This window comes from Leptolinea tardivitalis, from assembly GCF_001050275.1.
GTDB lineage: Bacteria > Chloroflexota > Anaerolineae > Anaerolineales > Anaerolineaceae > Leptolinea > Leptolinea tardivitalis.
The window spans coordinates 1-57671 of the sequence record NZ_BBYA01000009.1; the positions used below are offsets into that span (position 1 = coordinate 1).

Below are 57671 nucleotides of genomic sequence, written 5' to 3' on the forward strand. Positions count from 1 at the left end.
CGCTGAGTGAACTTCAGGAATTAATTCAGGCCAATCCTCCATTAATTAAGGAACTCACCTGGGATGAGATGAAAACTCTGAAAAGGGTAAATCCCACGAACAAATAATTGAAGATTTTTATGAAGGTCGCTGAAATGACCTTTATAAAAAGGATTGAAATGAGAGAAAGGCATGGAGAAATCCATGCCTTTCTTGATTAATTACCTTGGTGATAAATGAAACCTTTTGTTTTCAAATTTGTAACGTGATTTTCTGCAGTTTTAATGATATTTGCTATCAAATCTGGTTATTATAGTATTTAGTACTATCGATACAATCTTTTCGTAGAAAAACCTGGTCAATCGGTCGAATTTCACTGATGTGAACCATATTTATTAGTAGATTAGCCAGCACCATCGAAAAACTGAACATCGCAGCGGAGAGAGTACTCTGAAGACAGGGTTATGAACACAATATCCCTGTGGAAAGGGAGAGATGGTGATTATTCATCATCTCCCGGAGAGAAAATCCCGACAGAGAATTCATCACATGGATTAAGGGGTGATGTTTTTTGCGTTGTTACAGGAGATACGAGATGGCTTCATGTAGATCAATCATTCGCATTCCTGTGGTAATTGGATTATTGTTCAATCTGTTCACCGGGTTTAGTTTTGCTGTTGTTGAAAATGTGTATGCGCAAGATTTTTCTCAAAATGATGAGCCAACAACAGAACCCATGGTCACACCGACATCTACACCCATTCTAATGGAGATGGAAACGACAAATCCGGTTGACCAGCCACAGGAATTACCGACTGAGACACCTGCCGAAATTATTGAGCCAACGGCAACAGAATCGCCAACATCCATCCTGACTGAACAACCAACATTCACCCAGATTCCAACTGAGCTGCCAACAGAAAGCCCTCCTGCAGAGACATCCACACAAACACCCACCCTTGAAGTTCCGTTAATGGATGTCAGTTTATCACCCACACCTACACCCACTCCCACCAATACATCAACCCCTGAAGAAGCTGTTTTTGCCGTTCTTGGTCAGGAAATGCTGCCAGATGGTTCCATGGTGGAGAAGTTGAGTATCATTGGACCACCTGACCCGCCTGCCGGATTTGAGGGTGAAAGGAAACCGGTGGACTTTTCTGGTGAATTTCGCGCGTTAGGCTCAAACGTACTTTCTGTTCCCGCCTACAACTGGGTTTATGGTTGTTCTGCGGTATCAGCTTCGATGATAGCTGCCTATTATGACATCTCCGGTTTCTCCAATATCTATACCGGCCCCGCAAACGGAGGCGTCATGCCCATGAACAATAGTATCTGGCCTACCTGGTCAGATGGTTCACGGACATACCCCAGCCTGCCACTGGCGGGATCGAAAAAAGGCGTTGACGGAAGGACTTCTCGAGGTTCCATTGATGATTACTGGGTGCAATACAACAGTACGGCTCCTGATCCATATCTCACCAATGGGTGGACGCAGCACACATACGATTCAGCCATTGGCGATTATATGCGCACCAGCCAATCGGGATACGACAATGTGGATGGTTCAACAACATTTTATAACTGGATATCGAGCGCTCAGCCTCTTTCATGCGATACGATGCAAAGCTATTCCTTGCCCGATGGGACGCTGGGAAGGCGTCAGTTTTATGAAGCCCGGGGATACACGGTGACAGATTGTTACAACCAGAAGACTGATAATACAATATCAGGCGGTTTTTCTTTTTCCCAATTTAAGGCAGAAATTGATTCTGGCAATCCCGTCCTGTTGAATCTATACGGCCACTCCATTGTTGGAGTAGGTTATGATGATGCTTCACAGAAAGTGTATATCCATGACACCTGGGACTATCTGACACATGAAATGACCTGGGGCGGCAGTTATTCCGGCATGCCGCTGCAATCCGTGAGTATCGTCAGGATCCTTTCGACGGCACCTCCTTCACCTGTTCTGATATCACCTCTGATCGGAGAGATCACCAATAATCCACTGCCAGTGTTCACCTGGAACTCCACAATTAGTGCGCAGTCATATCACCTTCAGGTTTCACAGGATAGCACTTTTACCAACGGCTCCTTGATGACCGTAAACGAGATAACATCACAAACCTCATACTCCTTATTATCACCACTGACGACAGACGGTATTTATTATTGGAGGGTGGCGGGGATCACCGCAGGCGGCGAGTATGGACTGTGGTCAACAGTACGTTCATTCACACTTGATACAATCCCGCCGGCTGCTCCCGCCCTATCTTCTCCATTGGATAATGCCACTCCGCTGGGGATTCCCACATTCAGCTGGCAATCGGTCTCTGGTGCTAATGCCTATCAGTTTCAGTTTGATAATGATAGTGATTTCAACAGCCCGGTTTTTACCTCACCGGATGGAACTGTTCCGGGGGAAACACCCGTTTCAACAACTACATACAAACCAGAATCAATGAACAGTGGTATCCGTTTTTACTGGCATGTACGGTCACGGGATACGGCTGGCAACTGGGGAACAGAATGGAGCACTTCGCGTTCGTTAATTGTTCAGGAATCCCTGCCGGCAGCCCCGGCATTGGCCAGCCCGGCGGCAGGTTTTGTCACCAATACTCTGCCAACCCTGACCTGGAACAATGTGGCCGGCGGCTACAGATATCAGGTGCAAATCTCTGCCACATCCAATTTTTCCGGCACAATTCTGGAAGATCGGATAAAAGATTCAGGTGTGCTTACCCATAAGGTTGAAACGCCGCTGGTTGATGGTACCTGGTACTGGCGAGTTCGCGCTATCAATGAGACGGAAGGTGCAGGCGATTGGAGCTCAACTCGATCCTTCATTCTGGATACTGTACCACCCGCGGCACCGGTTCCATCATCTCCAGCCGCAGATGCCACTTTGAGAACCACTCCCACGTTTACCTGGTCTATTCCAACATCTGCCATGGTGTTTCAGTTTGAATACGGAACTTCAATTGACGGGACTATTGATAAATACGTTCCAATTTATTTATCTCTAACTTTATCAAATGCATCACATATCCCTCCGGCCATGACTATAGGTGGGTATTACTGGCATGCCAGAGCTCGTGACCTGGCCGGAAACTGGAGTGAATGGAGTGGATTAAGAAAAATCAATATATACCCGCCCATTCTGGGCGCCCCGTCGTCTCTCTCTCCTGCTACAGGTGCTCTATTCAATAATCCCGCTCAGACATTCAGCTGGGTCAATGTTGCCGGAGCCAAGTCGTATACCATTCAATTCGCAGACACATCTTCATTTTCTGTCTCTGATCCAGATACACAGACAGTCAATCCTGGAATTGGGATACTCTCTTATACGGTTTCTCCTCCTGTGACATTGCATGATGGAATCTGGTACTGGCATGTGGCCACCACCAATGCCACGGATGAAACCGGTGCCTGGTCGCCTGCTCGGACATTCACCCTGGATACGGTTGGACCTGCCGCTCCGATGCTTTCCCTTCCGGCAGACAATGCTTCCGGTATTCGGGCTATCCCCATATTTACCTGGTTGTCTTCCACAGGTGCAACAGCCTATCAGTTCCGTCTCGATGATAGCCCGGAGTTTGATTCTCCTCTGGTGATTACACCCGATGGGGGAACAAATCAGGGTACCCCTATTACAACCACATCGTACAAACCCACTGGCCTGGTTCAACTAACAACCTATTACTGGCAGGTTCGTGCGCGTGACGCAGCCGGCAATTGGGGTGATTGGTCTACGAAGAGAACTATTCGGATTCTCCCTACCATTCCGGTTGCACCGGTGATAACGGCTCCGGCTTCCCGGTTGATCACCAATGACACCACACCTACATTTGCCTGGAATTCAGTGGTAGATGGGGTTACCTACCGGTTGCAGGTGGATAACCAATCAACCTTTACATCACCTGAAATTGACATGACGGATACTCAGGGAGCCCTGACATATACCCCTGACGTATCGCTGCCAGGTGATGGGATATATTACTGGCGGGTCTGCGGCATCAATGCCAATGCCGAACCGGGTGCCTGGTCTGCTGCAGTATATTTCACTCTGGATACACTTGGTCCAGGTGCACCTGTGCTCTCTTTACCGGTGGACAACGCCCCCAATATCCGCGGCATTCCCACTTTTTCATGGTTGGTTTCTACCGGTGCAAATGCCTATCAGTTCAGGTTGGATGATAATAATGATTTCTCCTCACCGGAAGCCATCACACCCGATGGAATATCCATCACCGGTACACCGTTGGCGGTATCTTCTTATAAACCGGTTGGTCTGGTTTTACTCACACCCTACTTCTGGCAAGTGAGGGCACGGGATGTTGCCGGCAACTGGGGAGAGTGGTCAGTTTCCAGAACCGTTACCTTTTTACCGGTTATTCCGGCCGCTCCGGTGTTGACTTCTCCTTCTGTCAAAGCTCTAACCAGAGATACGTCCCCCATTTTTACCTGGGATCCCGTTACGGATGGAATTACCTATCAAATTCAGGTGGATAACCTTTCCACATTCGCATCCCCCGAAATTGATATTCCTGATACTGGTGGCGAGTTAACCTACAAACCGGCTTCTCCTTTTACAGCAGATGGTCTGTATTACTGGCGGGTGAGGGCGAAAAATGCCAATGCAGAATTTGGCGCCTGGTCGATAGTGAGGTACTTCACGTTGGATACTATCCCTCCGGTTCCTCCATTGTTATACCTGCCTGCAGATAATGCCTCCAATATTCGGGCTATCCCCATATTTTCTTGGAACGCTTCACCTGGCGCTACAGCTTACCAATTCCGATTGGATGATAGCAACAATTTTTCAACACCGCTGGTTATCACGCCAGATGGTGGTGAGATTCCTGGAACGCCGTTGTCTTCGGTCTCGTATAAACCCGCCGGTCTGGCACTTCTCAAACCCTACTTCTGGCAGGTACGAGCACGGGACGCCGCAGGCAACTGGGGAGACTGGTCAATTGCGCGAACGATCACCATTCTGCCAACGATTCCTGTTTCGCCTGTTCTGACAAGCCCGGCGGCAAAATCGGTCACCAATGATACAACGCCCACATTCACCTGGAATCCGGTAACAGATGGGCAAACGTACCAATTCCAATTGGATACGGTTTCCACGTTTGCTTCTCCTGATGTTGATGTTTCTGATACTGGTGGTTCACTGGTCTACACATTGAATTCCGCATTGCCTTCAGATGGTTTGTATTACTGGCGTGTGCGGGCAGTTAATGCCAACAACGAACCGGGAACCTGGTCTGCGTTGCGGTATTTCACCCTGGATACCACACCACCATTGCCTCCAATCCTATCGCTGCCGGTGGATAATGCTTCCGGCATTCGGTCCATACCGGTGTTTTCATGGTCATCTTCATCTGGAGCTGTTGCGTATCAGTTGCGAATTGATGATAGTAGTGATTTTTCTTCCTCCATTGTCACCACTCCGGATGGAAGTGAAATTCCCGGTACTCCTCTTGCAGTGACTTCCTATAAACCAACTGGCCTGGCCATACTTACGCCATATTTCTGGCAGGTTCGGGCGCGTGATGTTGCGGGTAATTGGGGAAACTGGTCTTCCTCCCGGGTAATTACCATTTTGCCTCCTATACCGGCGGCTCCCGTGTTGACCTCATTGCCGATTAAGGCTGTCACCAACAATACAACCCCAACCTTCGCCTGGAATGCTGCCGCTGGCGGAGTTACCTACCATTTCCAGTTGGATAACCAGTCGACCTTTGCTTCTCCTGAAGAGGATATCGGAGATACAAATGGTTCTCTTACCCATACGCTGGCTGTTCCACTTGCCTCTGATGGCCTGTATTACTGGCGCGTACGGGCAAAAAATGCCAGCAATGAACCAGGAGCCTGGTCTGCTGTTTCTTATTTCACGCTGGATACCGTGCCTCCACCAGCGCCTATACTGTCTTCACCTGCAGATGGATTGACCCCCGTAGGAATCCCGATGTTCTACTGGACGGCTGTCACAGGTGCTGCCGCCTACCAGTTCCAGTTGGATAAAAATAATAACTTCTCCAGCCCATTTTTCACCACACCGGGTGATACCATTCCGGGTGTACCGATTACTACAACTTCATATAAACCTGCCGGACTGGTAAACGGAACGGTGTATTACTGGCATGTTCGAGCTCGTGACACGGCGGGGAACTGGGGAGCATGGTCAACATCATGCACTATCAATGTACAGGAATCACTACCTGGAACGCCTACGGTTATATCACCCTCAAAATCTTCCCTGACCAACGACACGACGCCAGCATTTACATGGAACGCGGTTCCCGGTGGTGTGAATTATCACATTCAGGTTGACAACCAATCCACATTCTCCAGCCCTGAAATTGACGTGTCAGACACTGCCGGTGCATTGACTTATACACCTTCCATTGCCTTACCGGCTGATGGATTGTATTACTGGAGGGTAAGAGCCTGGAATGCCACCGGCGGTGCTGGAGCCTGGTCTGCCATTTACAGCTTTACACTTGATACTGTTCCACCAGGTTCACCAGTTTTATCATTGCCCGCCAACAATCCGCCTAATCTGAATTACCTGCCCACTTTCAGTTGGTCAGCTGTAACTGGCGCCAATGCCTACCAGTTCCAGTTTGATGATAACAGTGATTTTTACAGTCCAATATTTACAACACCGGGAGATACTTTTCCCGGCACACCACTGGCAGCAACATCGTATAAACCCGTCAGTTTACCGATAATGACCGATCTCTACTGGCATGTTCGCGCCAGGGATGTGGCGGGCAATTGGGGGAGCTGGTCGACTGCCCGATTGGTTCGCATACTGAACACGGATACCGATGGCGATAGTCTGCCGGATGTCTGGGAGATTTCAGGGTATGATGCCGATAATGATGGAGTCATAGATGTAAACCTTCCAGCGCTGGGGGCCAGTTACCGGCACAAAGACATATTTGTTGAAATGGATTATATGGTTAAGCCGGGTGTGGGTGATCTCGGACCAGATGCTGCCATGCTCAACAATATCGCTGCTGTGTTTAACAACGCTCCTCTGCCTAACCCCGATGGAACCTATGGGATTCATATCCATTTGCAAAAAGATCAGGAAATTCCCTATGATGCAGATCTTAACCCGGTTTGGGATGAGTTCTCTGCACTGAAAGCGTTCTACTTCGATCCAAAACGCACAGCCACTCATCATTATATGATCTGGGCCAATGGATATAACGGTACAGATTCCAGCGGGATCTCCCGCGGCATTGATGCCTCTGACTTTATTGTGTCTCTGGGATTATGGAATGAAGGCCTGGGTGGAACACCGTTTGAGAAGGTGGGGACCTTCATTCATGAACTAGGCCATAACTTGAATCTGACCCACGGTGGAGTCGATAATGAAAATTACAAACCCAACTATTTAAGCGTCATGAATTATTACTACCAGACCTGGGGACTTCTTAAAGGCGGTCATTGGGGGGATGAAGGTTATCCTTTGAATTTTGATTATCAAAGGCTCAATATTGTCAGCCTTAATGAGAATACCCTCAATGAAACCGCCGGGCTTTCAGGAGCAGACAACATAACAGGATACGGTGCTGTATATATATGTAGCGGATACCTGTATGGTACAGTAGATGCCCGCAAGGTGGATTGGAATTGTGACGGAAACCCCACCGGAACCAATGTAAAGGCAGATATAAATGGTTCTGGTTCGTATAGTATGCTCAGCAGTCAGAACAACTGGCAAAATATCAGTTTCAGAGGAGGAGGTGTAATCGGTTCGGGAGCCAGCCAGCCGGAATTGCAGAAAATGATCCAGGCATCGCCCCCTGTTTTTGAAGAATTAACCTGGCAAAAATTGTCGGAATTGATCCGATCGATGAAACTCACCCATTGAGAAAGAATCCCCCGGTTGAAAAAGCCGGGGGTTATCATACAGTCTTGAATCTATACCTTAACCATTCCAACCATTGCCCGAAAAGCCTGTGCGGCTTCCAAAATGTCGGGGGCGTTATATTCTACAATACGGCCGGAAGTCCTTTTTGAACCAGGGAGAAGAGAGGCATAATCGGCCATATCCGATCGGTAAAACTCGATTGCAAACGAGATGGGACCGGTAAGGACGTATGGTTTGACCTGCCGGAAGTTTTTAACCGCTTCTCTGACAGTTGAGGTGATTAAATCATGGGCTCTTTCCAGTGAAAGACATTCTGCATTCATGCGGCCATTGGCCGTTTTAACCTGTGCCGTACGAATTTGAGGGATAAGGGCGGCTGCTTCTGCGCAGGCATTTTGATCGCCGCTAATGGCAACCACCGGAACATTAAAAGATCCGCAAACCGCGGCATTCATGGCAATTTCACCAGCCAGGCTGCCATTCAGCCAGAAATTGTGAATCCGCAGGCTTGACCAGGTATGATCGAGGATGGCATTTTGTGTGCCGGCTCGGGCGTGATAACCGATGAAAACGGCTGCATCAACGCCGTTCTGGACACCCTGAACCATTGAAAGTGGAGAAGGCGATCCATTGACCAGACTGGCTTCGGGAGCCAGTTCTTCGATTAAGATGTTGGAACCATCCCAGTGACCGTCAGTTACTGTGATTCTTTCTGCCCCAGCCTGCAGGGCTCCAGCTACGGCCGCATTGACATCGGCAGTCATCCACCGGCGTCCGCGAGCATATTCATCTTTTTCGGGGAGTACCTGGTTCCATCCGGTAATCCCGCTGATCCCTTCCATATCTACAGCAATCAGTACATTCATTATTTATCCTTCCGGTAAAAATTCCAACGAGAATTATACATTCACCGGATATACTGCTGAATAACCGCAGCTTTATACACAAAAAGGGCATGACTCGACAAAACTTTTTTCTTTGGTAGAATGAATTTGAATAGAGGTCTGATTAATACACATAGATATATCATCGCAGCCTGAGGAATAAAACCGAAGGCTTCCTTTTAAACTGGAGGAGTTACCTTGTCTGGAATGGAGCGATTCACCCAACGAGCGAGGCGGGTTTTAAGCCTGGCGCATCAGGCGGCTGAACGTTTGCAGCAAAACAGTATCGGTACTGAACATTTGCTGCTTGGCCTGGTGGAAGAAGACGGCGGTGTTGCCGGCCGTGTTCTTCGCGATCTGGGTTTGGAGCCTGAACGTATTCAGGAAATGGTTGAAAAAACCAGCGGGATGGGGAATTACCGGGGCGGAAAAATTGACCTGGCTCCCGGAACGCAGGATGTGTTGGAATTTGCCATCGACGAAGCCCGCCGGATGGGCCATCATTATATTGGTACAGAACATCTTCTGCTTGGCCTGGTCCGCCTGCAAGAGGGTGCTGCTGTTGATGTATTGCGCAAGCTCGGGGTGACTCCTGAACAGATTCGCCGGCAAACCCGGCGCGTGCTGCAGGAAGGCGGTACAGCTCCGGCCGGAGCACCTGCATCTGCCAGCCAGAGCAAGTCTGCCTCACAGAAAGAACAGGCCAACCGGGCGAAAACTCCACTGGTTGATCAACTGGCTGTTGATCTAACCACAAAAGCGGAAGAAGGCAAACTAGACCCGGTAATCGGCCGTCAAATGGAAATTGAACGGGTCATTCAAATTTTGGCCCGCCGCAACAAGAACAATCCCGCTCTCATCGGCGAACCTGGTGTGGGCAAGACGGCAATTGTGGAGGGGCTGGCACAGCGAATCATCGAAGGTGATGTTCCTGCTCAATTGTTGGACAAACGCGTATTGCAATTGGATGTCGGTTCTCTGGTGGCCGGGACAATGTACCGCGGCCAGTTTGAAGAACGACTTAAACGGGTCATCGATGAGTTGAAAGCCTCCGGTGCCATCCTGTTCATTGATGAAGTTCACATGCTGGTGGGTGCCGGAGCAGCCGGTTCATCGGTAGATGCCGCCAATATCTTAAAACCCGCACTTTCGCGCGGTGAACTTCAGGTGATCGGCGCCACTACGTTGGAGGAATACCGCAAACATATTGAAAGCGATGCTGCTCTTGAGCGCCGCTTCCAGCCTATTGTGGTCAATGAGCCCAGTGTAGATGAAACCATCCAGATTCTCAAAGGCATTCGTAAAGCCTATGAAGAACACCACCGATTGACTATTTCTGACGAGGCTATTGAAGCAGCCGCACGGCTTTCCGCCCGGTATGTGAATGACCGCTTCCTTCCTGACAAAGCCATAGACCTGATCGATGAATCAGGTTCGCGGGTTCGTATGTACAAGAGTGAAGCTTCCAAAACCGTTAAAGAGCTTATGGTGCAATTGAAAGAATTGCGCATTGACCATTCAAACGCGGTGGAAGAAGGCCGTTTTGATGACGCTCAAGAGATCATCGAGCGGCAGAATTCACTGGAAAACCAGCTTGAAAAACTGCGTACCAGCTGGGACAGATCCACCAGTCCGGTGGTCAATGCTAATGATATTGCCGAAGTGGTCTCCATGTGGACCGGGGTTCCACTTATGCAAATGGCACAGGAAGAGTCTGTCCGATTGTTGCAAATGGAAGATGAATTAAAGAAACACATTATCGGGCAGGATGAAGCTATTGAAGCCATCTCCAAGTCTGTACGCCGGGCACGTTCCGGCTTGAAAGACCCCCGCCGGCCGATAGGTTCTTTTATGTTCCTGGGACCTACCGGTGTGGGAAAAACCGAATTGACCAAGACGCTTGCTAAATTCCTGTTTGGCAGCGAAGAAAACCTGATCCAGCTCGATATGTCTGAATTCATGGAGCGCCATACCGTGAGCCGGCTGGTGGGGGCTCCTCCGGGTTATGTGGGCTACGAAGAAGCCGGACAATTGACCGAAGCCATCCGCCGGAGGCCGTATTCCATTGTTGTTTTTGACGAGATCGAAAAAGCCCATCCCGAAGCGCATAATATGCTTCTGCAAATCATGGAAGAAGGCCATCTTTCCGATGCCAAGGGGCACAAGGTGGATTTCCGCAATGCCATCATTGTGATGACGTCCAACATCGGTGCAGATATGATCAAACGGCAAAGCTCCCTGGGATTTACGCTTGCTCTGGATGAAGCGCAGAAGGAACAGGAAGCCTACGAAGAAATGCGCAAGAAACTGATGGATTCTTTGAAACGTGTGTTCAGACCGGAATTCATCAACCGGTTGGATAATGTGATCGTATTCCGGGCGCTGGCCCGCGAACATATCCGCCAGATTGTCAGTCTCGAAATTGAAAAAGTGGCAGAACGTTTGGTGGAAAATGAAATCACATTGAAAGCATCGGATGCTGCTTTAGACAAACTCTCTGAAGAAGGTTACGATCCCGATATGGGCGCCCGTCCACTTCGCCGGGTGATCCAGCAAAAGGTGGAAGACCCATTGAGCGATGCTTTGCTGGGTAATGAATTCAGCAATGGTGACAAGGTGGTGGTTGATCTCAATGCGGATGGCGATGTGATCTTGCGGAGAGAGTTGAAGAAGAAACCAAAAGAACCAGAGAAGAAATTGGAAGAACCGGTGGTATAGAGAAAAGAACCAGGGCAGCCGAAAGACTGCCCTGGATTTGTTTATGGTAATTCTGATTTTTTTCTGACCAAAAATCTACTTGTAATCATGTGGAATTAAAAACACAAACATTGGTTATTGACTTCCCGTTTATATTAGATATAGTATATCTACATAGTCTATATATAAATTCCCATCAATTTCTATGATCGGAGGAAATATGAAATCCCGGATATGGATGATAGCTGCTGCTTTAGCTATGTTGGTTTTATCTTCCCTGGCATGTGAATTCAGCGCCAGCACTGCCTCAATAAAAGATGCCTACCTGGCAACAGATGATACTGGTGCCACTAAAACCATTGAATATGGCCAGGATCAACCATTTGTCTTTATGGTTGATCTGGCGAATGCACCGGATGATACAAAGGTTAAGGCTGTCTGGTATACAGTGGATGATTCCGGCAAGGCCGAACAGTTTGTTGAGAAAGAAATGGTCACCGGGAAAAGTCCGATCACCTTTACAGCCACAAATAACGGCCTCTGGCCAGTGGGAAAGTACAAAGTGGAGCTCTATTTGAATGATAAGCTCGACCGTACTCAGGAATTTTCTGTCAAATAGAAGCCGATCTTTCTTGGTTAATTAAAGAAAACAGGATGGATTGTAAATTTTCAATCCATCCTGTGTTTTTTTCTGAAAACCCCCGCTTTTTCCCGGAAGCCTGCCTGGGGTAGAATAATTCTATCGGAAGGTTATACGTTGATATCGAGTTTCCTTTTTATCATATTTGCCGTCGGGATATATGGTCTGGTGCATTCATGGCTGGCCAGTATCAAGGTCAAGCAATGGGCTTTAGACTGGATCGGCCCATCACGATTCAGATGGTACAGGCTGGCCTATAACGTCTTTTCTTTCATCAGCCTGTTGCCAGTGTTGGCTCTGGCGGTTGTACTCCCAGATCGGCCGATTTTTAACCTGCCATCACCCTGGAGCAGTGTTGGTGTACTTCTGCAATTGATCGGAGCCGGCATCAGTATTTATGCTTCTGTACAGACAGGGTTGGGACGTCTGGCCGGTTTGAGTCAATTGGTCGAGAAAGCTGACCAATCTTCTGAAAGCAAATTACAGACTGATGGTCTGTATCGTTTTGTGCGTCATCCCATCTATTCGGGGGCCATCCTGTTCCTCTGGGCGTCTCCGCAAATGTCCTGGAATTCGCTGGCGTTGAAAATCGCCTTTACACTGTATTTCATCATCGGAGGGCAGGTGGAGGAAAAGAAGCTGGTGACTGAATTTGGTGATGCATACCGTTTATACCGGTTGCGGACTCCGATGATCGTTCCCTTCACAAAAAAGCCGGAATAACCCGGGGATTTTTCTGCCGTGCCGCTTCTTTGGATCTCCATTGCATTCGTAACCGGTGTGGTTGCATCTTTATTTCTGCCGATTTTTTGGCCGGTTGTTGCCGCAATTGGTATTGTTTTTTTCCTTGCGGCTTTTTTGGAAAGCCGCCTGTTGAACCGTTTTGCTGTATATGCCCAATGGCGGAAGAATATACCAATTCCGGTTTGCCTGTTGTGGGCTGTTTTGCTGGGCGGAATGGTTCGCGGAGAAATGGGAAGCCCCGGGTTTACTCCGGGTGATCTGGCTTTCTATAATGGCACAGACGGTGTTTTGATACGGGCCATGGCATCACAGCCGTCTGAATCACACGACAAAAGCACCCTTTTGACTGTCACCGCAAAAGAAATATCAACAGATGGGATCAGTTTTACGCCAGTGAGGGGTGATGCTGTGATCTTGTTGCCGGCGGGATGTGTATATAAGTATGGTGATCAGCTTGAAATTCAGGGAAAATTGGAGACACCTCCCGAGAATAATGATTTCTCCTACCGGCAATATCTTGAAAACAGGGGTGTGTTTTCCTATCTTTCATATCCGCAGGTGAAAACTATCGGAATTAATAGCGGTCATCCGCTCATGGCGGTAATTTTCAATGCAAGGGATAGGATCGCCGTCACAACGGGAAAAATTATTCCACAGCCTGAGGCTGCCTTTCTCAGTGGCATGCTGGTCGGTCGTGATGAGCTCATTCCGGATGGCTTGAAAGATGCTTTCCAAAATACTGGAACATCACACCTTGTTGCTATCTCTGGATTCAATATCACAATTTTAAGTGCTCTAATCCTTGCCCTCACCAGCCGGCTGTTTTCGAAAACATGGTCAGTCATCACGGCGATTCTTCTGCTTGGTTTATATTCTGTTATGGCAGGTGCCAGTCCCTCCGTGATTCGAGCGGCTTTGATGGGTATTCTGGCGATTATCGGCCGGTCAATCGGGCGGACGCGGACGGCGGTCAACAGTCTGGGAATTGCAGGCGGAGTGATGGTATTGGTTAACCCACTCATCCTGCGGGATATTGGATTTCAGCTCTCTGTGGCGGCCACTGCCGGTATTCTTCTAATCGGTTCCCCACTAAACGATCGATTTGTCGAAAGAGCTTCTGGTCTGATTCATTCTGAAGAAGCGAATACCCTGATCCGCGGATTGTCTGAATCGGTGATCATTACCCTTTCTGCTCAATTGGCTACCCTTCCCTTTTTGTTATTTCATTTTCACAAATATCCGATAATTGGACTGCTGGTCAATCCGATTGTTTTACCGGTGCAACCGGCTGCCATGGTGCTGGGCGGACTGGCTGTTCTGTCCGGTATCGTATTCCTCCCGTTGGGAACACTGGTTGGACTGGCAGCCTGGATTCCCCTGGCATTCACGACAAAAATGATTGAACTATTCTCCACGTTGAGTCATTCGGGTACCGTCAATATTCATCTGGAGCTTTGGCAGGCTGCTCTGTTGAGCTTTCTGATCCTGACTGCCGTATTTGTAAAAAGGGGATGGATGGAGTTATTCAAAAGATATGCTTACTGGGGATTATGCATTGTTTTATTTGCGTTTTTGGTTATCAATTTAGACACCCTTTACCTGTCGCCGGATGGCCGGTTGCATATATGGGTGTTTCGGCAGGCAAGCGACCTGTCGGTTTTTATCCAATCTCCGGGCGGTCAAAAGCTTCTGGTAACAAACCGTCCGGGTGATAAAGACCTGATCGCCTTCCTGGACCGGCGGTTGCCATTCTTCCATAAGAAAATTGATGCCGTGATTCTTCCCAATCCCACTTCTACAACAACAGTCAGTCTGGGAGAGAGTGTGGATCATTACAAACCGGGATGGATATTTACGAATCCAGAGGCGGGTGGGGGACGGGTGCAGTCGAAGATCGTTACTGAACTCGCCGATTCTGGTCTGATCACCCGGATGCTTGATGCAGGAAATCAATTTGACCTGGGTAGAGGCGCTTTACTTCAAATACTCCAGTCTGATGACAAAGGCAGCCGAATGGAATTAGCCTGGGGAAAAGAGCGAATCGATATCCAGTACGGTAATCCATCCCTTGATCACATTATAGGGAAACCTCCGGCTGGCCCGATTGATATCTTCCTAATGGATCACATGGAAAAAATACCAGAGGAAGTTCCAGGGACAATCCTACTATCAAGTGTTTTTCAGACATCCGGAATAACAATTCCTGATGGAGGTTGGATGGAGATACGTTCTGATGGAAATCAATTGGACATTTTGGAGAAGACAAATGCCGGTTCTTGACCACCTGAAACAGACAGCCAACCGGTTGAAAACAGAAATCTCTGTATTGACTGTTGTCTATCGTGACGTCCGAACACCCTGGTATGCCCGCGCCATTATATTTTTGGTGATTGCCCATTCGCTCAGTCCCATAGACCTGATCCCTGATTTCATCCCGGTGCTGGGGTATCTGGATGACTTGATCATCATCCCTCTGGGAATTGCTCTGGCGATTCGTCTGGTTCCAAAGGAGGTGTTTGCTGAAGCGCGGGTAAAAGTGGCATCTCAACCAGAATCGACGGGGATCTCCGGCTGGTGGTTTGGCGGATTGGTCATACTGGTCTGGATGGGAATTGTGATGCTTTTGATCCGGTTATTTATCCAAACAAGAAAATGATAGATCACATACCCTGACACTGAATCTTATTTCCCCTTGCTATAACTGATTTCTGGGAAAAGGTAATAGAAAATCAGGTGTCTTTTCAGGAAAATCTGCACTTTCTTGAAATATCCTTCGTATAATAATTGAGTACACTGGCGGTAATGTGGAGGAGAATTAATGGCGCAAAAAAACCTCGGCTATGTTGAATTGGAATGGACCTGCCCCAATTGTAAAACTCGTAACCCCGGCTTGAAAAAGACCTGCCAGAGTTGCGGTGCACCACAACCGGCAGATGTAGCCTTTCAATCCAAAGCCGATGAACAGATCATCACAGATGCAGAAAAGATCAAACAGGCTGAAAAAGGCGCTGATATTCATTGCGGTTTTTGTGGAGCGCGTAATCCAGCCGATGCAACCATCTGTTCACAGTGCGGCGGTGATCTCAAGGAAGGAACGAAACGCGAATCCGGTCAGGTAATGGGAGGATTCCAATCAGGTACTGAGACGAAAATCAAATGTCCGAGCTGCGCCAGTGAAAACCCGGCTAATGCACAAATCTGCTCCAAATGCGGTTCACCACTGAATGCCACCGTCAAACCTCAGGTAACTCCCAAAAAAGGCCTGTCGCTGGGCTGCCTGATCGCCCTGGGTATAGTTGCCCTGATCGCCATCATCGGGATCATTACATTGATCAGCCTGGGTGCCAAAAAGACCGCTCTCGTGGGAAACCTGTCTGGCACGGCCTGGGAACGGGTTATAGCTATGGAAGAGTATGGCCCGGTGGAAAAGGAAGACTGGCGGGATAGTGTTCCATCTTCGGCTATTCTGGGTACCTGTACCGATCGTGTTCGTGACGTTTCTGATTCACCTTCAGGCAATTCAGTGGAAGTTTGCGGTGAACCATACAAAGTGGATAAAGGCAACGGGGTGGCAGAGGTTGTGCAGGATTGCAAGTATGAAATCCACGATGATTATTGTTCTTACACTGTGGAAGAATGGCACAGAGGTCAGGATGCGGTGGCGAAAGGTACCGGGTCAAATGTTTACTGGCCGAACCCTGGTTTGGATAGTAAACATCGCGAAGGATCGCGTTCTGAAACGTATACTCTGTACTTTACGGCAGATGGGAAAGATTATACTTACGAGACGTCTGATTTCCAACTTTACCAACAGGCTGAACCCGGGTCATTGTGGGATCTAACAGTTAATGGATTTGGAAGTGTTGTAGAACTTAAACCGGTAAACTGATTAAGAATTCTTCTATTTAGTGGAGATTGAAATGAAAACCTGGCGATTAACCATCGTTCTTTTTACCCTGACAGTTGGTGCTCTTTCTGGCTGTATCGGGAAAGCGCCAATGGAAAAACCGACCGCTGAGATCACAGCAACAGAAAAACCGCAGAGTATCTCTACAGTTACCAGCGAACCTGTATCAACTATGGCTCCCACACCGGATAAGGAGAAAATTGACGAATTAATTAAAGGATTTGCCGGAAAATGGATTGCTTATAACACCGTATCTCTGAAAACTGGTTTACCTGCAAATGAGAATCCGTCAACCCGTCTGGAAATAGCCAATACGCTTATTCGAGTGGACAATCAAGCCTGCACAACACCATCATTCTCAGTGAAAAACATCCAATTGGACGATTTTCTTAATGGGTATCCGGCACCGAATACCTCTATTTCGTTTTATGAAACGAATTTTCCCTTCCTTTCAACGGGATGTAATAATCTCGATGTTAGTGCTGTAGCACTGGTCAATTCACGCACATTGGCTGCGGTAAAGGATAACCAGCTTGTTTTCTTTGAGCCCGATAACAGCGTAAAAGAAAATGATCTAACTGTTGTATCAACCCTGGTGTCAGAAAACAGCGCAGACCCATTGTATGAAATCCATGCCCAGTTACCTGTTCTTGAAGCACCAGACAGCCAGAAATTGAATGATCTGGCAAAGAAAATGGTGACCGGTGAACTGGAAGGCTTTAAGAAACAATTTAAGGATTGGGAAATTCCACCAGAGATGGCCAAGCAGACCAGTTTCATGTGGATTGGCTATGATGTACCTCTCCTGACGGAAAACTTCGTCAGCATGCGGTTCTATGTAGATTATTACATGGCCGGGGCTGCTCATCCCAATCATTATTTCAAGGTTCTGAATTATGACAGGGCTGCCGGTAAAGAGATTCCCTTCAATGATCTCTTTAAAGATGTATCTGCCGGATTAAATTACCTGGCCAAAGCCTGTAAGGCTGACCTGTCTAAACCAGATTTTCCTCTGTTTGAAGAAGGACTGACGCCTTCAAAGGAAAATTTCACCAACTGGAATTTAACGGAAGATGGATTGCGTATCAGTTTTGATCCTTATCAGGTGGCTCCCTATGCGGCTGGTCCACAGGAAGTGGTGATCCCCTTCAAAGATTTGAAAAATCTGGTCAATGAAAAAACTTCTGTTGGTGCATTTATTGCACGTTAACTGTCAGGTGTCCTCTGAAAGGTATGGGTGAGCAAATGTTCACGAAAAGTTGTTATAATACAACCATGCCGTTCGTTGACCTCCAACCTGACATCCAAAATACGGAAACACCATTGCACCCCGAAGATTGGGCTTTCTGGAAAAGCAGGTCGTACGAAGATCGCATGGCAGAATTGGAAAAAATCCGGCAGTTGCATTTTGCAGGCAGGGATAATGTTCCAACCAGACTTCTTGGAGTTGTTGAAACTACTAAACGAAGAAAAAGTTGAGTACCTCATCGTGGGAGGGTATGCCGTAGCCGCCCACGGTCATCCCCGCTTTACTCGAGATCTGGATATCTGGGTTAACCCGACGATCCAGAATGGGAAACGAATAGTCTCTGCCCTCGATAAGTTCGGTTTTCATTCATTGGGTTTGAAACCTGGCGATTTTACCCAGCCGGATACCGCTATCCAGTTGGGATACCCGCCATTGCGGGTGGTTTTTGTCACTGAAATGGACGGGCTGACGTTCAAACAATCGTATCCGCTGCGGGTGGAGCGTGAAGAACAAAATTGCCCTATTTATTACATTGATCTGATCAGTCTGATAACCAATAAGAAGTCAACTGGCCGCGAGCAGGACCTGGAAGATGCCGAGTTCCTCTCGCACATGCTGGAAGAGAATTGATTTTTAATTGTGGTCTCATACTCTCCTTGACGTTTTTTTGACCACAAGGTATATTTAGGGTGCGCGTGAGAAGCACGCGTGATTGTATGCCCTCGTAGCGCAATTGGACAGAGCGTTTGCTTGCGGAGCAAAAGGTTGCAGATTCGAATTCTGCCGAGGGCACAAAAATCCACCTAAACGGGTGGTTTTTTTATCAAGGTTGCAGGCCCCCAATGAGGGGACGGTGTCCGAAATCTGCCGAGGGCACAAAAATCCACCTAAACGGGTGGTTTTTTTTATCAAGTTTGCAGGCCCCCAATGAGGGGACGGTGTCCGAAATCTGCCGAGGGCACAAAAATCCACCTAAACGGGTGGTTTTTTTATCAAGGTTGCAGGCCCCCAATGAGGGGACGATGTCCGAAATCTGCCGAGGGCACAAAAATCCACCTAAACGGGTGGTTTTTTTTTATCAAGGTTGCAGGCCCCCAATGAGGGGACGGTGTCCGAAATCTGCCGAGGGCACAAAAATCCACCTAAACGGGTGGTTTTTTTTTATCAAGTTTGCAGGCCCCCAATGAGGGGACGGTGTCCGAAATCTGCCGAGGGCATAAAAATCCACCTAAACGGGTGGTTTTTTTTATCAAGGTTACAGGCACCCAATGAGGGGACGGTGTCCGAAATCTGCCGAGGGTAAACAGAATCGCCTTGATGAAAGAGCGTATAATGCAATTCACTATCCATAATCTCAACCATCTCTGGTAAAACCAGAAAGGATGAATGATCATGACCGCTTTGAACAGCAAAACCATTACCCTGAAACAACTGGCCAAAACCATTGACCACTCACTTCTCACTCCAGACCTGAATGAAGAAGATGTAAAGGCTGGATGTGAATTGGCTGCCCGATACCAGGTGGCTTCCGTATGCGTCAAACCGTGGGATGTCAGGCTGGCTGCCGGAGTTCTGGCTGGAACAGATGTAAAAGTGGGTACGGTAATCGGTTTCCCCCACGGCAGTTCAACCATGGAAACCAAGGTCTTTGAAGCCAGGAAAGCAATAGAAGATGGAGCCGTTGAACTCGATATGGTAATTAATATAGGGGCCATGCGCAGCGGCCAATATGATTATGTTCGTAAGGAAATCCATGAGGTTGTTGAAGCCGCCAGAGGAAAAGCCCTGGTCAAGGTGATTCTTGAAAATGCCTACCTTACAAAAGAAGAGATTGCCCGGGGTAGTCAATTGGTCGAAGAGGCCGGTGCTGATTTTGTTAAAACATCCACCGGATTCGCTCCTACGGGTGCCACCATTGATGATCTGAAACTCATGCGAGAATCCGTCAGTGAAAAAGTGAAGATAAAAGCCGCTCATGGCATTCGAACTCTCGACTCGCTGTTGGAAGTAATCGATGCCGGGGCAACCCGAGTCGGTGCCCGGTCAACGGCAGCCATGTTGGATGAATTTGCCGCCAGATATCCTGATAGATTAGGATAAACTTTCCTGGAAAGATGTATAAAAAACACGAACAGTTCATTTTGCACTTGTTCGTGTTTTTAACTTTGTTTGGTAAATGTACATCTGTAAATGGAGTGAAAGGAATAACTTTCGTTTTCTTCCCAATAGATGTACACAATTTTCACACTTTGACGTAGAATACCACGGTAGCATTACACTTTTTGTGTAGTGCTAAAATTGTGTATATTTCTTTTCTTCTGGGTGGTCTGGATGGCGAAATACATCGGTGGTGATCTTGGGGGAACCAATGTGCGGGCAGGTATTGTTGATACAGAAACGGGAGTGGTCACGAATCTGATTTCAGTACCTACCATCGCACGTGAAGGACAGGAGGCCGTACTTCATCGTATGGCGGATCTGTTCTTGAATGTGATCAAATCCAGCGGACACAAAGTAGAAGATATCGGCGGCGTTGGGATTGGTGCTCCGGGAAGCATCGATATTGAAAACGGCCGGACTATTTTTCTTCCCAACCTGTACGGCCACTGGGAAAATGCCCCTGTTGCGGACAAAATAAAGGAATACACCGGGTTAAAAACATATCTCCTGAATGACGTGCGGGCGATAACCTTTGGTGAATGGAAATTTGGCGCCGGCCGCGGTGCACGTACCATGGCTGTTTATGCCATTGGCACCGGAATTGGCGGCGGTATGGTGATTGATAATCAACTCCATCTCGGTCTTGATGGTACCGCCGGTGAAGTGGGGCATACCATGATTGATTACAACGGTCCGTTGTGCGGATGCGGCAATCATGGCTGTCTTGAAATGTATGCATCGTCTCCGGCCATTGCAGCCGCCGGTTTGAAAGCCGTTGTTCAAGGTTGGACAACAAAAATTGGTGAGCTTGCCGGGTATGATTTGAACAAGATCACTGCAAAAACCGTCAGCACGGCAGCACTCATGGGTGACCCGGTAGCAAGGGAAATATACGAGAAAGTCGGTTTTTATCTGGGTATTGCCATTTCCAATACCATCTTGACCATCGCTCCCGACAAAATTGTAATTGGCGGAGGTGGGGTTCAGGCGGGAGATTTATTGCTGGAACCCATCCGCAAGACAATTAAAGAACGCGTGAAAATGGCCAATGTGGATAAAATCAGCGTTGTTCCTGCAGAACTGGGCGACAATGGCGGGGTCATTGGTAGCGCTCTCTGGGCATATCAACGCAACCAGGCATAAAGATTTTGCGGTGATGATTTCACCGTTTAAACCTTTCAAAATTCCTGTTTCATGGGGGAAGTTGTGGCAATGATTGATAATAATCCTTCTCATACCACATCCGATATGTATGCCCGGTTTGCACAGGTTTATAAGAAAAACGATATCTTAATGACGGAAGGGGAAGAATCGGACGACAGCATCTATTTGCTGCTTGAAGGTTCTGTAGGGATTTTCCGGAAGATCGACGGTCGTGATGTTCTGATTGATTGTATTGATGCCGTTAATTTCTTTGGCGAGTTTGAGGCAATTAATGGGGGAAAACGACTGAGTACCGTCAAGGTCTTAACGGAAACGCTATCCACATACAAATTCCTACGGTCTGACCTTCAAACCATTATTCAGAATAAAGAGTGGGTCGAAATGCTGCTCATCCGGCTCAGCAAAGACCTCATGAGTTTTGCCAATCGATATGTGGTAGATGAAGCCAGCATCAGTAGACTGCTGGATGAAAAAGATGAAACCAATAAGAAACTGGCCGAGTTGTTTCTTTTAATTAATCAGGTATTGAATAACATTATTATTTCTGAAACACTGCCAATACAAAGCCGTGAACCATTAATTGCATTAATCGGAATGATCAAAAATTATCTTGCCTGCAAACTACCGGAGATCAACAACCTGATAGAAAATACAGGTACCCCTGATTTTAGACATCTATATAAAGAAAACCTCATACCAGAGAAGATTGCAACAAACCTGACAAAGTATTATTGATCACGTATAATTCTTTCCATGAAAACAATTGGACTTCTGGGTGGAATGTCGTGGCAGTCAACGGTGCATTATTACCGGATTATCAATGAAGAGGTAGCCAGGCGTTTGGGCGGTCTGCATTCGGCCAGGATTTTGCTTTCGTCAGTAGAATTTGCAGAAATTGAAGAAATGCAGCATTCAAATCGCTGGAGCGATGCCGGGAGTATACTGGCCAGTCAGGCAGTTGGGCTTCGCAATGCCGGGGCTGATTTTGTGTTAATCTGTGCCAATACAATGCACAAGGTGGCTGATCAGGTGGAAAAGGTCTCCGGCCTGCCGGTGTTGCATATTGCAGATGCCACAGCCGAAGCGGTCAAACGCGCAGACGTTAAAAAAGTCGGTCTTCTTGGCACCCGCTACACGATGGAAGAAGATTTTTACCGTCTACGCCTGTTGGAAAAGCACAGATTGGATGTGGTCATTCCAGAAGCGGACGACCGGATTTTCGTGAACCGGGTGATCTATGAGGAATTATGCCAGGGGATTATTAACCCGGAATCAAAGAAGGCATACTTGAGGATCATAAAAGATCTGGCAGACAGAGGCGTTGGGGGAATTATTCTGGGTTGCACAGAAATTGAAATGCTGATTACGTCAGAAGATTTCCCACTGCCTCTGTTTCCCACCACGTGGATACATGCGATGGCAGCAGTGGATCGCGCCCTGGAATAGTCAGATTTTCGGGGGTCCGGCTTTGATTCGCTTCAAGACGGCCTCTTCTCCTTTGGCCGTCCACTGGGCTTCCATCCACCAGGTAACTCCGTGAGTGCGGTAATCGTGCACAATTTCCAGTGTGTCTGGTTGAGTGGGATCTGTCTCCCCTTCCATGATGATATCAAAGAATGGGTTGGGCGAATTCTTCTTTACGAAATCCGTCATATCTTTTACTGTTGACAGATCGGGATGCCCCATAGCCACCTTTCCATCGGCTCCAATAAAATTGGGGAGCAGACCGTCATATTGCATGGCTCGATGCATAGATTTCATACTTGGCCAGGCACCTACCACCCAGATGGGTATTCTTGGCTGCTGGACTGGTGGGGAGGGGATATTGAATTCGGTCGGCTGGATATGGTAATGGTTTCCTTCAAACGCAAAAGGTTGGCCTTTCCACAAACCTGTCAGAATTTCCAGACCTTCATCCATTCTTTCAGCGCGGACTTTTCGTTCAGTTGGCAGGCCAAAATTCATAAAACCAGTATCCACCGCACCCAGACCGACAGAGAGTATGACTCTTCCACCGGAGAGATTATCAAGAGTAGCCGTCTCGCTGGCCAGTTTCCACGGTGCCAGCACGGGAAGCGGGGTCAACATTGTTCCCAGACGGATCTTTTTGGTTGACATGGCGGCGGCTGTGAGGCAGATCCAGGCATCTGTCCCCCATACCGGTTCCCAGACAAAGAAACCATCCCACCCGGCGGACTCTGCTTTTTCCGCACAAACAGCGGCAAACCGGGCATCTCCAAAGGGCAATACAAAACCATATTTCATGGCAGCCCTCCTGTTTTTATTCTTAATTCATTGTATCAATCAGAGATTGCCCCCGCAATAACCCGATTCCTTCCTTCTAATTTCGCGCGATACAATGCTTTGTCGGCTTCTTTGATCACTGTATCAATGTCAGATCCCTGATCGGGGAAGATTGCGATTCCGGCGGATAAGGTGATTTGAACTTTCTGCTCTGAGATGTCCAAAATCGTACTCTCGACCAAAACCCGGGTCGAATCTATCCGGGAAAGAGCGGTTTCAATTGTGGTATCGGGCATCACAATGATGAATTCTTCTCCACCATATCGGCACACAATATCTTCCAGCCGAAAAGATGACACCAATATTCTGGATAACTGCTGTAAGACACCATCTCCCACCAGATGACCATAGGTATCGTTCACACGTTTGAAGTGATCGATATCCGCCAGAATAATGCTGACGGGATATTGATCCCGGCGTGCCCGGGCAAATTCTCTCTGCATGGCATCCATAAGATACCGGCGGTTGTACAGGTTGGTCAACGGATCACGGATGCTTTCTTCCTTCAATTGATGTTGCAATTTTTGAATCTCTTCTATCCGTTTTTCCAGTTCCTGATTGGCCTGGTTCAATGAATCTTCCATGTTCTTGCGTTTTGTAATATCCCTCAAAATTACCAGACTGCAATTGGCGTCTGCTTTCGATCCGGTCAGTAGAGTAAATCGGACGTCAACAAAACGCTGGTCATCCTGGGTTTCCTGATAAGAAAGAATTTGTGTTGTAGAACGTGATTTTGACACAGAAATGGTTGATGACAGCTCTGGTAACACATCTGCCAGATGGTCTCCTATTTTGATGTTTTCGCCATTGGCAACCATCTTCCGCGCACTGGGATTAATATCGATGATCCTTTGCTGATCGTCAAGAACAATCATGCCATCGAGCATCTGTTCGACCAGTGTCTCCCGCGCGATGGGAACCAGGTCAAGCAGGCGGTAGTAATGCATGCTCCAGGCAAAAATCACTCCGGTAAAGAAAGTAGATATCGGCATCCAATCCAGGCCGGGGATCGGGGAAATGTTGAATATATATAAAACGCCAGACACTACAGGTATTAAGGTCGCTACCAATATCGTAATGGTTTGTTGCCGATATGGTGCCTTTTGGAACCGCAATCTGTCAATGAGCACCACCAGATTGAAACAATAAAGACAAAACTGGAAAATATTAAAGATCCAGAACCAGATCCCGTGAGAATAGACAATGATATTTAGTTTATCTGAACCTGTGTAAAACGCATCCCAGATCAAATTGTGATATTCATTGGTCCAGGCAAGAATCAATGTAATTAATGAAATCGCGGCGAGTACGACAAGCAAGGACGGATTGGCCCATTTCCAATTGTTAGTATATGAAAGGATTAAAAGGAAACAAAGCGGTGCCGCCCAGACAAATCCGAAATATTCCATTTTCGACCAAAAAATCTTACCTGCCAGACTGGCAGTGACGGCTTCGATTCCAGAGAAAAAAGCCCACAGAGTAACGGAAAACATGAAATACATCAGGATCTTTCCGGTCAAAATATACCGGCGGTGCCAGGTGTTGATACCCAGTATCAGGCTCAAAGTGGCTGTAAGAAATAAAAACCAGGCGTGGGGAGGGAAAAAATAGTTCAAATCAAGACCCGTTTGACTTATGAAATTGAAATACAAAATACCTGGAAAAAAAAGAAGAAGGTTTAATCATCTGTAATGTGATTTATTGGAACGAAGAAAACAATAAGCCTATCATAAACCTTCAACCAGCTGCCTGACGTCTGATATCCAATTGTTTATCCTTTTTTTATCTTGCGGCAACCCGCACCCATACTGCTTTATTGATACAATTTTCATACCAGATTATGTCATTACCTTCCCTTCCTGATTTTTCCCTGCCGGCTTCTTATTCGGGCGATCTGCAGCGCGCACTGAACCGGGTTGCCTGGGAATTGACCGTTTCATTAGATGCCGATGCCTGCCTGGTCTACTGGGTAACGCCTGATGGACTCTGCATTCCACTGGTGGCGAGCGGGGTTGTTTCAGAAGGGGAACGCAATCTTGTGTTTTCCACCAGTCTGGATTCTTCCACTGATTTGCTGGTGGATTATGTGCTTTCACACCGTACTTCAGTGGTTTCCGGAAAAGTAAGTACGGATCACCGAATTTCACCCTCAATATTGACCCAACTGGAAGCCAATGTTGCCCTGGCGGTGCCTGTTATTGGGAACAACCGCATTATGGGAATGGTCATTGCCATGCGGCGGCAGCGTTTTACCCCCTTTACCCTTAACCAGGTTTCACTGGCTGAAGCAATATCAGGTTCGATCGCTCTGGCATTGGAGAATGCACAGCTCTACCAGGCTACCCGCGATCGTCTGTTGGAGACCCAGTCTCTTCATCAGGTGACTCTGGCTTTACTGCAAAAGCTGGAACTGGAAGAAGTGCTGCAAATTGTCTGCACCGAAGCCCAGCACCTCACTGGCGCAAAAGGAAGCTCAATTGGTCTGGTGGAAGGGGAAGAATGGCTGCGTATCATGTATTCCACGGGCGAATCGATGGAAAAAACTGGCCGGGTGCCTCTGGGACAGGCACTGCTCGGGTTGGCTATAAGGCGGGGAGAACCCCTTTTGATCAATAATAAACCCGGTCTTAAGGATGGCGTGACGGTTGCTGCGCCGGTTTCGATTCTGGCCATCCCGTTACGGGTGCAGGGTCAGATTATCGGTGTACTGGATGTGGTCAATAAAGAGCATGGCTTTACTCAAGACGATGCCCGATTGATCGAATTATTTGCCAACCAGGCGGCGGTGGCGGTGGAAAATGCTCGTTTAGCCAAACAGGTGCAGGAAATGGCGGTGGTTGAAGAACGGCATCGTCTTTCGAGAGAATTGCATGATTCAGTCAACCAGCTGCTTTACGGCATGGCGTTATATACCCAGGCTGCCCAGCGTAAACTGGAAAACGGTGATCTTGACGCCGTCCGCAGTCATTTGCATAACCTGGAAGAGTCGACCACGGAAGCGCTGAAAGAAATGCGGCTATTGATCTTCGAACTCCGTCCGTCTGTTCTCGATCAGGCTGGTTTACAGGGGGCGCTCACCCAGCGATTGCGATCAGTGGAAGAACAACTGGGATTGGTTACGGCATTCAAGTGGCGGGTCAATATTACCCTGGATGCAAAGATCGAAGAAATGTTGTATGGTATAGCTCAGGAAGCATTGAATAATGTGGTTAAACATGCCCATGCAAAAAATGTCACCCTGCATATCATCCAATCGGGGCATACGGTTATTATGAAGATCGAAGATGATGGAGTAGGATTTGACATGGGAATTAAAGGTAAAGGTGGGATTGGTCTACGGACCATGCGGGAAAGAGCGGAAGCCCAGAAAGCCAGTTTGACCATTCAAAGTGCGCCCGGTCGGGGGACCAGTCTGACGGTAGAGGTGAAAATATGAGCGACAAAATTCGTGTTCTGGTAGTTGATGACCACCCTGTGGTACGAAAAGGGTTGATTGCCATGTTGGATACAGAAGATGGTATCCAGGTGGTTGGCGAAGCCAGTAATGGAAGAGATGCTGTGGAACAGGCTGTAGCTTTGCAACCGCAAGTGGTGTTGATGGATCTGGTGATGCCCGAAATGGACGGAATAGAAGCCACCCGGCAGATCAAACAAAGAGCTCCATCCGTGAATATTCTGGTTTTAACCAGCTTCAGCACCAATGATAAGGTTCTGCCTTCTTTAAATGCGGGAGCTATTGGATATTTATTAAAAGATTCAAACCCTTCAGACCTGGTTCGCGCCATTCATCAGGTTTCACAGGGCGAAGGTTCGCTGCATCCTGCTGTCACCCGGCAGGTGCTGCAGCAATTCCATGGCCCTGTGGAAGATGAAAAACAGGTGGAAGAATTAACCGACCGCGAATTGGAAGTGCTACGGTTGATGGCGCAGGGGTATAGCAATCAGGAAATCGCCAAATTACTGGTACTCAGCCCGGCTACCGTGCACACCCATGTTAGCCGTATTCTCACAAAATTAAATGTGGCCAGCCGCACGCAGGCAGCGCTCTATGCTCTGCGTAAAGGATTAGTCACTCTGGATCAAAAATAACTCCTACTGGATAAGAAAGCCGGACGAGAAGATTGTGAACTCGCCCGGCTTTTATTTGTGCTCTTGTTATTTTGCAGTCTTATGAACCTCACGATGGAATACCTGATCAACGAATGGGATATCTTTCGCCGTCATAATCCAACCGGTAAGGGCGCCAAAGAGAGCCATAGAGGATGAAATCTCGATGAAGTGGGCATGTGCCACAGCGGCGGGCATCAACGGATTGGGGAGGATAAGAGAAATGGATGGCAGCAACGAAAAACTCACTGCAATTGCCAGAATGGTGAACCAGCGTTTTTCAAACATCACCAACAGCGGCAGAGCAGCTATGACCCAGAGTGCACCGCGAGCGATCTGAATTATGGTCAATAGCGGTTGGGCTGTGGTGATGGATGAGTGAGCGTAGAATTCGCGTACGGCGGCAGACTGCCAGGCGACAAAGTATCCAAAGAAAAAGTAAATCATCGGATAGATCACAGCGATGATGGCCAACCGGGGGAGGTATTCTTTCTTGAAAAGCGGCTTTGTTACAGCGCTTTCACCTTTCCACCGGTTCATCACCAGCATGGCGAGGGGGATGAACAAAATTGTGCCAACCAGAGCTGTCAGGACCAGCAAAAGCACATCTGCTATGGAAAGGCCGGGGAATGCGCTGCCAAAAATGATGGTTTCTATCTGCATCATGAAGGTGGTGATCCCAAAAACAGACCAGAACATCAGTGCAGCCAGCTTCCAACCTCGCAGCAGGGTATTTTCAAGAAGTAGAGCAAAGATTATGGCCACAACAAATCGGTCAATCAGCAGGAGAAGCATGGTTTGGGCGTCTGCAGTTGCCTGTGCCGCGCGGACTATTTCTGGTTTGGGTGTAATGGCCGAAGAGAATATGTTGACGACCAGGCCGATCAAAGTCAGGCCAAGTACCTGAAGGATAAAGATAAAAGTCTTTTTTGCGCTCATTTTTTCCTTTACTGAGAATTGCTTATTTAATAGTCTGGTTCAGATAAAATGCCCGCCCGGCTGAATTGATGAGATCAATGATCTCCTTTTCCGAATCGAACACGAGCATTCTGGAGGAGATCGCTGTGGCAAGACCGTGCGTAAAAACCCAGGATTGAAGAGTGACGGCATCCATAGATTTTTGATCAATCTTCCCAAATAAATCCAACGGCGGTTTTTCTCCCATCATGGCGGCCATACGCTCCCCCAGGTCAGTATCGCGGGCCGGATTGTACGGTTTCTGGTTTTCGATTTGCAAAAATTGGAAAAGGTTGGGTTCCTCTCGTGCGAAGTTCACATAACCAATCGCCATATTCAATAAAACATTATCTGTATATTTTTTCGTCTGGTATTCGCTCATTAATTTTGTGGTTTTTTGAGTCAGGGCTTGTTCCACGTCATCCATGGATTCGAAAGCCCAGTAGATGGGGGTAGTGGAAGATCCAAGTTCAGCCGCCACACTTCGGGCTGTAACAGCCCCAAATCCATCCCGGCGAAGGATTTGAAAGGCGGCATCCATGATACGAGAGAGGTCGAATTTTTTTCTGGGTGGCATCATTTCATCTTTCTGAAATATAACTAATGTTTTATAACATATATAATATAACATATGTTGTGTAATGTCAAGCAGCAAATTTCCTTATCGTCGTACACATTTTGGTGTATCCAGGCATCCAAACAAATCAACTGAAAAATTGACTCGAATCGCATGTTGTGTGTGACGATTTATTTCCAATCGAAACCTATACTGATGCTGATCCTAAAAGACGGATTTTGACGGAGGTTGAAATGAAAAACGGTATTATTCGCAATTGGATGTCTTCACCAGTGATCACCATTACACCGGAGACCCACCTCAATGATGCCCGCCGCACCATGGACGCGGAAAAAATCAGAGCATTACCTGTGTTGAAAGATGGCAAACTGGTTGGTATCGTCACCCGTCGTGGATTGCTGCGAACCGATATCCCGGCTTTGAGCGACGGCGCCTGGACCACCGATGTTGATCTTAAAGACGCTGTTGTGGCTGATATTATGACCAAGAATCCCATCACCGTTCCCGCTTCCGGTCCTTTGCCGAAAGCCGCCCGTGTGATGCTTGAAAATAAAATAACCGCCCTTCCTGTTGTGGATGAGCGCCGTGAAATGGTGGGCATCATTACCACATCAGATATCTTCCGCTTCATTCTGGCAGAATTGCCCGATCTTAAAGAAAATCTGACTGCCAAAGATTACATGACCAGTCATGTAGTCACGCTGGATCCAGACGCCTCTCTCCTGGAAGCCCACCGGTTGATGGGTGCAGAACGCATCCGCAGTCTTCCTGTTGTGGAGGATGGTGAATTAAAAGGCATTGTTACCCGCACTGACCTGCTCAGCAATGACAATTCACGGTTCCTTTCTCGGAACAACCAGGAAGAATCTCTCAAGGTACTGACCAATTCGGTGGAACAGATTATGAGCACCAATGTCATCACGATTACACCCGAAACATCCATTTTGGAAGCAGCCAGGCTTCTTCTTGAAAACAAAATCCACAGCCTTCCGGTTTTGGATTCAGATAAAAAATTGGCAGGCATTCTCACTGAGAGTGATCTGTTCCGCATGGTTATTCAGCGCTTCTTCTAGTATGGATATGGAATGGCGCTAAACCAGAAACGGATAGCCCCGCCATCAGATGACCGTCGGTGGAAACTGGTGGATGCCACCATGCGCCGATACGGCTACAGCTCTCAGGCTGTTATTGAAACCCTGCATACCATACAGGAAGTTTTTGGAAATATCAGCGCCGAATCGCTGGCGTATGTGTCGGGCAGTTTGAATGTACCGCCGTCCAAAGTCTATGGAGTAGCCACGTTCTACAACCACTTCAACATGGCTCCTCTGGGAGAGCATGTACTTTCAGTTTGCACTGGTACAGCCTGTTATGTAAAAGGCTCAGGCCAGGTGGTGGATTGGATTAAAGAGGAATACGGGCTTGAGCCCGGTCAAACGACCCCTGATAACAAATTATCCTTCATGGTTGCGCGTTGCGTGGGTGCCTGCGGCCTGGCGCCGGTAATCATGCTGGATGGGGAAGTGGTTGGCAGATTATCGGTAGATGAAATGAAAAAACGTATCAAGGAGTGGATCAGTTATGACAAATGACGAACTCCTTGCCCTGACAGAACAGGAGCGGGCGGAAGAAGAGAAATATTCGCACCGCATTCATATTTGCACGGGCACCGGTTGTGTTTCATCACACAGCGAAAAGATTCTGGAAACGTTTCAGGCAGAAATCAAAGCCCGTGGTCTTGAGGAAAAAGTAAAAGCCAGGCAGGTCGGTTGCATGGGGTTATGCGCTGCCGGTCCCATCGTCTCCATTCAACCAGATGGATTGTTATATCGAGAAATGACTCCTGAATTAGTCCCCGCCATAATGGACAGTCTGGGAGGAGAACCTTTCAAAGACCAGTTGATCGACACCAATATTCCTTTCTTCTATCGGCAAGAAAAGAACACGCTTGAAAATGCCGGGTTGATTGATCCTGAACGGATTGAAGAATACATTGCTGTCGGGGGGTATGCGGCGGTGGTCAAAGCTCTAAGCGAAATGACACCGGCTGAAGTCATTCAGGAAGTCCATACCAGTGGAATGCGCGGTCGGGGTGGTGCCGGTTTTAAAACCGGTTTAAAGTGGAGCCTGGTTGCCAAGGCAGCCGGCGACCAAAAGTACCTGATATGCAATGCAGATGAAGGTGATCCCGGCGCCTTTATGGACCGATCCATCCTTGAAAGTGACCCGCACAGGGTACTTGAAGGAATGGTTGTAGCGGCTTATGCCGTAGGGGCATCTCAGGGATATATCTATGTGCGGGCTGAATATCCCCTGGCCATCAAGCGGTTGAAGATTGCCATCAAACAGGCGGAAAAACTGGGCTTGCTTGGACAAAATATATGCAATACGCCGTTCAATTTCAAAATTGACCTGCGTCTCGGGGCTGGTGCGTTTGTTTGTGGAGAAGAGACGGCGTTAATGAGTTCTGTTTCTGGCAACCGCGGCACACCCAATCCGCGCCCGCCATTCCCGGCGCAATCGGGGATAAATAATTGCCCGACATTGATTAATAATGTGGAAACGTTTGCCAACATTCCCGGAATTATTACCGATGGCGGCAAGTGGTTTGCCCGCATCGGTACTGAAACCAGCAAAGGCACTAAAGTTTTTGCCCTGACAGGAAAGATCAAGAACACCGGCTTGATTGAAGTCCCCATGGGGATCACCCTGCGGGAAATTATCTATGATATTGGCGGCGGTATACCCGACGGCCACAACTTAAAAGCCGTCCAAACCGGCGGGCCATCTGGCGGCTGCATTCCTGCAGAATATCTGGATGCCACTGTTGATTATGAATCATTGAAGCAACTTGGTTCCATGATGGGTTCTGGTGGAATGATTGTTATTGATGACACCTCTAATATGGTTGATATGGCTCGTTTCTTTATGAAATTTAGTATGGAAGAATCCTGTGGAAAATGCATTCCCTGCCGGGTGGGAACCACCATGTTATATAACCTGCTGGGAAAATTTCAGGCTGGCCAGGCCACCCGCTGGGATTTGAAACGTCTGGAAGAATTATGCGATTTGGTGAAAAATACCAGTCTGTGCGGACTGGGCCAGGCCGCACCCAATCCCATCATCAGTACTTTGCGGTTCTTCAGACAGGAATATCTTGATAAACTGATTGATTCGGAAAAAACCGGGGAGACAGTCGAATGAATTCCAACCCGGTTGTCCGTTCATTTACCATTGATGGTATCCAGGTCAGTGCGGCAGAAGGTGAAACAATCCTCGAAGTCGCCCGTCAAAATGATATTGAAATTCCCACCCTGTGCAACCTGGAAGGTATTTCTTCCACAGGGCAATGCCGCCTGTGCATGGTAGAGGTTAAAGGCACAAACCGACTAATCCCTTCGTGCGCCACAGTGGCTGAAGAGGGAATGGAAATTGTCACCTCCAACGAGCGCATAGATAAATATCGCCGCATGATCGTCGAACTGCTTTTTGCTGAACGCAACCACATATGTGCTGTATGTGTAGCAAACGGTCATTGTGATCTGCAGGCGATGGCACAAAAGCTGGGTGTCACCCATATCGAATTTGATTATCTACACCCTTCATTCCAGGTGGATGCTTCTCATCCGAAATATGAAGTTGATCATAACCGCTGTATTCTTTGCGGTCGGTGTGTGCGTGTTTGCGATGAAATTGAAGGCGCTCACACACGTGATTTTCGTAATCGAGGAATTAACACCCTCGTCATCACCGATTTTGCCACTCCCTGGGGTGAGTCTCAAACATGCACAAGTTGCGGCAAATGTGTTCATGTATGTCCCACCGGAGCTCTGGCTGAAAAGGGAAAATCTGTAGCTGAAATGCAAAAAAGACGGCAGTTCCTGCCGTATCTGGTAATGCGTAGAGAAGGTGCCAAATGACCGAAAAAATCCGCCTGGCAACCATCTGGCTAGACGGTTGTTCGGGCTGCCATATGTCTTTTCTCGATATTGATCAGCGTATGTTAGAACTGGCTGAAAAAGTCGAAATTGTTTATAGTCCGTTGGTGGATGCCAAGGAATTCCCGGAGAATGTAGATATCACTCTTGTGGAAGGTGCCCTGGGTACTGATGAAGATATTCAAAAGATTAAGAAAATCCGCGAAAACACCCGTCTTCTGGTTGCATTTGGCGACTGCGCGGTAACCGCCAATATTCCTTCCATGCGGAATCCGTTTGGGGCAGATGCCACACTGAAAAAAGTCTATCTGGAACATGAATCTTTGAACCAACAGATTCCATCAGAAGGTGTCCCTGCTTTGCTTCCGCAGGCACTCCCTCTTCATCAGATGGTTAAAGTTGATTTGTTTGTGCCCGGCTGCCCACCATCAGCCGATACCATTTTTTACACCCTCAGCGAATTGATTGAAGGCCGAGTTCCCGATTTGACCACACTTTCCCGGTTTGGTGCCTGAGGGTTGCCATGATGCAGAAGATCACGATTGAACGGGTCACCCGCATTGAAGGTCATGCCAGAGTAAACATCTATCTGGACGAAGATGGCAGTGTGGCAGATGCGCAAGTTTCTGTTACCCAGGTGAGGGGATTTGAAAAATTTGTCGAAGGCCGGCCATTTTATGAAATGCCTTCATTAACCGCCCGTACATGCGGTATTTGTCCCACCAGTCACCTGATTGCGGCCGGCAAAGCCTGTGATCAAATCCTCTCTGTTCGAATTCCGCCCACGGCAATAGCCCTGCGCCGAATCATGAATCTGGGTCAAATCATTCAATCGCATGCCCTGAATTTCTTTTACCTTTCCGCTCCTGACCTGCTGTTGGGGATGGATGCACCCGTGGAGAAGCGGAATATCTTTGGACTGGCCCAGAAAGATCGTCAAATAGTGCAGGATGGCATCCGCCTGCGTCAGTTCGGCCAGCAGGTGATCGAACGACTGGCTGGAAAACGCATTCATCCGGCCTGGGTTGTTCCCGGTGGAGTTAATGCCCCCCTGGCACCCGAGGCACGAGAGACGATTCTGGCTGAGATTCCCGAAATGCTGGGGATCATTCGCCGTACACTGGATTGGTACAAACCAGGTCTGAATCAATATCAGGAATTCATCCGTACCTTTGCTAATTTCCCCAGTCTTTTTCTTGGATTGGTGGGAAAAGACGGCCAGTTGGAACATTACCACGGCCGAATTCGTATTGTCACACCACGCGGCAGTATTCTGGAAGACAACCTTGATCCGCATGATTACATGAATTATATCGGCGAGGCTGTCGAACCCTGGTCATACCTCAAGAGTCCGTACTTCAAACCTATGGGCTACCCGGATGGAATGTACCGGGTAGGACCGCTCGCGCGATTGAACATCGCCACCGAAACCGGCACCCCTCTGGCAGACCAGGAATTGGCTGAATTTCATTGCCTGGATAAAGGGGCGGTGTTAAGTTCGTTTCATTATCACTATGCCCGGCTCATCGAAATTTTATACAGCATTGAAATGATCGAGCAGCTTTTGAATGATCCTGACATACTTTCAAAAAATGTGCGTGCCACAGCCGGAGTAAACAGTCTGGAAGGTGTGGGTGTCAGTGAAGCGCCGCGTGGAACATTGTTCCATCATTACAAAGTGAATGAAGAAGGATTGGTGCAGTGGGCTAACCTGATCATCGCTTCTGGTAACAACAACCTGGCCATGAATAAAGGAGCTCTTCAGGTGGCCCGGTATTACGTCAAGGCGGATCGCCTGCAGGAAGGAATGTTAAATCGGGTGGAAGCTGTTATTCGGGCATTTGATCCCTGCCTGGCCTGTTCCACCCATGCTGTTGGGCAGATGCCCTTGGTGATTACCCTTCATGCGCCGGATGGTAAAGTGTTGGATACACTCTCTCGTCAGGCATAATTTGTTCAGCCAGGGGCGACATTTACCGGTTTTTCAAGCCCCTACCTCCTCAACATCCCTCTCCCAACCCCGGGGAGAGGGATGGTTATTTTCTGGATATTTACCGGAACCTCGATTACCATTGCCTGCATTGATGAAAGGATGGAAGTAATATGGTTGATTTCAATATTCTCACGTCTAAAAATGCCGATTCACTCGATCAGTATCGAGAGTTTCTTTCTGCCTGTACAGAATCTGATCTGACAACTCCCATGTCGGCCGGTTGGACGGTTTCTGCTGTTCTCGTTCATCTGGCTTTTTGGGATCAGCGTGCCCTTACATTGTTGGATAAATGGGAAAAAGATGGCATATCCTTTTCAGCCATTGACACAGATGTGGTCAATGAGATTACCCGACATTTGTGCCTGGCAATACCTCCCAAAGCAGCCGTTGATCTGTTTCTGAATACGGCAAAAACTCTGGATGATCGTATTGCGAAAATGACCCCGGAGACCATGGCAAATATTGAGGAAAACGGGAAGAACGTTCACCTGAATCGGGCTGCACATCGCGAAATACATATGAAAGACATTAAAACTGCATTGAGAAGATCATAATCACGTGAAAATATTAATCATCGGGTACGGAAACACTCTGCGAGGGGATGATGGCATTGGCGTCCTGGCGGTTGAAGCTTTGGAAGAGGCCGGCATGCCGCCGAATGTCGATATGATCACGTGCCAGCAGCTCACCCCGGAGCTGGCGGAAGAGCTGGCTTTTTGTGACCGCGTCGCATTTATTGACGCCTGTATGCCAGATGGAAATCCGCCGGGTACTATAAAAAGAAAAACTCTTGAACCTACATCAGTTGATCCGGGTAATATTACTCATGGGTTTGATGCTGGCGGATTATTGGCCTTAACCCAAATGTTGTATGGAAAGCAACCAGAGGCGGTAATTTTTACAATCACTGGAGGGAGTTTTGATCTTTCTGAATCATTGAGTGAACCTGTTGAAAATGCCCTGTTGAACTTGATGATCCAGGTGGATGAATGGATTCAGGAGGGATCGGGTTAAAAATCCAGGGCTTTACTGATCTCGAACCGGCCGCGGCCTTTTCGTTTGGCTTTATACATGGCTTTATCAGCGTCTCTTAATATTTCGTCAGGGGAAGAAATATCCGGTTGAATAAAGCTGATGCCAAAACTGACACCGGATGTCAATATATTCCCCTGAATCTCAAAGGGTTCTTTCATCTTGTCCATTATTCGGCCTGAAATTTTGTAAACCGTCTCTGATGAGTGCAAGTGATTTAACAGAATGGCAAATTCATCACCTCCCAGGCGGGCAACGAAATCGTCGGGCCGTACACAAAAAATTAACCGTTCAGATATGGCTTTCAATAACTGGTCACCAATATCATGGCCATAATGATCATTAATGGCTTTAAATCGATCAAGATCAAGGAATAGAAGGCAGCTATTCACAGAATTTAAATCACGGGTTTCTTCGATAATTGTTTGAAGTTGATCCACCAGGTACGACCGATTGGGTAGATTTGTGAGCGGATCATGTCGGCTGTCGTGCCAGAATTTATCCTGCATCCGTTTCCGTGAATCGATTTCGATACGGGCATCCTGAATTAACCGGGCATTCTCTTTTACGGCTTCACCCAACCGAATCAACAGGATGAGGAAAAGCGAACCGGTTCCGGCGGCTATTACGGCAAATGAAAGGATGTCTGGGTGGTAATGACTCCATATCAGCAATGCATAGAAAAACCCCGTCCAAACGGCAGGCAGAATAAAATCGAGACCACGATCGAAATTTCGGGAAAAATCGGTTTTCCCGCAGTTTTCTGTGGGGGTAGATAAAAATTCAGTGGAGATTCCAGCAATGCTTATGCAGCCGTAACTGATAATCCAGCACAGATTCATACAAATATGAATCCACAATGGTGAATTGCCACGTTGGATCGCTATCAATATTTCACCAATCACAGTGGCGGCAATACTTCCAGCCATAAGGTAACTGGTCTTTTGCCACAGGCATTGACGCCGTCTTAAAAGAAGGTCAAATACGGCCAAAACCATTAAGAAAGTGAAAGCTGTGAATATCTGGTCGAAAAGTGGAACTCCATAGACTACGTAAGGGAAGACTAGAAAAACCCAGATCGCGATTATGGATACGATGGAAAAGATCAAAATATCAAGAAACCGTCTTGGGAGGATAGTCTCTGGGCGGGGGGATGATGGAAGAAAGACGATTCCCAAAACAATTAATGAATAACTGATCATGATCAATATCGATGGCAAATTCCCAACTGTGTTGTTCCTGAAAAAAACCTGTAGAATGGTAGACAGGTTATCAAACAGGTAGGCAAAAGAAAAGATCATCCAACTGGTGTGAATGAACCATTTTTCATTGGCTGACCGGATGGCAGAATACGATACGCCGATCGAACCCAGAAATGAACCAGCGAGAAGGAATGGATCCCTGACGAGAAACCCATTGGGGAATGTGTAGCCAAATTTTACCGACAGGGAAATATACCCGGCTGTTATCAGAATAAATACCGAATAAAAAATAAATGGGGGAGATAAACGGTTACGGTTCAACGCATGACCTGAAAAGTAAATACACCAGATGACACCTATTATCGGTAAAAAAAGAGAAAACTGATTATATTCCGTTAAATAGATTTACTTATTCCATCAAACCATATGATAAAGAACGAATAAGTCTTTACTTCCATAAATGTAATACATGAAACAGTATAAATGTCACTGGAATCAGAGGATACAATGTTGTATTGTTAATGGCACAAACGGAACTATATAATTCCGAAACGGAACTATGAAATGCCAAATAAATCAAGTTTTGACCTGCTCGACTATCAAATCATCCAGGAATTGCATGCTGATGTTCGCATGTCTTCTTCGGAAATTGCCCGCAAGCTGAATGCCAATGAACGCACCATTCGCAAACGGATAGACCGGTTGATTGCCGACGAAGTTATTCGGCCTACTGCTGTGGTGAATCCCCAGGCGTTTGGATATGTGACAGCGGTGGATATCTTTCTGGATGCAGAACCCGATCAGGAAGATGAAATTGTGAAGGCGCTTCTCAGTATCCCGGAAGTGACCTATTTTGCATTTGGTTTGGGATCGCGGGAAATGTCTATAGAAGCCCGCTTCAAAAATAATGATGACATGCGCGAATTTTTACGTCACGGCATCACAGCCATTCCCGGTGTGCTGGTAAAAGGATATGCCCTGGTGCCGCGAATTCTACGGAATATTGACGAATGGATGCCCAAAAAAGAGGATTTCGGTCTGGAAACCGATTGACATACCCAGAACAAGGAGAGATTTATTCAATGACGTTACGACATTTTATTGATACCCAGGATTTTTCCAAGCAGGAGCTTCTCGATATCATCGAGCTTACCCGTCTGATTAAAGCGGCAGACAAGCAGGGCTGTACACCAAAACTCTTACAGGATGCAAGTCTGGCGATGATTTTCGAAGAACCCTCTACCCGCACCCGTGTTTCCTTTGAGGTGGCCATGACTGAGCTGGGTGGGCATGCCCTGTATCTGAAGCCGGGAGAAATCCACCTGGGGGTACGCGAATCTCTGTATGACACAGCTCAGGTACTCTCGCGTATGTGCGATGTGATCTTTGCTCGAACTCTAAAACATGAAACCATCACCAGTCTGGCGCAGTCAGCTACTGTTCCTGTTATTAATGGCCTTACCGATTACAACCATCCAACTCAAGTCGTATGCGATGTTCTGACCATGATGGAACACATGCCGGTTGGAAAGAAGCTCGAAGACCTGAATGTCACTTTTATCGGTGATGCCACCAATGTACTCTCCTCACTCATGTTAATCTGCACCCGCCTGGGGATGAACTTTACTCATGCCGCACCGAAGAAATACCAGGCTCTTCCTGAATGGCAGAAATGGGCGCAGGCCAACTGTAAAGATTCAGGGGGCACTCTGACAATTACCGATGATCCTGTAGCGGCTGTCAAGAAAGCAGACTTTATCTACACTGATCTTTGGTGGTGGGTTGGTCAGGAAGACCAGATTCCTGAACGCCGGGCCGCTTTCATGCCTGATTTCCAGGTGAACGAGACTCTGTTCAAGAAAGCCCCATCAGATTGCAAATTTATGCACTGTCTGCCGGCATCACGTAATGTAGAAGTCACCGATGCCGTAATTGACCATCCCCGTTCAATCGTGTTCGATCAGGCGGAAAACCGCCTGCATACCGAAAAGGGTCTGCTGGCTTACTTCGTCTATCCGCGAATGAAACATCCAACCGAACAACTGCGCAACTACCACCAGGGTCTGGTGGAAAATTTCCTCAACACGCAAAGATAGGGAGAAACCATGTCTGTTCAGTCCGCTGCACCCAAAACAGGCTTTACCAAAGCCCTCAAAATTTTTGATATGACCCTTTTTACGGTCTGCGCCATCATGGTGATTGACACGCTGGCAGCTTCTGCTTCCATTGGTGCCTCCTCCATTACCTGGTGGATCATTACGCTGATCCTCTTTTTTATTCCTTATGGATTGATCACCGCAGAACTGGGATCAACCTATCCGGAAGAAGGCGGCATTTATGTGTGGATCAAACATGCCTTTGGTGAAAAATGGGCTGCCCGTTCCACCTGGTACTACTGGATTAATGTTGCCCTGTGGATGCCCTCAGTCTACATTCTTTTTGCCGGTATGTTTGCCCAACTTTTCTTCCCAGATATGAGCCTGTGGTGGCAGATCGCCATTGGTGTCATCATGACCTGGATCACTGTATGGGTTGATAACCTGACTCTTGAAACCGGAAAATGGTTCCCCAATATTGGTGCGGCCTTTAAGGTCATCATCATGCTTGTGCTTGGCATTGGCGGTATCACCCTGGCAATCCGCAACGGCGTGGCTAACGATATGAGCGCGCAGGCTCTTCTGCCAACCTGGGATGCCGGTCTGGCGTTCCTTCCGGTAATCCTGTACAACTTCATGGGTTTTGAATTGATGTCTGGCGCGGGTGATGAAATGAAGAACCCGAAGCGAGATATCCCGGTCGCCATCATCACCGCCGGCTTGCTGATTGCTTTCTTCTACCTTTTTTCCACCACCGGCATCCTTTTGGCTTTGCCGATTGACCAGCTCGGTTTGATTTCGGGAATTATCGACACCCTAAAAGCCATTCTCGGTGATACCGGCTTTGGCGGCATCATGGTAGTTGTGCTGGGTATCGGTGCCCTCTACACCTTTATGGCGAATATGATCACCTGGACCATGGGCGCCAATCGGACGGCAGCTCAGGCGGCTGAAGAAGGTGAATTACCGGCTGTTTTCGGCAAACTCGATCCTGTGAACAAGACACCCGTCGGCGCCAATATCATCACCGGTATTGTCTCTACTCTTGTGATCGTACTCTATGGCTTCATGGCGGGCTCGGCTGAAGATCTGTTCTGGACACTCTTCAAGTTCAGCTCTATTATCTTCTTCCTGCCTTACTTGCTGCTGTTCCCGGCTTTCCTGAAACTCCGCAAGAAAGATGCATCTATCACCCGCCCATATAAAATGCCCGGTGGAGATTCCCTGGCGGCCGTTCTCTGTGTAATTTGTGAACTCTTTGTCATCCAGGCGATTGTATTTTTCCTGTGGGTTCCCGGTCAGGAACTTTCTCCCGATACAATTCCGGTTTTGATCGGACTATTTCTTACAATTCTGGTGGGCGAAATAATTCTAATTGCCTGCGGGAAAAAGAAAGCGGCATAGACTATGGCACGAACGATAGAGAGCACTCCTAAAGCTGACGGCTTTCGTATGCCGGGTGAGTTTGAACCGCATGCCGGTGCCTGGATCTTGTGGCCTCAACGGACGGACAACTGGCGTCTGGGAGCCAAACCAGCCCAGAAAGCATTTACTGATGTGGCAACAGCTATAGCCACTTTTGAACCGGTTACTGTTGGAGTAAACCAATCACAATATTCCAATGCCCGATCCATGCTGCCAGACTATATCCGGGTGGTCGAACTATCCAACAATGATTCCTGGATCCGTGATTGCGGCCCGACATTTCTGAAAAATGACCTGGGGGAAGTACGCGGTGTGGATTGGGATTTCAATGCCTGGGGCGGATTGATCGGCGGTTTGTATTTCCCGTGGGATCTGGATGATCAGGTTGCCCGCAAGGTATTGGAAATGGAACGGGTTGACCGATATAAAGCTCCGATTGTTCTGGAAGGCGGTTCCATTCACGTGGATGGCGAAGGAACTCTGCTGACCACCGAAGAATGTCTGTTGAACGAAAACCGCAATCCTGACCTTTCTAAGGAAGAGATTGAAGCCGTGTTAAAAGACTACCTCAACCTCTCGAAGATCATCTGGTTGGGGAAGGGTATTTACAATGATGAAACCAACGGTCATGTGGATAACATCGCCTGCTTCCTGCGACCCGGTGAAGTGTTATTGAGCTGGACGGATGATACCCATGATCCGCAGTATGAAATCTCGAAAGATGCATACGATCGCCTGACCAAAGCGGAAGATGCCCGTGGAAGGAAGCTGGTTGTGCATAAGATCCACCAGCCAAATCCGATATTGATCACGAAAGAAGAATCTGAAGGGGTGGATGCCATTGAAGGCACACTTCCGCGCAAAGAAGGAGATCGCATGGCAGCCAGCTATGTCAACTTCTTCTTCTGTAACGGCGGTGCGGTAGTACCCACCTTTAACGATCCTCATGACAAACCAGCCCTTGAGCTGCTTCAAAAACTGCTGCCTAATCGCAAGATTGTTGGCGTACCGGCAAGAGAAATTTTACTGGGAGGCGGCAACATCCATTGCATCACCCAGCAACAGGTGAAAGCATAAGTAAGATGGAAGTGGGCAGGTGTGTTGACCTGCCCACTTTTTATATATTCAATGCCTTTTGAAATGCACGTACTCACAATGTGGTTTCTTTCCTCCAAATGCGTAAAGGATGGATTTACTGGAAGGTCAGGATGGGGTCGCTCGTAATGATAATCAACGTGTGAAATACACCGCCAGAGCGCTTAAATCCATCAGCGCGTGAAAAAACATGAAAAAACTCAGCAGACGGGGTTTCCATTACATTACCATTCCAAGGAACAGGTCGAACGGAAGGTACATTACCAATCGCCACAGGATAAAACGGCCATCGAGGATCAATGGCAGGGTGATATGTTGTGCAACCAACATTAACCCGCATAAGATGGTGATCAACAACTTCTGGCCGGTGGCTGCCTGCAGGCGCGGCATGAGATAGGAAAAATAGAACGGAATCTCGGCAAATGCAATGGTCAATGGGAACAGGAATCCCAGGGTTAAACCCCAGGCTGGCAGAGCCATGAACATCATCTGTGCTGGAAAATAGGATCGCCAAACAACCAATCGGCGACAATTGTATTCGGAAGCATTCCCAGGGGAAACCCCACCAGAAAGAGACCAAAGGCAGCCAAAAGGTCTTTCCAGAAAGATGTGGTTTCAACCCGGTACAGGTCGATCAACCGATGATTTTCCCGCTTCATTAAAATCGATAACAGACCGATACATACCAGGTTCGTCAGAATGACCTGCACAATCCACCAGGCAGCGGCATCTTTCCTTGTTTTTTACCAGCAAAATAGATTATTGCACCAACCCGGGGATATTTTCCGGCCTGAATATGGTGATTTAACCCGAATGCCTAGTTGAATTTGATGGTTGCCTCTGGTATGCTCAAAACATATCCAAAGGTTCATTTGGGTATTCATGGGAGGGATCCATGTCAAATGACCTTCATCTTGAAACGACCATCCCGTTTGCATCATCGCAAGATGTTTATGAAGCCTGGCTCGACAGCGGGAAACATGCGGCTTTTACAGGGGATACCGCTGACATTCATCCTGGGATAGGAGGCAAATTTTCCATTGCCTGCGGTTATATCACCGGTGAGACATTGGAATTGGAGCCGTATCATCGTATTGTGCAATCATGGCGGACGATTGATTTTCCGGAAGATGCTCCAGATTCAATATTGGAAATTCTTCTCCGAGATTCAGAAAAAGGGTGCCTGTTGGAATTGCGTCAAACCAATCTACCGGGTGATCAGGTTGATTTGTATGAAAGTGGTTGGGTGCATTATTATTTTCACCCTTTAATTCGATATTTCTCAAAGAAACCGGTGTTTGGATAGTTCACCGCAGAATGGAATAAAACAATGCTCACAGGTTGGATCATCACAGCCATCATTCTTCTCCCCAATCTATTGTTTCTTGTGTATCCACCCAATACTATTCCGCCTGAACCGGATGAAAAAAGCCTGTCAAAAAAGAAGAAATTTGAGATCATTGAAAAAGCAGGTCAGGTCGGGTGTTTTGTTTTGCCATTTTTCTACAGTTTTCAGACCAAATCAACGCTGGATAGAATTTCCCTTACCATCACCATTGTGGCACTATCTCTTTACTATATTGGTTGGATCCGGTATTTATTAAAAGGGCGATTGTTCTATCTCTTGTTTTCACCTATGCTCCACATTCCATTGCCCCTCGCAGTGACCCCCATCATGGCTTTCCTGGCGGCTGCCATGAATTTCCATTCCTGGCTGTTGGGACTGGCCGCTGTGGTTCTGGCTGCCGGGCATCTGGTTGTCAGCCAGATAGAAAGGGAACGCTGTCTGTGATCATACATTCACTTATCTTAGGGAGGCCATGTGGGTACTCCACTTTCCAAAAAACTGCAGATTAAGGCCGGGGTAACCCTGCATGTTGTCAACGTGCCGCATAATCTAAAAGAGATTCTCATCAAAGACCTTGAACCCACTCCAGTTGATTTTTCCGGGCTGGAGAAACCAGAAGCTATCTTAATTTTTGTCCAAAACCGGCAGCAGGTGGAAGAAAAGATTAAACAAATCATGTCGGTCTTGAAATCCGTCAGCCTGATCTGGTTGGCGTATCCAAAAGGGACTTCGGGGGTGGAAACGGATATCAACAGAGATATCCTCTGGAAAATGATGGCATCATACGGTTACAAACCGGCACGTATGATAGCGATCAATGAAATCTGGTCTGGAATGCGTTTTAGCAAGATATAATCGCTTGTATTATGAACCTGTATCTAAAACTATTCCTTGTGTTTACCAAAATCGCCCTGTTTTCCTGGGGAGGCGGACCGGCTTCTCTGGCATTAATGCAGAGAGAGGTCGTTTCAGAGGGTTGGATTACTCCGGATGATTTTGCAACAGCGATTGCCTTGAGTAATGCTATGCCCGGACCTACAGCACCACAGGCTTCGGCCTATGTGGGGTATAAAGTCGCCGGTATCTGGGGGGCGATTTTCGCCACTGCCGGAACAGTTCTGCCAACTACTATTCTTGTTTTAATATTGATTACCATGTTTTTCAATATCAAAGACAACCCGGCTTTGTTGGCCATGTTGAAAGCGGTGAAACCTCTGGTTGTTGGATTGCTTGCTTATGTGGCTTTTGATATGTTTCGAACTGTCTGGGGCACATCAAAACTGGGCTGGGGGCAGGCGCTCATGTTGGGTTGGGATAAAGCACTAATAGCCGCTATTACATTTGGTTTGCTTATTTTTACAAATATCAGCCCGGTCTGGTTGGTTTTAGCGGCTGCCGGTATTGGGCTTTTAGTATACCGGTAACATCTTGATAATTTGTGAGCAGGCCGGGTTTCAACCCAACCTGCTTCTTCTTCGTTCGAGTTACTGAATATCAATTATTCCTGTTGATATTGTAAAACCCTGGCCCACTTGCCATCTATCGTTAGCAGGGATTTTTCCCCCTGTGATATCCACTCCTCACCCGGATTAAGCAGATCCACCCAGCGGCCGTTCTTTATCTGCTGGCAGGTCAATTGGATTTCGGCTGGCTGATCATTTGAATTGACTACTACCATCACTGTCTGAGAACCAGATTCACGCAAGAAGGCAAATTGTTGTGCCCCCACCATCACCTGGCGGTAGGAACCCGAAAGCAAAGCCGGGGTGGATTGACGCATTTCTGCCAGGAATTTCAAATGGGCGGGCAATTCTGGATGTGGCGCCGTGCGAATGCATGTGTCAAGATCAAGGCATGGACGCAACGGAGCGTCACTGCCATGGTCTTTTTTTCCAGAGATGCCCCATTCGCTTCCGTAATACAGTGAAGGTATTCCCGGCATTGAATACAACAGCGTATACAGATTGAACAGGTCTAAAGGATCTTTAAGCTGGCTGGCCAGGCGGTCAACATCATGGTTATCGGCAAAAGAATACAACAAAAGATTTTTGTATATGCCATAATCCCCGAATTGACGCTTTAATGAATAAGCAATTTCGAAGAGATTGCGGTCATTAAAACTGGAATATAGACCTTTATAGCATTCATAATTTGTACAGGAGTCAAACCGACCGGGGCGCACCCACCTGGCATAATCACCATGGATCAGTTCTCCCATTAACCAGAAATCAGGCCGCATGCGTTTGCAGAAAGCTGTCAGGTCTTCGATGAAACCCATATCGAGCTGGTCTGCGGCATCCAGACGGATGCCGTCAATCTGGTAATCCTGTATCCAGCTTTCGACGGCAAATAAAAGGTGATCTTTGACCTGTGGATTTTTCAGGTTAAGTTTGACAAGGTCATAATGTCCGTTCCAGCCCTCATAAGTAAATGGGTCGTTTTTCGGGCTGCGTCCGTCAAACCGAAGGTTGACAAACCAGTCAACGAAAGGTGAAGCCTGTCCGTTGGCCAGGATATCTTTGAATGCCCAGAAATTGCGGCCGGTATGATTGAAAACACCGTCAAAAACAAGGCGCATTCCCCGTCGGTGGATTTCCTGACTCAGGGAAACCATATCTGCGTCGGTTCCCAGCCGGCGGTCAATGTGGTAGTAATCCACTGTGTCATACCCGTGCCGGGTGGATTCAAAGACCGGCCCCAGATAAATGCTGTTGAATCCCAGATTTTGGATGTGATCTAACCACGATGTGATCTTTTGCAGCCGCGGCACCGGGGCGGATCGGAAATCGTTATACTCAGGTGCGCCGCAAAATCCGAGCGGGTAGAGGTGATAGAAGATGGCTGTTTCGTTAGAATGGCTCATGATATTTCCTTTCAAATACCTACCGGTAGGTATACTACCGGGATAAAAAAATCAGGAATAGATTCCGTGGCTGAATTGATGTACAGCCAGGTGGGTAAGAGGATCGGCTAAAGAGGTGACGCCGTTCAGGTACTCACCGATATACGTGTGGATCATTCCCAGAAACGTGGCGGCATACATCACGTGACGGCCGCGCATATTGCCATGATCCTGTACTGCCTGAATAAACATCGATTGAAGAATTTGCTGCTGTTCCAACCGGTATGGCGATACCGCCTGGTTGGGCTCAGATTCTTTCGGAGCGTATTGAAGGATCAATTGAAGCCGGAAAAACCGTGGATTTTCCTGGGCTGCTTCAAAATATGTGCGTGTGATCTTTTCTAAAGAAAATGGAAGGTCACGTTGGTAGTATGCTGCCGTTCGAACGGCATCGAGGAATCCTTCAAACTGACTGGCCAGCAGAGTATCCAGCAGGCCACGTTTATGGGAAAAGTAATGGTAGAGGGTTGGCTTGGTCACCCCGGCCGAATCAACGATTTCCTGTATCCCTACGGCATCGTACCCGCGGGCGGAAAAAAGGGTGAGGGCGCAATCCAGCAGAATTTCTCGGTTATCCATAGCGATTAGTATACCGAACGGTATATAAAATGTCAAGATCAAAAAACAGATGGCTTGCCATCTGTTTTTTGGGTGGATTGCTGGTAACGCGATTTTAGCGGAAACACAAATCGTGTCTGATGTTTTTCCTGCGGTGTCTCCGAGCAGGGCTGATTCATCACTCAACCGATTCGTTTTTTCTTTTATTCCAGGTTTTTCGACCAATGTATCTGTCAATACCATACAAAATGGCCGGAAAAACCGAAATCAGAAAGTACACAATGGCGCCGCCAGATGCGATCACCAAAAAGAAAAGGACAAAGGCGCATAAGATCATGAGAATGGACGCTCTTTCTTCTTTCCAAAAAGAAAGAGCGTAACTTATCACCATTCCAAATTGCATTATTTGACCAATCCAGATTCTCACAGGTGGAACTGGCTCGGGAGGAAAAAACCAGACCATATGGGCTATCACCATGTATCCCCACACGACGAAAAGAATGATGCTCATTATTCTTGATGCGACTTTTAAGAGGCGATGTGGCGTAAGTGTGGTTTTCATAGAAGGTTGACCAGCAGATGGATTTGTTTTCTTACTCTATCTTATCAGGAATGTGATATACTCATTATATAGGAATAGTCCTATATAGGAGGTGTCATCTAATGACACTGGAATATGCCATTTTAGGTTTTTTAAACTACGAGCCCCTTTCAGGATATGACCTGAAAAAAGTCTTTGATAGATCCATCAAGTATTTCTGGCATGCTGATCAAAGTCAGATCTATAAGACATTATCCCGTCTGACGGATGAGAATCTGGTGAAAATGGAAATCCATGAGCAGACAGACCGCCCAGACAGAAAAGTCTATTCTATAACACCGGCCGGACAGGAAAAACTGTATCACTGGCTGGCTCATCCGTTCCCCATGCAAGCATCACACAGCTCACCCCTGGTGCAGATCTTTTTCAGCGGCCAGGTGCCTGATGAAACTGTCTTGAAAAAGCTGGATGAAACCCTGACTGCCATGAGGCAACAAATGGCTGTTTATGACCTGGTCCCTGATCAGATTCAAGATTTTACAGCCATGGCGAAATCAAAAAGGGAATTGTTCTACTGGTTTCTCACCCTTGAATTTGGCAAACGCAACCTGCAAATGACGATTGATTGGTTGGAAAGCGTAGTCACCCGTTTGAAAAACAAAGATTATTCGACCGATATTGGTTTTGAAAAGGAGATAGATTTACCATGAGTAAAACAATACCCATCCGGCAGCGTATTCGTCAGGCGATTCTACTGACTTCCATGTTGTTGTTTCCTGTAACCATGAACTATTTATCTCCTTACGTTGTGATGGATGGAGCGGTTCAAGGATTATTGATGGCCAGTCCAATCATTTTCACCCTGCAATTTATTACCGCCCTGTTTTTCGGACGATTTTTCTGCGGATGGATATGCCCTGCCGGAGCATTTCAAGATGCCTGTCTGGGTATCAATAATCAACCCATCAAGAACCATAAAATTGACTGGATTAAATGGATGCTCTGGTTTCCCTGGCTGGGGACAATTCTTTACTTCCTCGGAAAAGCAGGAGAATCGATAAAATTTGATCCATTGCATTTAACTGAAACCGGTGTATCCGTTGATAACCCTGTAAAATTCATCACCTATTACCTGGTGGTTTTGTTATTTGTACTGGCGGCCGTATTGATTGGCCGCAGGGGTGGCTGTCATGTGTATTGCTGGATGGCACCCTTCATGATCCTGGGCCGAAAACTGGGGAATGCGATACATCTACCCGGATTGCACCTGAAAGCTGATCCTGAAATGTGCACTGGCTGCAAGACCTGTACAGCAAATTGCCCCATGAGTCTCAATGTGAATGACATGGTCATGAATAGACAGATGGAAAACAGTGAATGTATTCTATGTGGAAAGTGTGTCGATAACTGTCACACACAGGCGATTTATTACAATTTTAGGTAATAAGCTTTCCAATCGTTTTATACGCCAGAGCCGGAAAAATATAAGGTTAAAACCAATTTTACCCAAATGGGGAATTGATCATTGACTCTCTGTAATAATTGTTGTAAACTATTTTCTAACAAATCCCCAGAGAAATTCAAAAGTCAAACAGATAAAATGTCTTCCCTGATTTCCGTTTTGTTCGTCCTCGTTCTTATTTCGGCTCTCATTATTATTGAGAGCCAATTTCAAGTTCGGGCGAGCGAAGCGAGGGTGTAGAAGACAAACACCAACAAGCTTACAGAATAAAGTAGTAAATCAACCGCCCGGACAGCCTCCGGGCGGTTTTCTTATCAATCGGAGGTAATTGTGAGATCAGACAGTATCAAAGTAGGATATGAACACGCTCCACACCGCGCCCTTCTACGGGCAACAGGCGTTACCAATGCCGACATGTCAAAACCCTTCATCGCTGTAGTGAATTCCTACGTTGATGTTGTCCCCGGGCATGTGCATTTACAGGAGTTTGGCAAACTGGTGAAGGATGCCATCCGGGCTGCCGGCGGCGTTCCCTTTGAGTTCAACACCATTGCCGTGGATGATGGTATTGCCATGGGGCACGCCGGAATGAAATTCTCTCTGCCATCGCGTGAATTGATCGCCGATAGCGTGGAGACCATGATGGAAGCCCACCGTTTTGACGGTATGGTGTGCATCCCGAATTGCGATAAAGTCATTCCGGGAATGTTAATGGCAGCGATGCGTTTGGACATCCCTGCCATTTTTGTTTCTGGTGGTCCTATGGCCGCCGGCCGAACCCCGGATGGCGAAGCCCTTGACTTGATCTCTGTGTATGAGGGCGTAGGTGCTTACCAGAGTGGAAAGATTGATGCAGACCGGTTGAAAATGTTGGAAGAGAATGCATGTCCGGCTTGCGGTTCTTGTTCGGGAATGTTCACTGCCAATAGTATGAACTGTCTGATGGAAGCGCTGGGTATGGCACTTCCCTACAATGGCACAGCCCTGGCAAAAACAGCTGAACGGGAAGACATGGCCAAACGTGCAGGTGCACTCATTATGGATTTGGTGGAAAAACAAATCACGCCGCGAATGATCGCCACTTTGGATGCTTTTGATGACGCTTTTGCTCTGGATATGGCTATGGGCGGATCCACTAATACTGTATTACACGGCATGGCTGTTGCCCATGAAGCAGGCATCGATTATCCCCTTGCACGTCTTAATGAAATCTCCTCAAAAGTTCCTCACCTGTGCAAAGTCAGTCCGTCGGGCAAATGGCACATGGAAGATGTCCACCGAGCCGGTGGTATCCCTGCCATCTTGAATGAGGTGCATAAATCAACCGGATTGATACACCTTGACCGGATCACAGTCAGCGGAAAGAATTTACGCGAAGCGGTGGAAAAAGCTGAAATTAAGGATGATGATGTTATTCGCCGGGCAAATAATGCCCATTCCGCCAGCGGTGGACTTGCGATCGTATTTGGCAATCTGGCGCCCAATGGTGGTGTAGTTAAAACAGGCGGCGTTTCTCCCTCAATGCGTAAGTTCACCGGAACAGCCCATATCTATGAATCACAAGATGAAGCCCTGGCCGGTATTCTCGCCGGACAGTTGAAGGGTGGCGAGGTGGTCGTCATCCGTTATGAAGGACCCCGCGGCGGCCCCGGTATGCAGGAGATGCTTAGTCCAACAAGCGCCATCATGGGAATGGGTCTTGGTGAAAAAGTAGCCCTTATAACCGACGGCCGCTTCTCAGGAGGCACACGTGGAGCCTGCATCGGTCATATTTCACCCGAAGCTGCTGCCCGCGGTCCTATTGCCGCCCTAAAAGAGGGTGATGTCATTGATATCGATCTGGAAGCACGCTCATTAAACGTTCGACTTTCAGACGAAGAAATCCGGCAGCGTTTGGTCACCCTGCCACCATTTGAACCACGCACCCAGAGCAAGTGGTTGCGGCGCTACACCCATTTTGTCACCAGCGCTGATCACGGTGCTGTTTTGGAAGATTAGGTTTATTCCCCCCAAGGAATTAAGGAGAGAGACAGATGAAACTAACAGGTGCTCAAATTGTCTGGGAATGTTTGCAGCGTGAAGGGGTGGAAGTTGTCTTTGGATACCCTGGCGGCGCCAGCCTTCCCATCTATGATGCCCTGCATGATTACAACATCCACCATGTACTGGTTCGCCATGAACAGGGTGCTGCCCATATGGCCGATGGTTATGCCCGGGCCAGCGGAAAGGTTGGTGTTGCCCTGGCTACCTCTGGCCCCGGTGCCACGAACCTGGTGACTGGCATTGCCACGGCAATGATGGACTCTGTTCCGGTAGTTTTCATTACCGCCCAGGTGCATAGCAAACTCATCGGCTATGATGCCTTTCAGGAAGTAGATGTTACCGGTATTACCCTGCCAATCACCAAACACAATTATCTGGTGACAGATGTGAAGGATATCGCCCATACTCTGCGCGAAGCCTTCTATATTGCCCGAACCGGCCGCCCCGGACCTGTTCTGGTGGATATCACCAAAGACGCCCAGCAAAATTCTATCGAATATGACCCTGATAGCGAACCCATCCACCTGCGCGGGTATCGTCCAACAGCACTTCCAGTAGAGGATGACATTCAGAAAGCCGTCACTATGATTCATTCAGCCAAACGGCCTGTCATTCTAGCCGGACACGGCGTTTTGCAAAGTGGTGCCATGAAAGAGGTCCTGGAATTTGCCGAACGCACCCAGACGCCGGTAGCCATGACCCTTCTGGGTATCAGCGGATTCCCGGCCAGCCACCCGCTCAACCTGGGGATGATGGGCATGCATGGAGAGGCCTGGGTCAATCATGCCATCCAGGATGCTGATTTGTTGCTGGCGTTTGGCATGCGTTTTGATGACCGTGTCACCGGTGATGTGCGCCGTTATGCCACCCATGCCCGCAAGATCCATATTGACATCGATCCGGCGGAAATCAATAAGAACGTCAGAGTAGATCTGGCTCTGGTTGGTGACCTGAGCCAGACATTGGAACAGATTCTGAAACATGTGAAACCCGGACGTCATGATGAATGGCTGGCTTCGATCAATGAAATGAAGGGCAGCAGCTCTGTCCGTGATATCCAGAACCTGCCCGATAACGGCCATCTGTATGCCGCCCATGTGATCAATGATCTGTGGAACATCACCAAAGGTAACGCGGTAATTGTCACTGATGTTGGTCAGAACCAGATGTGGACTGCCCAGTATTACCGTCAGGACAATCCCTCTCAGTTCATTACGTCCGGCGGCCTGGGGACCATGGGTTTTGGACTTCCTGCCGGTATTGGCGCCAAATTCGGGCAGCCAGATAAGGAAGTCTGGGTGATCTGTGGTGACGGCGGCTTCCAGATGACACAGGCCGAACTGGCCACAGCTGCTCAGGAAGGCATCAAGGTCAATATCGCCATTTTGAATAATGGTTACCTTGGCATGGTACGCCAGTGGCAGGAATTCTTCTATGACCGGCGTTATTCCGCCACCCCCATGAAGAGCCCCGATTTTATCAAGATCGCAGATGCCCACGGTCTGACCGGCATGCGGGTCACCACCCGTGCGGATGTTGAAACAGCCATCCAGACAGCCAGAGAAACGGAAGGGACAGTGGTCATTGATTTTCGGGTCGAAAAAGAAGACAGTGTTTACCCGATGGTACCTACCGGTTCCGAATTGAAAGAGATGATCCGCCGCCCTTTACCGGCAGCGGTCGCGGTCAATGAAGCTGTAAAGGTTGAGGCCTAGAACCGTCATGAATCACACGATCGTAGCCCTTGTGGATGATGTTCCCGGTGTATTGAACAGGGTGGCTTCCCTCTTCCGCAGGCGTTCTTTCAATATTGAATCATTGGCCGTTGGCCATACGGAAAATCCCGGCGTGTCGCGGATGACAATTGTTGTCGACAGCGACGATACCAGTATCCTGCGGTTGATCTCTTACCTGTACAAGCTGGTGAATGTGATCCAGGTGGAAGATCTGACAACCAAACCCTGCGTCACTCGGGATCTGGCATTGATAAAGGTCAAGGCCGATACAGAAAATCGTGCCCAGATCACACAGATCGTGGATGTATTCCGTGCCCGCATTGTGGATATTTCCAACAGTTCTTTCATCGTTGAAATCACCGGCGATGAAGAAAAAATTGAAGGCTTCATTGAAGTCCTGCGTCCCATTGGCATTATTGAGATGGTACGAACCGGACGTGTTGTACTGGCTCGCGGGGCGGCCCCGTTATATGCCAGTGAAAAAATTATTGATACCGAAAAGCTGGCAACCGCTGCCGGCTAGACGATACAAAATTCATCCAGGAGACAGAGTAACATGGCAAAAATGATTTTTAGCGGAGTTGAAGAAGAAGTTGTAACCCGGGAAGAGTTCCCCCTTGAAAAGGCACGTCAGGTTCTCAAGAACGAAACAGTTGCCGTTCTTGGTTATGGTGTTCAGGGTCCCGCCCAGGCAATGAATATGCGTGATAACGGTATTAACGTCATTGTTGGTGTGGGTGACAAGAATAAATATCCCGATTGGGCCAAAGCCGAAAAAGACGGCTGGGTACCCGGAAAAACACTCTTTTCGGTAGAAGAAGCCTGTGAAAAAGGCACCATCATCCAGTACCTGATGTCGGATGCCGCCCAGAAACTTCTCTGGAACACGGTAAAACCATACCTAACCAAAGGGAAAGCCCTCTATTTTTCCCATGGATTCTCGATCGTCTATAAAGATCAAACCGGTGTTATCCCTCCCGCCGATATTGATGTCATCATGGTAGCTCCCAAAGGTTCCGGTACCAGTGTTCGCGCCAATTTCCTTGATGGCAGTGGAATCAATTCAAGTTTCGCGGTTGAACAAGATGCCACCGGAAAGGCGCTTGACCGCACCCTTGCCCTTGGCATTGCTGTTGGGTCCGGATACCTTTTCCGAACCACTTTCAAGCATGAAGTTTACAGCGACTTGACCGGCGAACGCGGTGTTCTCATGGGCGCTCTGGCTGGCATTATGGAAGCCCAGTATGCCACCCTCCGTTCCCACGGGCATTCTCCGAGTGAATCCTTTAATGAGACAGTAGAAGAACTTACCCAGAGCCTTATTCGCCTGGTTGGTGCCAACGGAATGGATTGGATGTATGCCAATTGCAGCACCACCGCCCAGAGAGGCGCACTTGACTGGCGCCACGAATTCCGCAAAGCCACAGAACCGGTGTTTGAACGCCTGTACAAGAGTGTTGAAAGTGGTGAGGAAACCCGCATCGTCCTCGAAGCCAACAGCAAGCCAGACTATCAGATTGGTCTGAACAGAGAATTGAAGGAAATGCGCGAATCTGACCTGTGGACCGCCGGAGCCATGGTTCGCTCCCTTCGCCCGGAAAACCAGAAAAAAGGTAATTAAGACATGTCAACTGCGGACAATAACCGTGTAAGGATTTTTGATACCACCCTGCGGGACGGTGAACAGAGTCCCGGGGCGACCATGACCAGCGCTGAAAAACTGGAAGTGGCCCGCGGTCTTGCCCGCATGGGTGTCGATATTATTGAAGCCGGGTTCCCGGCGGCATCACCTGATGACCTGGAAGCCGTCCGGAAAATCGCCGATGAAGTCGGGAATTCGGCTGATGGTAGTACACCACCTGTCATTTGTGGACTGGCACGCTGTTCGAAAAATGATATTGACAAAGCCTGGGAAGCTGTGAAGTCAGCTGCCCGGCCGAGGATTCATACATTTTTGGCCACATCCGACATCCACATGGAATATAAGCTCAAAATGACCCGTGAACAGGTGGTCGAGAAAGTGCGCGATATGGTGTCTTATGCGCACAGTCTGTGTGACGATGTTGAATTTAGCCCGGAAGATGCCGGACGCAGCGATCCCCAATTTCTCTATAAAGTTCTCGGTGTAGCGATTCAGAGCGGCGCCACCACCCTGAACATTCCGGATACAGTGGGATACACCATGCCAGCCGAGTTCGGTGCATTGATTTCTGGGATCATCCAAAATACACCCGGTGTTGAAAAAGCCGTTATTTCCGTCCATTGCCACAACGATTTGGGATTGGCTACAGCCAACACCATCGCCGGCCTGCAGGCTGGTGCCCGCCAGGCAGAAGTTACCATCAACGGTATCGGCGAACGCGCTGGAAACACGGCCCTTGAAGAAGTAGTGATGGTCTTACAGACCCGCGAACCGATTTTCAAACTCACCACCGGGATTGATACCACTCAGATCGTTAAAATGAGCAAGCTGATCAGCAACTACACCGGCATAACCGTCCAACCTAACAAGGCGATCGTCGGTGCCAATGCTTTTGCCCATGAAGCCGGTATTCACCAGGATGGCATGCTCAAAAACCAGCAGACTTACGAGATCATGCGGCCTGAATCTGTTGGAGCTTCTCTCAGCAAACTGGTTTTGGGCAAGCATTCAGGAAAACATGCCCTGAAAACACGTCTGGAAAGCCTGGGTTATGAACTGGGTGATGACGAGCTGGTGAAAATGTTTGAACGCTTCAAGATGCTGGCTGATAAGAAGAAAATGATTACCGATGCCGATCTTGAAGCTCTGGTTTCAGATGAACTGTACCAGCCGCGTGAACTGTACTCTCTTGATGGTTTACAGGTGGCCTGCGGCACAATGGGTATGCCTACCGCCACCGTTCGACTACGCGACCCGGAAGGTGAACTGCATGTACAGGCCTGTGTGGGTACTGGCCCTGTGGATGCGGCTTTCAAAGCGATCAATGCCGTCATCCAATTTCAAAATTCTTTGCAGGAATTTGTTGTTCATGCTGTAACTGAAGGGATTGATGCTCTCGGAGAGGTAACCGTCCGTCTGCAGGGTGAAGGTGAAACAGCCAACGTTGGACTGCAGCCAGATCAGAACCAGCCGCGCACATTTGGCGGGTATGGAGCAGATACAGATATTGTTGTTGCCAGTGCCAAAGCTTACCTTTCGGCGCTGAATAAGATGCTGGTTGCCAGCGGACATTACGGTCCGCCGGAAAAAGCATCGACTGAAGCAATTGTCTATTGATCCAAAGGAGTGAGATATGAATACAAGAAGCACAGTGTTGGTTGAACCCAGTGTGGCAAAGATGCTGGATCCCTACAGCAATCCGCGCACCATCCCGGGCGGTTGGGATGTGTCTGCCATACAACGGATCCATCTGCCGGAAGCCGGTCGAAAAGTTGTAGCTGAACCCAGTGTGACAAAAATGCTGGATCCATTCAGCGCCCCGCGGACTATTCCGGGTGGTTGGGATGTGTCTGCCTTCACGCCATCGGAAAAAAACATCGTCGAGACCTACGGTGACTCATCATTCCAATCCGGTAATACAGCAGGGAAGAATGAGCCCAGCAAAAACACTCTTTAATAAAATCTGGGAAAAGCATATTGTGGCACAGCCGCCCGATATGCCGGCGGTGCTTTATATTGATCTTCATCTGGTCCATGAAGTCACGTCTCCCCAGGCTTTCGAGGGATTACGAGAGCGTGGGTTGACAGTACGCCGCCCTGAACGAACGGTTGCCACAATTGATCATGCCATCCCAACCCGGTCAAACGGAACGCCTGAAAGCCGCCTGGATTTCGCCGATGAGTTATGTGTGAAACAGATTCACCAATTGGAAGCGAACTGCCGTCAGTTTGGCATCACTTTAAATGGTTTGCAAAGCGAAGATCAGGGTGTGGTTCATATCATCGGGCCTGAACAGGGACTTACCCAGCCCGGAATGACCATTGTGTGCGGAGACAGTCACACAGCCACCCATGGCGCTTTTGGTGCACTGGCTTTTGGCATTGGCACCAGCGAAGTCGAGCACGTTTTAGCCACCCAGTGCCTCTTGCAGCGTCGCCCAAAAACTATGGAAGTACGTGTGGATGGCCAGCTTGCGAAAGGTGTTTCTGCAAAAGATGTCATTCTGGCGCTCATCAATAAAATTGGTGTTGGCGGCGGAGTGGGTTATGTTATTGAATACACCGGTGAAACCATTCGGGCTATGTCAATGGAAGAGCGCATGACAGTCTGTAATATGTCGATTGAAGCTGGTGCCCGCGCCGGGATGATCGCTCCGGATGAAACCACATTTGAGTACCTGTCTGCCCGTAAATATGTTCCGCGGGGAGATGCCTGGGAACAGAAACTGGCCGAATGGAAAGAACTGGTTACTGATTCCGGCGCCGAATATGATGCCCGGGTAGTGATTAATGCTTCAGAACTGGAACCCATGATAACCTACGGTACCAATCCGGGAATGAGCATTTCCATTTCCGAAAAATTACCAAAAGTCGAATCGTTTAAAGACGATAACCAGAAGGCCGGTTTCGAAAAAGCATTGACCTATATGGGCTTGAAATCCGGTCAAAAACTGGCAGGTCACAAAATCGATGTGGTCTTTATTGGCTCCTGTACCAATGGACGCATTTCTGATTTGCGTCAGGCAGCCTCTGTTTTGAAAGATTGGAAGGTGGCTGATGGATTGCGGGTGCTTGTCGTGCCGGGATCACAGGAAGTTAAACGACAGGCAGAGGCAGAAGGTTTGGATGCAATTTTCAAAGCCGCCGGTGCAGAATGGCGAGAACCTGGTTGCAGTATGTGCATTGCCATGAATGGTGATCAGATTGAGCCGGGTCAATACGCTGTAAGCACAAGCAATCGCAATTTCGAAGGCCGTCAGGGAAAAGGCGGACGCACCTTCCTGGCAAGCCCGCTGACGGCAGCTGCATCGGCTGTCACCGGCCGGGTGACCGATCCCCGAACGTTGTTATAGACAGAATTGAGTCTCCATGGAACCATTTAGAACGATCCA

The 57671-nt window shown here is 48.0% G+C and carries 52 protein-coding genes and 1 tRNA gene (1 of these 53 running past the window's edge); 42 read left to right on the top strand and 11 right to left on the bottom strand.

Annotated features, from left to right (window positions below):
* Positions 1-574: 574 nt before the first annotated feature.
* Complete coding sequence (locus LTAR_RS07205) at positions 575-7876, top strand: C39 family peptidase (protein WP_062421527.1); 7302 nt, start codon at positions 575-577, stop codon at positions 7874-7876.
* A gap of 50 nt (positions 7877-7926) precedes the next feature.
* On the opposite strand, the gene LTAR_RS07210 is transcribed toward LTAR_RS07205, so the two are convergent.
* Positions 7927-8742 carry a M55 family metallopeptidase gene (locus LTAR_RS07210; RefSeq protein ID WP_062421528.1) on the bottom strand — a complete coding sequence of 272 codons (816 nt, stop codon included), beginning with the start codon at positions 8740-8742 and terminating at the stop codon, positions 7927-7929.
* 225 nt (positions 8743-8967) lie between these two features.
* On the opposite strand from LTAR_RS07210, the gene LTAR_RS07215 reads away from it, so the two are divergent.
* The 13 genes from LTAR_RS07215 to LTAR_RS07285 all read left to right on the top strand — a co-directional run bounded on the left by LTAR_RS07215 (position 8968) and on the right by LTAR_RS07285 (position 22767).
* Positions 8968-11478, top strand: coding sequence for an ATP-dependent Clp protease ATP-binding subunit (locus tag LTAR_RS07215; RefSeq protein WP_062421529.1), 2511 nt, complete (start codon positions 8968-8970; stop codon positions 11476-11478).
* A gap of 199 nt (positions 11479-11677) precedes the next feature.
* Positions 11678-12076, top strand: a complete 399-nt coding sequence (locus tag LTAR_RS07220; protein ID WP_062421530.1) for a hypothetical protein — start codon at positions 11678-11680, stop codon at positions 12074-12076.
* 138 nt (positions 12077-12214) lie between these two features.
* Complete coding sequence (locus LTAR_RS07225; RefSeq protein WP_062421531.1) at positions 12215-12820, top strand: methyltransferase family protein; 606 nt, start codon at positions 12215-12217, stop codon at positions 12818-12820.
* Between the two features lie 18 nt (positions 12821-12838).
* Positions 12839-15121, top strand: a complete 2283-nt coding sequence (locus tag LTAR_RS07230; protein WP_062421532.1) for a ComEC/Rec2 family competence protein — start codon at positions 12839-12841, stop codon at positions 15119-15121.
* Positions 15108-15497: a YkvA family protein gene (locus LTAR_RS07235; protein WP_062421533.1), complete on the top strand. Its 390-nt coding sequence runs from the start codon at positions 15108-15110 to the stop codon at positions 15495-15497. Before LTAR_RS07230 ends, LTAR_RS07235 begins: the two co-directional genes overlap by 14 nt.
* A gap of 162 nt (positions 15498-15659) precedes the next feature.
* Positions 15660-16730, top strand: a complete 1071-nt coding sequence (locus tag LTAR_RS07240) for a zinc ribbon domain-containing protein (protein ID WP_062421534.1) — start codon at positions 15660-15662, stop codon at positions 16728-16730.
* Between the two features lie 31 nt (positions 16731-16761).
* On the top strand, positions 16762-17958 hold the full coding sequence (locus LTAR_RS07245; protein ID WP_062421535.1) for a DUF3298 and DUF4163 domain-containing protein: 1197 nt from the start codon (positions 16762-16764) through the stop codon (positions 17956-17958).
* A 213-nt stretch (positions 17959-18171) separates the two neighbouring features.
* The gene (locus LTAR_RS07250; protein ID WP_062421536.1) at positions 18172-18627 is read left to right on the top strand and encodes a hypothetical protein; all 456 of its coding nucleotides are present in this window, start codon (positions 18172-18174) and stop codon (positions 18625-18627) included.
* A gap of 88 nt (positions 18628-18715) precedes the next feature.
* Positions 18716-18789: transfer RNA gene (locus LTAR_RS07255), tRNA-Arg, on the top strand.
* 600 nt (positions 18790-19389) lie between these two features.
* Positions 19390-20097, top strand: coding sequence for a deoxyribose-phosphate aldolase (deoC, locus tag LTAR_RS07270; RefSeq protein ID WP_062421539.1), 708 nt, complete (start codon positions 19390-19392; stop codon positions 20095-20097).
* A gap of 231 nt (positions 20098-20328) precedes the next feature.
* Positions 20329-21300, top strand: a complete 972-nt coding sequence (locus LTAR_RS07275) for an ROK family protein (protein ID WP_062421540.1) — start codon at positions 20329-20331, stop codon at positions 21298-21300.
* A gap of 69 nt (positions 21301-21369) precedes the next feature.
* On the top strand, positions 21370-22056 hold the full coding sequence (locus LTAR_RS07280; RefSeq protein WP_062421541.1) for a cyclic nucleotide-binding domain-containing protein: 687 nt from the start codon (positions 21370-21372) through the stop codon (positions 22054-22056).
* Positions 22057-22074: 18 nt separating this feature from the next.
* Positions 22075-22767, top strand: coding sequence for an aspartate/glutamate racemase family protein (locus LTAR_RS07285; RefSeq protein WP_062421542.1), 693 nt, complete (start codon positions 22075-22077; stop codon positions 22765-22767).
* Here the strand turns inward: LTAR_RS07285 and LTAR_RS07290 are convergent, their stop codons facing one another.
* The gene (locus tag LTAR_RS07290) at positions 22768-23586 is read right to left on the bottom strand and encodes an LLM class flavin-dependent oxidoreductase (protein WP_062421543.1); all 819 of its coding nucleotides are present in this window, start codon (positions 23584-23586) and stop codon (positions 22768-22770) included.
* Between the two features lie 35 nt (positions 23587-23621).
* Positions 23622-25241, bottom strand: coding sequence for a histidine kinase N-terminal 7TM domain-containing diguanylate cyclase (locus LTAR_RS07295; protein ID WP_139044452.1), 1620 nt, complete (start codon positions 25239-25241; stop codon positions 23622-23624).
* Positions 25242-25465: 224 nt separating this feature from the next.
* On the opposite strand from LTAR_RS07295, the gene LTAR_RS07300 reads away from it, so the two are divergent.
* Positions 25466-27061, top strand: a complete 1596-nt coding sequence (locus tag LTAR_RS07300; RefSeq protein WP_062421545.1) for a sensor histidine kinase — start codon at positions 25466-25468, stop codon at positions 27059-27061.
* Positions 27058-27714: a response regulator gene (locus tag LTAR_RS07305; protein ID WP_062421546.1), complete on the top strand. Its 657-nt coding sequence runs from the start codon at positions 27058-27060 to the stop codon at positions 27712-27714. Before LTAR_RS07300 ends, LTAR_RS07305 begins: the two co-directional genes overlap by 4 nt.
* Positions 27715-27780: 66 nt before the next feature.
* On the opposite strand, the gene LTAR_RS07310 is transcribed toward LTAR_RS07305, so the two are convergent.
* Together LTAR_RS07310 and LTAR_RS07315 are read right to left on the bottom strand one after the other, a co-directional pair.
* The gene (locus tag LTAR_RS07310; protein WP_062421547.1) at positions 27781-28671 is read right to left on the bottom strand and encodes a hypothetical protein; all 891 of its coding nucleotides are present in this window, start codon (positions 28669-28671) and stop codon (positions 27781-27783) included.
* Between the two features lie 22 nt (positions 28672-28693).
* Positions 28694-29269, bottom strand: a complete 576-nt coding sequence (locus LTAR_RS07315) for a TetR family transcriptional regulator (RefSeq protein ID WP_158423406.1) — start codon at positions 29267-29269, stop codon at positions 28694-28696.
* Positions 29270-29499: 230 nt separating this feature from the next.
* Between LTAR_RS07315 and LTAR_RS07320 the strand changes: the two genes are divergently transcribed.
* The 8 genes from LTAR_RS07320 to LTAR_RS07355 all read left to right on the top strand — a co-directional run bounded on the left by LTAR_RS07320 (position 29500) and on the right by LTAR_RS07355 (position 36211).
* The gene (locus LTAR_RS07320; protein ID WP_062421549.1) at positions 29500-30339 is read left to right on the top strand and encodes a CBS domain-containing protein; all 840 of its coding nucleotides are present in this window, start codon (positions 29500-29502) and stop codon (positions 30337-30339) included.
* Between the two features lie 12 nt (positions 30340-30351).
* Positions 30352-30858: an NAD(P)H-dependent oxidoreductase subunit E gene (locus tag LTAR_RS07325; protein ID WP_062421550.1), complete on the top strand. Its 507-nt coding sequence runs from the start codon at positions 30352-30354 to the stop codon at positions 30856-30858.
* Entirely contained in the window at positions 30848-32470 is a 1623-nt protein-coding gene (nuoF, locus tag LTAR_RS07330; protein WP_062421551.1) for an NADH-quinone oxidoreductase subunit NuoF, read from the top strand. Before LTAR_RS07325 ends, nuoF begins: the two co-directional genes overlap by 11 nt.
* Positions 32467-33186, top strand: a complete 720-nt coding sequence (gene hoxU, locus LTAR_RS07335; protein ID WP_062421552.1) for a bidirectional hydrogenase complex protein HoxU — start codon at positions 32467-32469, stop codon at positions 33184-33186. The genes nuoF and hoxU overlap by 4 nt, the downstream gene beginning before the upstream one ends.
* Positions 33183-33719 carry an NADH-quinone oxidoreductase subunit B family protein gene (locus LTAR_RS07340; protein WP_062421553.1) on the top strand — a complete coding sequence of 179 codons (537 nt, stop codon included), beginning with the start codon at positions 33183-33185 and terminating at the stop codon, positions 33717-33719. The genes hoxU and LTAR_RS07340 overlap by 4 nt, the downstream gene beginning before the upstream one ends.
* Positions 33720-33727: 8 nt before the next feature.
* The gene (locus tag LTAR_RS07345; protein ID WP_139044454.1) at positions 33728-35155 is read left to right on the top strand and encodes a Ni/Fe hydrogenase subunit alpha; all 1428 of its coding nucleotides are present in this window, start codon (positions 33728-33730) and stop codon (positions 35153-35155) included.
* Between the two features lie 152 nt (positions 35156-35307).
* Positions 35308-35751 (top strand): maleylpyruvate isomerase N-terminal domain-containing protein, encoded by a 444-nt coding sequence (locus LTAR_RS07350; protein ID WP_062421554.1) that lies wholly within the window; start codon positions 35308-35310, stop codon positions 35749-35751.
* 4 nt (positions 35752-35755) lie between these two features.
* Complete coding sequence (locus LTAR_RS07355; RefSeq protein WP_062421555.1) at positions 35756-36211, top strand: hydrogenase maturation protease; 456 nt, start codon at positions 35756-35758, stop codon at positions 36209-36211.
* On the opposite strand, the gene LTAR_RS07360 is transcribed toward LTAR_RS07355, so the two are convergent.
* On the bottom strand, positions 36208-37752 hold the full coding sequence (locus LTAR_RS07360; protein WP_062421556.1) for a GGDEF domain-containing protein: 1545 nt from the start codon (positions 37750-37752) through the stop codon (positions 36208-36210). The two genes, LTAR_RS07355 and LTAR_RS07360, sit on opposite strands and share 4 nt — an antisense overlap.
* A gap of 243 nt (positions 37753-37995) precedes the next feature.
* Between LTAR_RS07360 and LTAR_RS07365 the strand changes: the two genes are divergently transcribed.
* The 4 genes from LTAR_RS07365 to aguA are packed head-to-tail and all read left to right on the top strand — an operon-like array spanning position 37996 to position 42029.
* Positions 37996-38484, top strand: a complete 489-nt coding sequence (locus LTAR_RS07365; protein ID WP_062421557.1) for an Lrp/AsnC family transcriptional regulator — start codon at positions 37996-37998, stop codon at positions 38482-38484.
* Positions 38485-38513: 29 nt separating this feature from the next.
* Complete coding sequence (ptcA, locus tag LTAR_RS07370; RefSeq protein ID WP_062421558.1) at positions 38514-39527, top strand: putrescine carbamoyltransferase; 1014 nt, start codon at positions 38514-38516, stop codon at positions 39525-39527.
* A gap of 9 nt (positions 39528-39536) precedes the next feature.
* A complete protein-coding gene (locus LTAR_RS07375; RefSeq protein WP_062421559.1) occupies positions 39537-40931 on the top strand; it encodes an APC family permease in 1395 nt (464 codons plus the stop codon).
* Positions 40932-40934: 3 nt separating this feature from the next.
* Positions 40935-42029 (top strand): agmatine deiminase, encoded by a 1095-nt coding sequence (gene aguA, locus LTAR_RS07380; protein ID WP_062421560.1) that lies wholly within the window; start codon positions 40935-40937, stop codon positions 42027-42029.
* Positions 42030-42266: 237 nt separating this feature from the next.
* On the opposite strand, the gene LTAR_RS07385 is transcribed toward aguA, so the two are convergent.
* Positions 42267-42527 carry a hypothetical protein gene (locus tag LTAR_RS07385; RefSeq protein ID WP_062531867.1) on the bottom strand — a complete coding sequence of 87 codons (261 nt, stop codon included), beginning with the start codon at positions 42525-42527 and terminating at the stop codon, positions 42267-42269.
* Positions 42528-42532: 5 nt separating this feature from the next.
* Positions 42533-42757: a hypothetical protein gene (locus tag LTAR_RS07390; protein ID WP_062421562.1), complete on the bottom strand. Its 225-nt coding sequence runs from the start codon at positions 42755-42757 to the stop codon at positions 42533-42535.
* 185 nt (positions 42758-42942) lie between these two features.
* On the opposite strand from LTAR_RS07390, the gene LTAR_RS07395 reads away from it, so the two are divergent.
* The 4 genes from LTAR_RS07395 to LTAR_RS07410 are packed head-to-tail and all read left to right on the top strand — an operon-like array spanning position 42943 to position 44819.
* Complete coding sequence (locus LTAR_RS07395; RefSeq protein WP_062421563.1) at positions 42943-43353, top strand: SRPBCC domain-containing protein; 411 nt, start codon at positions 42943-42945, stop codon at positions 43351-43353.
* Positions 43354-43377: 24 nt separating this feature from the next.
* A complete protein-coding gene (locus tag LTAR_RS07400) occupies positions 43378-43839 on the top strand; it encodes a hypothetical protein (protein WP_062421564.1) in 462 nt (153 codons plus the stop codon).
* A 30-nt stretch (positions 43840-43869) separates the two neighbouring features.
* Positions 43870-44250, top strand: coding sequence for a hypothetical protein (locus LTAR_RS07405; RefSeq protein ID WP_062421565.1), 381 nt, complete (start codon positions 43870-43872; stop codon positions 44248-44250).
* Positions 44251-44261: 11 nt separating this feature from the next.
* On the top strand, positions 44262-44819 hold the full coding sequence (locus tag LTAR_RS07410) for a chromate transporter (RefSeq protein ID WP_062421566.1): 558 nt from the start codon (positions 44262-44264) through the stop codon (positions 44817-44819).
* A gap of 74 nt (positions 44820-44893) precedes the next feature.
* On the opposite strand, the gene LTAR_RS07415 is transcribed toward LTAR_RS07410, so the two are convergent.
* The 3 genes from LTAR_RS07415 to LTAR_RS07425 form a co-directional block, all read right to left on the bottom strand.
* Positions 44894-46258, bottom strand: coding sequence for an alpha-amylase family glycosyl hydrolase (locus tag LTAR_RS07415; protein ID WP_062421567.1), 1365 nt, complete (start codon positions 46256-46258; stop codon positions 44894-44896).
* Between the two features lie 51 nt (positions 46259-46309).
* Positions 46310-46876, bottom strand: a complete 567-nt coding sequence (locus tag LTAR_RS07420) for a TetR/AcrR family transcriptional regulator (RefSeq protein ID WP_062421993.1) — start codon at positions 46874-46876, stop codon at positions 46310-46312.
* A 157-nt stretch (positions 46877-47033) separates the two neighbouring features.
* Entirely contained in the window at positions 47034-47366 is a 333-nt protein-coding gene (locus tag LTAR_RS07425) for a hypothetical protein (RefSeq protein ID WP_139044456.1), read from the bottom strand.
* A gap of 152 nt (positions 47367-47518) precedes the next feature.
* On the opposite strand from LTAR_RS07425, the gene LTAR_RS07430 reads away from it, so the two are divergent.
* The 10 genes from LTAR_RS07430 to leuD all read left to right on the top strand — a co-directional run.
* Positions 47519-48106 carry a PadR family transcriptional regulator gene (locus tag LTAR_RS07430; RefSeq protein WP_062421569.1) on the top strand — a complete coding sequence of 196 codons (588 nt, stop codon included), beginning with the start codon at positions 47519-47521 and terminating at the stop codon, positions 48104-48106.
* Positions 48103-48840, top strand: coding sequence for a 4Fe-4S binding protein (locus LTAR_RS07435; RefSeq protein ID WP_062421570.1), 738 nt, complete (start codon positions 48103-48105; stop codon positions 48838-48840). Before LTAR_RS07430 ends, LTAR_RS07435 begins: the two co-directional genes overlap by 4 nt.
* A gap of 348 nt (positions 48841-49188) precedes the next feature.
* Positions 49189-50856, top strand: a complete 1668-nt coding sequence (gene ilvD / locus LTAR_RS07440; protein WP_062421571.1) for a dihydroxy-acid dehydratase — start codon at positions 49189-49191, stop codon at positions 50854-50856.
* Between the two features lie 35 nt (positions 50857-50891).
* Entirely contained in the window at positions 50892-52616 is a 1725-nt protein-coding gene (gene ilvB, locus LTAR_RS07445; RefSeq protein WP_062421572.1) for a biosynthetic-type acetolactate synthase large subunit, read from the top strand.
* Between the two features lie 7 nt (positions 52617-52623).
* Positions 52624-53160 carry an acetolactate synthase small subunit gene (gene ilvN, locus LTAR_RS07450; RefSeq protein WP_062421573.1) on the top strand — a complete coding sequence of 179 codons (537 nt, stop codon included), beginning with the start codon at positions 52624-52626 and terminating at the stop codon, positions 53158-53160.
* A 33-nt stretch (positions 53161-53193) separates the two neighbouring features.
* Positions 53194-54258 (top strand): ketol-acid reductoisomerase, encoded by a 1065-nt coding sequence (ilvC, locus tag LTAR_RS07455; RefSeq protein ID WP_062421574.1) that lies wholly within the window; start codon positions 53194-53196, stop codon positions 54256-54258.
* A gap of 3 nt (positions 54259-54261) precedes the next feature.
* Complete coding sequence (locus LTAR_RS07460; protein ID WP_062421575.1) at positions 54262-55896, top strand: 2-isopropylmalate synthase; 1635 nt, start codon at positions 54262-54264, stop codon at positions 55894-55896.
* 16 nt (positions 55897-55912) lie between these two features.
* Complete coding sequence (locus tag LTAR_RS07465) at positions 55913-56236, top strand: hypothetical protein (protein WP_062421576.1); 324 nt, start codon at positions 55913-55915, stop codon at positions 56234-56236.
* Positions 56211-57632 (top strand): 3-isopropylmalate dehydratase large subunit, encoded by a 1422-nt coding sequence (leuC, locus tag LTAR_RS07470; RefSeq protein ID WP_062421577.1) that lies wholly within the window; start codon positions 56211-56213, stop codon positions 57630-57632. Before LTAR_RS07465 ends, leuC begins: the two co-directional genes overlap by 26 nt.
* Before the next feature lie 16 nt (positions 57633-57648).
* Positions 57649-57671, top strand: partial view of a 3-isopropylmalate dehydratase small subunit gene (gene leuD / locus LTAR_RS07475; RefSeq protein ID WP_062421578.1) — the 5' end (the start) only. 571 nt of this gene lie beyond the right edge of the window; only the first 23 of its 594 coding nucleotides appear in the window; it begins with the start codon at positions 57649-57651; the stop codon falls past the right edge of the window.

What these genes read in the sequence shown, in the direction of transcription:
- LTAR_RS07205 (WP_062421527.1), top strand. Translation starts at nt 575, where the DNA reads ATGGCTTCATGTAGATCAATCATTCGCATTCCTGTGGTAATTGGATTA.
- LTAR_RS07210 (WP_062421528.1), bottom strand. Translation starts at nt 8,742, where the DNA reads ATGAATGTACTGATTGCTGTAGATATGGAAGGGATCAGCGGGATTACC.
- LTAR_RS07215 (WP_062421529.1), top strand. Translation starts at nt 8,968, where the DNA reads ATGGAGCGATTCACCCAACGAGCGAGGCGGGTTTTAAGCCTGGCGCAT.
- LTAR_RS07220 (WP_062421530.1), top strand. Translation starts at nt 11,678, where the DNA reads ATGAAATCCCGGATATGGATGATAGCTGCTGCTTTAGCTATGTTGGTT.
- LTAR_RS07235 (WP_062421533.1), top strand. Translation starts at nt 15,108, where the DNA reads ATGCCGGTTCTTGACCACCTGAAACAGACAGCCAACCGGTTGAAAACA.
- LTAR_RS07240 (WP_062421534.1), top strand. Translation starts at nt 15,660, where the DNA reads ATGGCGCAAAAAAACCTCGGCTATGTTGAATTGGAATGGACCTGCCCC.
- LTAR_RS07245 (WP_062421535.1), top strand. Translation starts at nt 16,762, where the DNA reads ATGAAAACCTGGCGATTAACCATCGTTCTTTTTACCCTGACAGTTGGT.
- LTAR_RS07250 (WP_062421536.1), top strand. Translation starts at nt 18,172, where the DNA reads ATGTTCCAACCAGACTTCTTGGAGTTGTTGAAACTACTAAACGAAGAA.
- deoC (WP_062421539.1), top strand. Translation starts at nt 19,390, where the DNA reads ATGACCGCTTTGAACAGCAAAACCATTACCCTGAAACAACTGGCCAAA.
- LTAR_RS07275 (WP_062421540.1), top strand. Translation starts at nt 20,329, where the DNA reads ATGGCGAAATACATCGGTGGTGATCTTGGGGGAACCAATGTGCGGGCA.
- LTAR_RS07280 (WP_062421541.1), top strand. Translation starts at nt 21,370, where the DNA reads ATGATTGATAATAATCCTTCTCATACCACATCCGATATGTATGCCCGG.
- LTAR_RS07285 (WP_062421542.1), top strand. Translation starts at nt 22,075, where the DNA reads ATGAAAACAATTGGACTTCTGGGTGGAATGTCGTGGCAGTCAACGGTG.
- LTAR_RS07290 (WP_062421543.1), bottom strand. Translation starts at nt 23,586, where the DNA reads ATGAAATATGGTTTTGTATTGCCCTTTGGAGATGCCCGGTTTGCCGCT.
- LTAR_RS07300 (WP_062421545.1), top strand. Translation starts at nt 25,466, where the DNA reads ATGTCATTACCTTCCCTTCCTGATTTTTCCCTGCCGGCTTCTTATTCG.
- LTAR_RS07305 (WP_062421546.1), top strand. Translation starts at nt 27,058, where the DNA reads ATGAGCGACAAAATTCGTGTTCTGGTAGTTGATGACCACCCTGTGGTA.
- LTAR_RS07310 (WP_062421547.1), bottom strand. Translation starts at nt 28,671, where the DNA reads ATGAGCGCAAAAAAGACTTTTATCTTTATCCTTCAGGTACTTGGCCTG.
- LTAR_RS07315 (WP_158423406.1), bottom strand. Translation starts at nt 29,269, where the DNA reads ATGATGCCACCCAGAAAAAAATTCGACCTCTCTCGTATCATGGATGCC.
- LTAR_RS07320 (WP_062421549.1), top strand. Translation starts at nt 29,500, where the DNA reads ATGAAAAACGGTATTATTCGCAATTGGATGTCTTCACCAGTGATCACC.
- LTAR_RS07325 (WP_062421550.1), top strand. Translation starts at nt 30,352, where the DNA reads ATGGCGCTAAACCAGAAACGGATAGCCCCGCCATCAGATGACCGTCGG.
- nuoF (WP_062421551.1), top strand. Translation starts at nt 30,848, where the DNA reads ATGACAAATGACGAACTCCTTGCCCTGACAGAACAGGAGCGGGCGGAA.
- hoxU (WP_062421552.1), top strand. Translation starts at nt 32,467, where the DNA reads ATGAATTCCAACCCGGTTGTCCGTTCATTTACCATTGATGGTATCCAG.
- LTAR_RS07340 (WP_062421553.1), top strand. Translation starts at nt 33,183, where the DNA reads ATGACCGAAAAAATCCGCCTGGCAACCATCTGGCTAGACGGTTGTTCG.
- LTAR_RS07345 (WP_139044454.1), top strand. Translation starts at nt 33,728, where the DNA reads ATGATGCAGAAGATCACGATTGAACGGGTCACCCGCATTGAAGGTCAT.
- LTAR_RS07350 (WP_062421554.1), top strand. Translation starts at nt 35,308, where the DNA reads ATGGTTGATTTCAATATTCTCACGTCTAAAAATGCCGATTCACTCGAT.
- LTAR_RS07365 (WP_062421557.1), top strand. Translation starts at nt 37,996, where the DNA reads ATGCCAAATAAATCAAGTTTTGACCTGCTCGACTATCAAATCATCCAG.
- ptcA (WP_062421558.1), top strand. Translation starts at nt 38,514, where the DNA reads ATGACGTTACGACATTTTATTGATACCCAGGATTTTTCCAAGCAGGAG.
- LTAR_RS07375 (WP_062421559.1), top strand. Translation starts at nt 39,537, where the DNA reads ATGTCTGTTCAGTCCGCTGCACCCAAAACAGGCTTTACCAAAGCCCTC.
- aguA (WP_062421560.1), top strand. Translation starts at nt 40,935, where the DNA reads ATGGCACGAACGATAGAGAGCACTCCTAAAGCTGACGGCTTTCGTATG.
- LTAR_RS07385 (WP_062531867.1), bottom strand. Translation starts at nt 42,527, where the DNA reads ATGGCTCTGCCAGCCTGGGGTTTAACCCTGGGATTCCTGTTCCCATTG.
- LTAR_RS07395 (WP_062421563.1), top strand. Translation starts at nt 42,943, where the DNA reads ATGTCAAATGACCTTCATCTTGAAACGACCATCCCGTTTGCATCATCG.
- LTAR_RS07400 (WP_062421564.1), top strand. Translation starts at nt 43,378, where the DNA reads ATGCTCACAGGTTGGATCATCACAGCCATCATTCTTCTCCCCAATCTA.
- LTAR_RS07410 (WP_062421566.1), top strand. Translation starts at nt 44,262, where the DNA reads ATGAACCTGTATCTAAAACTATTCCTTGTGTTTACCAAAATCGCCCTG.
- LTAR_RS07415 (WP_062421567.1), bottom strand. Translation starts at nt 46,258, where the DNA reads ATGAGCCATTCTAACGAAACAGCCATCTTCTATCACCTCTACCCGCTC.
- LTAR_RS07420 (WP_062421993.1), bottom strand. Translation starts at nt 46,876, where the DNA reads ATGGATAACCGAGAAATTCTGCTGGATTGCGCCCTCACCCTTTTTTCC.
- LTAR_RS07425 (WP_139044456.1), bottom strand. Translation starts at nt 47,366, where the DNA reads ATGAGCATCATTCTTTTCGTCGTGTGGGGATACATGGTGATAGCCCAT.
- LTAR_RS07430 (WP_062421569.1), top strand. Translation starts at nt 47,519, where the DNA reads ATGACACTGGAATATGCCATTTTAGGTTTTTTAAACTACGAGCCCCTT.
- LTAR_RS07435 (WP_062421570.1), top strand. Translation starts at nt 48,103, where the DNA reads ATGAGTAAAACAATACCCATCCGGCAGCGTATTCGTCAGGCGATTCTA.
- ilvB (WP_062421572.1), top strand. Translation starts at nt 50,892, where the DNA reads ATGAAACTAACAGGTGCTCAAATTGTCTGGGAATGTTTGCAGCGTGAA.
- ilvN (WP_062421573.1), top strand. Translation starts at nt 52,624, where the DNA reads ATGAATCACACGATCGTAGCCCTTGTGGATGATGTTCCCGGTGTATTG.
- ilvC (WP_062421574.1), top strand. Translation starts at nt 53,194, where the DNA reads ATGGCAAAAATGATTTTTAGCGGAGTTGAAGAAGAAGTTGTAACCCGG.
- LTAR_RS07460 (WP_062421575.1), top strand. Translation starts at nt 54,262, where the DNA reads ATGTCAACTGCGGACAATAACCGTGTAAGGATTTTTGATACCACCCTG.
- LTAR_RS07465 (WP_062421576.1), top strand. Translation starts at nt 55,913, where the DNA reads ATGAATACAAGAAGCACAGTGTTGGTTGAACCCAGTGTGGCAAAGATG.
- leuC (WP_062421577.1), top strand. Translation starts at nt 56,211, where the DNA reads ATGAGCCCAGCAAAAACACTCTTTAATAAAATCTGGGAAAAGCATATT.